Origin of the sequence: Streptomyces bambusae, from assembly GCF_020532645.1 — a bacterium.
GTDB classification, from domain to species: domain Bacteria; phylum Actinomycetota; class Actinomycetes; order Streptomycetales; family Streptomycetaceae; genus Streptomyces; species Streptomyces bambusae.
This window is the reverse complement of record NZ_JAJAUZ010000030.1, coordinates 1-57457: the sequence shown is the minus strand read 5'-3', so window position 1 is coordinate 57457 and position 57457 is coordinate 1. Positions and strand designations below refer to the sequence as shown.

General features: G+C 72.0%; 48 protein-coding genes and 4 pseudogenes. 23 read left to right on the top strand and 29 right to left on the bottom strand.

From position 1 onward, the window contains the following. The first annotated feature begins 55 nt into the window (after window positions 1-55). Both LG634_RS21270 and LG634_RS21265 read left to right on the top strand, forming a co-directional pair. A complete protein-coding gene (locus LG634_RS21270; protein ID WP_226735498.1) occupies window positions 56-1345 on the top strand; it encodes a sensor histidine kinase in 1290 nt (429 codons plus the stop codon). A 142-nt stretch (window positions 1346-1487) separates the two neighbouring features. Next, window positions 1488-4682: a COG1361 S-layer family protein gene (locus tag LG634_RS21265; RefSeq protein WP_226735497.1), complete on the top strand. Its 3195-nt coding sequence runs from the start codon at window positions 1488-1490 to the stop codon at window positions 4680-4682. Window positions 4683-4868: 186 nt separating this feature from the next. Here LG634_RS21265 and LG634_RS21260 read toward each other — a convergent pair whose 3' ends face one another. Beyond that, window positions 4869-6341 carry an alpha/beta hydrolase gene (locus LG634_RS21260; RefSeq protein ID WP_226735496.1) on the bottom strand — a complete coding sequence of 491 codons (1473 nt, stop codon included), beginning with the start codon at window positions 6339-6341 and terminating at the stop codon, window positions 4869-4871. 636 nt (window positions 6342-6977) lie between these two features. Here LG634_RS21260 and LG634_RS21255 point away from each other — a divergent pair. Then, a complete protein-coding gene (locus LG634_RS21255) occupies window positions 6978-7757 on the top strand; it encodes an alpha/beta fold hydrolase (RefSeq protein ID WP_226735495.1) in 780 nt (259 codons plus the stop codon). Between the two features lie 119 nt (window positions 7758-7876). Here the strand turns inward: LG634_RS21255 and LG634_RS21250 are convergent. Continuing rightward, a pseudogene (locus tag LG634_RS21250) lies at window positions 7877-8244 on the bottom strand (fic family toxin-antitoxin system, toxin component). Window positions 8245-8246: 2 nt separating this feature from the next. After that, the gene (locus LG634_RS21245; RefSeq protein WP_226735494.1) at window positions 8247-8513 is read right to left on the bottom strand and encodes a hypothetical protein; all 267 of its coding nucleotides are present in this window, start codon (window positions 8511-8513) and stop codon (window positions 8247-8249) included. Between the two features lie 765 nt (window positions 8514-9278). Between LG634_RS21245 and LG634_RS21240 the strand changes: the two are divergent. The 3 genes and pseudogenes from LG634_RS21240 to LG634_RS21230 all read left to right on the top strand — a co-directional run. Beyond that, window positions 9279-9446, top strand: a pseudogene (locus LG634_RS21240) (nuclear transport factor 2 family protein); the annotation flags it as partial. Then, a complete protein-coding gene (locus LG634_RS21235) occupies window positions 9443-10303 on the top strand; it encodes an NmrA family NAD(P)-binding protein (RefSeq protein ID WP_226735492.1) in 861 nt (286 codons plus the stop codon). The pseudogene LG634_RS21240 and the gene LG634_RS21235, both read left to right, overlap by 4 nt. A 54-nt stretch (window positions 10304-10357) precedes the next feature. After that, entirely contained in the window at window positions 10358-10936 is a 579-nt protein-coding gene (locus LG634_RS21230) for a TetR/AcrR family transcriptional regulator (protein ID WP_226735491.1), read from the top strand. A gap of 107 nt (window positions 10937-11043) precedes the next feature. Here LG634_RS21230 and LG634_RS21225 read toward each other — a convergent pair whose 3' ends face one another. Continuing rightward, on the bottom strand, window positions 11044-12393 hold the full coding sequence (locus tag LG634_RS21225) for an endonuclease domain-containing protein (RefSeq protein ID WP_226735490.1): 1350 nt from the start codon (window positions 12391-12393) through the stop codon (window positions 11044-11046). Window positions 12394-12577: 184 nt separating this feature from the next. Further along, window positions 12578-13741, bottom strand: coding sequence for a PP2C family protein-serine/threonine phosphatase (locus tag LG634_RS21220; RefSeq protein ID WP_226735489.1), 1164 nt, complete (start codon window positions 13739-13741; stop codon window positions 12578-12580). Window positions 13742-14346: 605 nt separating this feature from the next. Here LG634_RS21220 and LG634_RS21215 point away from each other — a divergent pair. Further along, window positions 14347-15177 (top strand): rRNA adenine N-6-methyltransferase family protein, encoded by an 831-nt coding sequence (locus tag LG634_RS21215; protein WP_226735488.1) that lies wholly within the window; start codon window positions 14347-14349, stop codon window positions 15175-15177. Between the two features lie 22 nt (window positions 15178-15199). On the opposite strand, the gene LG634_RS21210 is transcribed toward LG634_RS21215, so the two are convergent. Further along, complete coding sequence (locus LG634_RS21210) at window positions 15200-15889, bottom strand: HAD family hydrolase (protein ID WP_226735487.1); 690 nt, start codon at window positions 15887-15889, stop codon at window positions 15200-15202. Between the two features lie 168 nt (window positions 15890-16057). After that, the gene (locus LG634_RS21205; protein WP_226735486.1) at window positions 16058-16591 is read right to left on the bottom strand and encodes a GNAT family N-acetyltransferase; all 534 of its coding nucleotides are present in this window, start codon (window positions 16589-16591) and stop codon (window positions 16058-16060) included. 726 nt (window positions 16592-17317) lie between these two features. Between LG634_RS21205 and LG634_RS21200 the strand changes: the two genes are divergently transcribed. Further along, a complete protein-coding gene (locus tag LG634_RS21200; protein WP_226735485.1) occupies window positions 17318-17467 on the top strand; it encodes a hypothetical protein in 150 nt (49 codons plus the stop codon). 133 nt (window positions 17468-17600) lie between these two features. Here the strand turns inward: LG634_RS21200 and LG634_RS21195 are convergent, their stop codons facing one another. The 3 genes from LG634_RS21195 to LG634_RS21185 form a co-directional block, all read right to left on the bottom strand. Further along, window positions 17601-18620: a hypothetical protein gene (locus LG634_RS21195; RefSeq protein ID WP_226735484.1), complete on the bottom strand. Its 1020-nt coding sequence runs from the start codon at window positions 18618-18620 to the stop codon at window positions 17601-17603. A 180-nt stretch (window positions 18621-18800) separates the two neighbouring features. Next, on the bottom strand, window positions 18801-18968 hold the full coding sequence (locus tag LG634_RS21190) for a hypothetical protein (protein ID WP_226735483.1): 168 nt from the start codon (window positions 18966-18968) through the stop codon (window positions 18801-18803). 30 nt (window positions 18969-18998) lie between these two features. After that, window positions 18999-19658: an IS607 family transposase gene (locus tag LG634_RS21185; protein WP_226735482.1), complete on the bottom strand. Its 660-nt coding sequence runs from the start codon at window positions 19656-19658 to the stop codon at window positions 18999-19001. 143 nt (window positions 19659-19801) lie between these two features. On the opposite strand from LG634_RS21185, the gene LG634_RS21180 reads away from it, so the two are divergent. Together LG634_RS21180 and LG634_RS21175 are read left to right on the top strand one after the other, a co-directional pair. After that, on the top strand, window positions 19802-20095 hold the full coding sequence (locus LG634_RS21180) for a DUF6087 family protein (RefSeq protein ID WP_226735481.1): 294 nt from the start codon (window positions 19802-19804) through the stop codon (window positions 20093-20095). 73 nt (window positions 20096-20168) lie between these two features. After that, the gene (locus LG634_RS21175; RefSeq protein WP_226735480.1) at window positions 20169-20510 is read left to right on the top strand and encodes a DUF5713 family protein; all 342 of its coding nucleotides are present in this window, start codon (window positions 20169-20171) and stop codon (window positions 20508-20510) included. A gap of 111 nt (window positions 20511-20621) precedes the next feature. On the opposite strand, the gene LG634_RS21170 is transcribed toward LG634_RS21175, so the two are convergent. Continuing rightward, a complete protein-coding gene (locus tag LG634_RS21170) occupies window positions 20622-21410 on the bottom strand; it encodes a TSUP family transporter (RefSeq protein ID WP_226735479.1) in 789 nt (262 codons plus the stop codon). A 255-nt stretch (window positions 21411-21665) separates the two neighbouring features. Here LG634_RS21170 and LG634_RS21165 point away from each other — a divergent pair, with 255 nt between their 5' ends. Further along, window positions 21666-22103, top strand: a complete 438-nt coding sequence (locus tag LG634_RS21165) for an NUDIX domain-containing protein (RefSeq protein ID WP_226735478.1) — start codon at window positions 21666-21668, stop codon at window positions 22101-22103. A 283-nt stretch (window positions 22104-22386) separates the two neighbouring features. On the opposite strand, the gene LG634_RS21160 is transcribed toward LG634_RS21165, so the two are convergent. Beyond that, a complete protein-coding gene (locus LG634_RS21160; RefSeq protein WP_226735477.1) occupies window positions 22387-24072 on the bottom strand; it encodes an alpha/beta fold hydrolase in 1686 nt (561 codons plus the stop codon). Between the two features lie 73 nt (window positions 24073-24145). Next, window positions 24146-24703: a TetR/AcrR family transcriptional regulator gene (locus LG634_RS21155; RefSeq protein ID WP_226735476.1), complete on the bottom strand. Its 558-nt coding sequence runs from the start codon at window positions 24701-24703 to the stop codon at window positions 24146-24148. Window positions 24704-24917: 214 nt separating this feature from the next. On the opposite strand from LG634_RS21155, the gene LG634_RS21150 reads away from it, so the two are divergent. Beyond that, window positions 24918-25985 (top strand): trypsin-like serine peptidase, encoded by a 1068-nt coding sequence (locus LG634_RS21150; protein ID WP_226735475.1) that lies wholly within the window; start codon window positions 24918-24920, stop codon window positions 25983-25985. A 55-nt stretch (window positions 25986-26040) separates the two neighbouring features. Here LG634_RS21150 and LG634_RS21145 read toward each other — a convergent pair whose 3' ends face one another. Both LG634_RS21145 and LG634_RS21140 read right to left on the bottom strand, forming a co-directional pair. Beyond that, window positions 26041-26193 (bottom strand): hypothetical protein, encoded by a 153-nt coding sequence (locus LG634_RS21145; protein ID WP_226735474.1) that lies wholly within the window; start codon window positions 26191-26193, stop codon window positions 26041-26043. A gap of 456 nt (window positions 26194-26649) precedes the next feature. Then, window positions 26650-27126 (bottom strand): DUF7919 family protein, encoded by a 477-nt coding sequence (locus LG634_RS21140; protein ID WP_226735473.1) that lies wholly within the window; start codon window positions 27124-27126, stop codon window positions 26650-26652. Between the two features lie 106 nt (window positions 27127-27232). Here LG634_RS21140 and LG634_RS21135 point away from each other — a divergent pair, with 106 nt between their 5' ends. Further along, window positions 27233-29584 carry an ATP-binding SpoIIE family protein phosphatase gene (locus tag LG634_RS21135; RefSeq protein ID WP_226735472.1) on the top strand — a complete coding sequence of 784 codons (2352 nt, stop codon included), beginning with the start codon at window positions 27233-27235 and terminating at the stop codon, window positions 29582-29584. Window positions 29585-29623: 39 nt separating this feature from the next. Here LG634_RS21135 and LG634_RS21130 read toward each other — a convergent pair whose 3' ends face one another. Further along, complete coding sequence (locus tag LG634_RS21130; RefSeq protein ID WP_226735532.1) at window positions 29624-30994, bottom strand: AI-2E family transporter; 1371 nt, start codon at window positions 30992-30994, stop codon at window positions 29624-29626. A gap of 168 nt (window positions 30995-31162) precedes the next feature. Beyond that, window positions 31163-31798: a TetR/AcrR family transcriptional regulator gene (locus LG634_RS21125; RefSeq protein WP_226735471.1), complete on the bottom strand. Its 636-nt coding sequence runs from the start codon at window positions 31796-31798 to the stop codon at window positions 31163-31165. 162 nt (window positions 31799-31960) lie between these two features. Between LG634_RS21125 and LG634_RS21120 the strand changes: the two genes are divergently transcribed. Together LG634_RS21120 and LG634_RS21115 are read left to right on the top strand one after the other, a co-directional pair. Further along, window positions 31961-33538, top strand: coding sequence for an MFS transporter (locus LG634_RS21120; protein ID WP_226735470.1), 1578 nt, complete (start codon window positions 31961-31963; stop codon window positions 33536-33538). A gap of 205 nt (window positions 33539-33743) precedes the next feature. After that, window positions 33744-37004: a cytochrome P450 gene (locus tag LG634_RS21115; RefSeq protein WP_226735469.1), complete on the top strand. Its 3261-nt coding sequence runs from the start codon at window positions 33744-33746 to the stop codon at window positions 37002-37004. A gap of 548 nt (window positions 37005-37552) precedes the next feature. Here the strand turns inward: LG634_RS21115 and LG634_RS21110 are convergent. The 5 genes from LG634_RS21110 to LG634_RS21090 all read right to left on the bottom strand — a co-directional run bounded on the left by LG634_RS21110 (window position 37553) and on the right by LG634_RS21090 (window position 42668). Further along, window positions 37553-38290, bottom strand: coding sequence for an alpha/beta hydrolase (locus LG634_RS21110; protein WP_372482469.1), 738 nt, complete (start codon window positions 38288-38290; stop codon window positions 37553-37555). Next, on the bottom strand, window positions 38287-39114 hold the full coding sequence (locus LG634_RS21105; RefSeq protein ID WP_226735468.1) for a DUF1295 domain-containing protein: 828 nt from the start codon (window positions 39112-39114) through the stop codon (window positions 38287-38289). Before LG634_RS21105 ends, LG634_RS21110 begins: the two co-directional genes overlap by 4 nt. A 175-nt stretch (window positions 39115-39289) precedes the next feature. Next, a complete protein-coding gene (locus tag LG634_RS21100) occupies window positions 39290-40570 on the bottom strand; it encodes a class I SAM-dependent methyltransferase (protein WP_372482471.1) in 1281 nt (426 codons plus the stop codon). A gap of 53 nt (window positions 40571-40623) precedes the next feature. After that, entirely contained in the window at window positions 40624-41412 is a 789-nt protein-coding gene (locus LG634_RS21095) for a DUF1365 domain-containing protein (protein ID WP_226735467.1), read from the bottom strand. Continuing rightward, complete coding sequence (locus LG634_RS21090; protein WP_226735466.1) at window positions 41409-42668, bottom strand: NAD(P)/FAD-dependent oxidoreductase; 1260 nt, start codon at window positions 42666-42668, stop codon at window positions 41409-41411. The genes LG634_RS21095 and LG634_RS21090 overlap by 4 nt, the downstream gene beginning before the upstream one ends. Window positions 42669-42988: 320 nt before the next feature. Here LG634_RS21090 and LG634_RS21085 point away from each other — a divergent pair, with 320 nt between their 5' ends. Beyond that, window positions 42989-43225 (top strand): chaplin, encoded by a 237-nt coding sequence (locus tag LG634_RS21085; RefSeq protein ID WP_226735465.1) that lies wholly within the window; start codon window positions 42989-42991, stop codon window positions 43223-43225. A gap of 547 nt (window positions 43226-43772) precedes the next feature. On the opposite strand, the gene LG634_RS21080 is transcribed toward LG634_RS21085, so the two are convergent. The 3 genes from LG634_RS21080 to LG634_RS21070 form a co-directional block, all read right to left on the bottom strand. Further along, window positions 43773-44642 carry a DUF4394 domain-containing protein gene (locus LG634_RS21080; RefSeq protein ID WP_226735464.1) on the bottom strand — a complete coding sequence of 290 codons (870 nt, stop codon included), beginning with the start codon at window positions 44640-44642 and terminating at the stop codon, window positions 43773-43775. Between the two features lie 148 nt (window positions 44643-44790). Then, a complete protein-coding gene (locus LG634_RS21075) occupies window positions 44791-46857 on the bottom strand; it encodes an ATP-binding protein (protein WP_226735463.1) in 2067 nt (688 codons plus the stop codon). Between the two features lie 360 nt (window positions 46858-47217). After that, complete coding sequence (locus LG634_RS21070) at window positions 47218-48195, bottom strand: L-threonylcarbamoyladenylate synthase (RefSeq protein WP_226735462.1); 978 nt, start codon at window positions 48193-48195, stop codon at window positions 47218-47220. Between the two features lie 168 nt (window positions 48196-48363). Between LG634_RS21070 and LG634_RS21065 the strand changes: the two genes are divergently transcribed. After that, window positions 48364-49041 carry an adenosylcobinamide amidohydrolase gene (locus LG634_RS21065; RefSeq protein WP_226735461.1) on the top strand — a complete coding sequence of 226 codons (678 nt, stop codon included), beginning with the start codon at window positions 48364-48366 and terminating at the stop codon, window positions 49039-49041. A 344-nt stretch (window positions 49042-49385) separates the two neighbouring features. On the opposite strand, the gene LG634_RS21060 is transcribed toward LG634_RS21065, so the two are convergent. Continuing rightward, the gene (locus LG634_RS21060; RefSeq protein WP_226735460.1) at window positions 49386-50177 is read right to left on the bottom strand and encodes a VOC family protein; all 792 of its coding nucleotides are present in this window, start codon (window positions 50175-50177) and stop codon (window positions 49386-49388) included. Between the two features lie 226 nt (window positions 50178-50403). Here LG634_RS21060 and LG634_RS21055 point away from each other — a divergent pair, with 226 nt between their 5' ends. Together LG634_RS21055 and LG634_RS21050 are read left to right on the top strand one after the other, a co-directional pair. After that, window positions 50404-51495 (top strand): carboxylate-amine ligase, encoded by a 1092-nt coding sequence (locus LG634_RS21055; protein ID WP_226735459.1) that lies wholly within the window; start codon window positions 50404-50406, stop codon window positions 51493-51495. A gap of 217 nt (window positions 51496-51712) precedes the next feature. Further along, window positions 51713-52189, top strand: coding sequence for a hypothetical protein (locus LG634_RS21050; protein WP_226735458.1), 477 nt, complete (start codon window positions 51713-51715; stop codon window positions 52187-52189). Window positions 52190-52371: 182 nt separating this feature from the next. On the opposite strand, the gene LG634_RS21045 is transcribed toward LG634_RS21050, so the two are convergent. Both LG634_RS21045 and LG634_RS21040 read right to left on the bottom strand, forming a co-directional pair. Next, complete coding sequence (locus tag LG634_RS21045) at window positions 52372-53100, bottom strand: SDR family oxidoreductase (protein ID WP_226735457.1); 729 nt, start codon at window positions 53098-53100, stop codon at window positions 52372-52374. A gap of 223 nt (window positions 53101-53323) precedes the next feature. Further along, entirely contained in the window at window positions 53324-54088 is a 765-nt protein-coding gene (locus tag LG634_RS21040; RefSeq protein ID WP_226735456.1) for an SDR family oxidoreductase, read from the bottom strand. A gap of 95 nt (window positions 54089-54183) precedes the next feature. Here LG634_RS21040 and LG634_RS21035 point away from each other — a divergent pair, with 95 nt between their 5' ends. The 3 genes and pseudogenes from LG634_RS21035 to LG634_RS21025 all read left to right on the top strand — a co-directional run. Beyond that, on the top strand, window positions 54184-55131 hold the full coding sequence (locus LG634_RS21035; RefSeq protein ID WP_226735455.1) for an AraC family transcriptional regulator: 948 nt from the start codon (window positions 54184-54186) through the stop codon (window positions 55129-55131). A gap of 41 nt (window positions 55132-55172) precedes the next feature. Then, on the top strand, window positions 55173-55436 hold the full coding sequence (locus LG634_RS21030) for a hypothetical protein (RefSeq protein WP_226735454.1): 264 nt from the start codon (window positions 55173-55175) through the stop codon (window positions 55434-55436). A 2-nt stretch (window positions 55437-55438) separates the two neighbouring features. Continuing rightward, window positions 55439-55634, top strand: a pseudogene (locus LG634_RS21025) (TetR/AcrR family transcriptional regulator); the annotation flags it as partial. Between the two features lie 59 nt (window positions 55635-55693). On the opposite strand, the gene LG634_RS21020 reads toward LG634_RS21025, so the two are convergent. Continuing rightward, window positions 55694-56257 (bottom strand): DM13 domain-containing protein, encoded by a 564-nt coding sequence (locus LG634_RS21020; RefSeq protein ID WP_226735453.1) that lies wholly within the window; start codon window positions 56255-56257, stop codon window positions 55694-55696. A 271-nt stretch (window positions 56258-56528) separates the two neighbouring features. Here LG634_RS21020 and LG634_RS21015 point away from each other — a divergent pair. Continuing rightward, window positions 56529-57457: pseudogene (locus LG634_RS21015) on the top strand (vanadium-dependent haloperoxidase); the annotation flags it as partial.

Genomic DNA, 57457 nt, shown 5'->3' with positions numbered 1-57457 from the left:
GCGCCTGGCTGTGTCTGACGAATCGACAGCAGAGCGAGGTGTAGCGTGCGGAAACATGGAATCGTCAGCAGACCCGGGCATGGTGAATCGACCGTTCCAGCGGCTGGCGAAGGCCGTCACAAATGCTTACGCCGACGACGTTCCGGCCACTGCGGAAGCCGCCGAAGCCGTCCAGCGAGGACTCGCCCTCAAGGCGCAGTCCGTGCTCAGGATGGCCGTGATCGTCGGCGTCTTCGCCGAACTGATTGTCTTCCCCCCATGGCGCAACACAGCGGCATCCCTGGCACTGGCAGCCCTGTACGGTGTGTGGACCCTGTGGATCGCCGTATGGGCTTGGACGGACCGCTTGACGATCCGGCCGGTGGTCCTGGTCTTCGGCGACCTGGTGGCCCTGAGCAGCCTGCTCCTGGTCACCGGCGAACTGTCCGAACCCATCTGGTACGCCACGCTCATCGACGATGCGTTCCTCTTCATCTCCGTGATGGCGGCGTTCCAGTTCGAGCCCAAAGCGACACTGACCGTCGCCTTCACCGCTGCTGCGCTGTACATCGGGTGCGTCGGATTCGGCGAAAGCCAGGGACAGAACCCCTACTGGCGAGCCACCCTCATGCAAGGCCTGTACACCCTCGTCCTGGGCTTGGGATGCGCCCTGCTCTCCGCCGTGCAAGGCCGGCGTGTGCGGATGATCCAGGGGTTGCTCAGCCATCAGGCCTGGCTGCTCGACCGCGTGATGACCGCCGAGGAGCGTGAGCGCAACGAGCTCGCCGAGGCGCTGCACGATGGCGCCCTCCAGACCGTGTACGCCTCCCTGCTGCTGATCGAACGCGCGGCGAGGGCGCAACCCCATCCTCTGCTGGACGAGGCGGATGACCTGCTGTGCCAGGTCAGCGCGCAACTGCGGAACTCGGTCACCGCGCTCCACTCGGAGGTGCTGAGGACCCAGGGGCTGGACGCGGCGCTGCAGGCCGCAGCCGACAAGTCGGCATCCGCGGGCGGCTTCCGGGTCCGGGTGGACTGCGCTACGCCCACCGCCGGGACGACCATGGACAAGCTGCTGTACCGGTCGGTGACCGAGCTGCTCAGCAACGTCGTCAAGCACGCGCGGGCCCGACACGTCGATGTCACGCTGCGCGCAGCGGGCAAGGACGGATGGGTGCGACTGGAGGTGGCTGACGACGGCGTCGGTCTTTCCCCCGAAACGGTCCGCGAGAAGCAGACGGCCGGACACATCGGTCTGAGCTCGCAGCGCCACAGGATCGAGGGCGCGGGCGGCAGCTTCTCGATCCGTGACAACACGCCTTCAGGGACGGTGGTCACCATCGAGGTACCCGTGTCCGACGACTGAGCCCGCCCACGGCGACCGGATGTCCAACGGCGCCTGATGTCCATGTGGTTGCCCATTCGGCTCGTGCATTTCCCCTGAACCTGAAGAAAGGTGATGAACCGGCACATACATTGCGCACGGCGCAGGGCGAAAGGGGCCGCTGATGGCCAGGAAGAAGCATCGGGCATCGTGGAAGGGGACGTACGTGGGAACCGGCGCCGCGGTCGTGGCGCTCTCCGCACTCTGGCTGCACCACGCGAGCGCCACCCCCGAGAAGCAGGCGCAGGCCGGAGGCGGCGGTGACCTGATCGTGAACGGTGGGTTCGAGAACCCCGCTCTCACGGCAGGCAACACGTCCGAGACGCGATCGGTCACGGACTGGGGTGGCAAGGCCCTGTTGAGGGGCAACGGAATGGCAGCGGCCGCCCAGGGCAGGCAGGCCGTCGGGTTGTTCGGGGACCTGCACCAGGAGTTCACCACTGAGCCCGGACGGAAGATCCGCTGGCGCATTGCCGCCCAACGCAACGGCGAGGACTCCTCCACCGCCCTGATCTTCGGATCGCCGAACGGTTCCGGAAGGATGGGCGTTCCCCTCACCACCGCTCCGCACGCGGACTGGAAGGTCTTCTCGGGCACGTACGTGGTCCCGCCGGGGCAGGACCACACCGAGGTCCGCATCAAGGAGTACAAGATGCTCACCGGGACCGCCGCGTTCGTTGACGACCTGAGAGTCGAGTACGAACCCACGGTCGCCGGCGCCATGGCCCTGGCACCCCTCCACCTCGGCGAGGAGCACAGGATCCGGTCGACCGTGGAGCACACCGGCGGCGGCGCCCTGGAGAGCGCCGTGCTCGCCGTGCCCGTGCCGTCCGACGTCGATCCCCGACAGGTACGGGTGGCCCGGATCGTGGACGGCCGGGAGGAAGAGGTCGCCAACCTGGCGACCTTCGACGACGGCATCCTCTCCGTACCACTCGGCGACGGAGCGGCCTCGGGCAAGGGCGGCCTCGTTCAACCGGGACAGAAGTTCGTCGTCGACTACACGATGAAGACCGCCGCCAAGGCCGATTCCCCCAGGGTTTGGCATTTCGGCGATCTGACCCTCGATCACCGGTGGGCCGGCGAAACCCATCGGATGACCCTTGTGGACGGCACGAAGGTACCCGTCGCAACCGCCGACCTGGTCCTGCCGGATTCCGGCACGTTCTCCAAGACAAGGTACACCCGGGGCGAAACGGCCGAGCTGACGGTGGACCTCATGAACAAGGGCCCCCAGGACGCCCATGACGCACTCCTGCGGATCCGCAAGCCGGAAGGCCTGGACTCGTTCGTGCTCGCCGGCCAGCACGGCGGAGACCCCGCGACGTGCCAGGACGACGACCGGACCCGCCAGCTCATGTGCAGTCTGGGCAGGGTGGACAGCGGGGAGGCCTTGTCGCTCCGCTTCACCGGCACTGTGACCTCCACGGAGGGGCACTTCTCCACTGCGGTCGACCTGTCCGACTCCTCCACGGCCGACCCGGATGTCACCGACAACCACAACACCTACGACAGCGGCGCCACCAACGACGTCGACCTCCGTGCCACGGCCGACATCCTGACGGAAGACGGGAAGCCGGTGGAGGAGGGCGCGGTCAGGCCCGGCCAGAAGGTGCTCCTCACGGCAAAGGTCGCCAACAACGGTCCGTCCCGCCCCGACGACGTCACAGTGCGCGTCCCGCTGCCTGCCGGCACCGCCCTGGACGGGGCCGGCGGCGACGGCCTCTACGAGAACGGGCTGTGGACCATCGCCGGCATCGAGCCGGGCGGCACTGCCTCGCTGAACCTGCGCGTCACGGTGCCGGCCGAACACGAGGACCTGGAACTCGTAGCGGGCATCGAGTCGTTCGGAGACCTGCACGAGAAGGACCTCAAGAACAACGAGTCGCGCCGGAAGGTGGCCGTGGCACGCAGCGCCGAGTTGAACGCGACGCTGACCACCGACCGTGGCGCGGACGGCCTCCCCTACCAGCCGGGCGACCGAGTCACCTACACCGTCAAGGTGGCCAACTCCGGCCCGTCGACGGCCCGCAACGTGCAGGTCGCCCATGTCATGCCCGAGGGCATGGTGGCGACGGCAGGTCCCGGCGGAGCCCCGTACGACGCAGCCAAGGCCACCTGGACCGTCCCGACGATTGCCCCCGGCAAGGCCGCCACGCTGACCATTGTGGGAATCGTGCCCGCAGACACGGGCACGCTGACCCAGCGGGTGTGCGTCACCGGTTCAGACGTCCCCGACTCACGCGGCGAGTACCGGTCCTGCGGTGACAAGGAGGCGCTGGAGCAGCACACCGCAACGCACGACCTGCATGTGGCCCAACAGGCCGCGGTCGCCGTGAAGCTGACCTCTGACAAGGCCCAGGCAGTGCCGGGACAGAGGGTGACGTGGACGGTGGAGGCCACCAACAGCGGCCCTTCCACCGCGAAGGGGCTGCGCATCCGCGCGCTCCCGGCCGAAGGGATCGCAGAGCCGGCGGCCGACGCGGGCAGCGGGACCTTCGACCAGGAGGCGGGGATCTGGGAGCCCGCCGACCTGCCGGCCGGCGGCCGGGCCGTGCTCCGGTTCACCGGAACCGTGCGTCCCGACCTGCCCGTGGTCACAACAGCCGGCGTCGCCGGATCCGGCACTCCTCTGCGAGACGAGGACAAGGTGAGCGGTGCGGATGTCCGCCACACGCTGACCGTACGCCAACAGGCCGACCTGCAAGACGCGATCACGGCCGAGGCGGAGACCGTCAAGGCCGGTGAGAAGGGCAGCGTGACCGTGTCCCTGTCCAACGCAGGTCCCTCCACAGCACGCCGCGCAACGGTCGAGCTCGCCCTGCCACCCGCACTCCGCGCTCTGAGCCACGACGCGGGCACCGGATTCGACGCCAAGACGGGTACATGGAAGGCCGGGGACATCGAGTCCGGCGGCAGCAGGACCCTCACCCTCGGCTTCACCGCTGCCGAGGTCGCCGAGTACCGGTTCGACGTGCTGGCCACCACCTCCGAGGCCGACGACCCCGCCACATGCGTCGACATCTGTGCGAGCGCCCTGGTGACCGCCACCGCCGGTCCCGACGGCAAGGAACTCGCAGACGACGAGGGCGACACGTCCCCCGGATCGGACCCCGGCCGGGGCTCCGGATCCGACGGCGCGAAGGACCCGTCGGGGGCACCGGCCGGGGAATCGGGGGCAGGGTCCGGTGCGAAGGACTCCGGCCTCGACAGGGCCCTCGCTGCCACCGGCGCTCATGCCCTGGCGTGGGGGCTCGGGGCCGCCGGCGCCGCCGGCCTGGGGGTGATCCTGCTGATCGTTTCCCGTCGCCGAAGCTGACCCGTCGGGCACGCGGCGCCTCCGGCACCACCCGGGGGCGCCGCTGTGCTCCAGTACGCCGGCGTCCACCCGGTGGGCGCCGAGTCCACGCAGTCGACGGTGGCGCTGTTTTGTCCGCCCCCACCCACAGCGCATCACAAGCCAAGCGAAAGGAACCGAAAGGAACCGTCGAAAAGTTCCGGTACTTCATTTGCCGAATGGCTTGACGTCCTGAGCACAGCGAGTCCCCTCTGCGGGCAAGGTGCCATCGACGTAGTAGGCCGCGATGTGCCTTTGGGCGCAGCCACTGGGATTGAGGAGTTCGGTGTGGCCGTAGCCGTCGACCGTCAGCAGCCTGCTGCCCGGCAGTTCGCGCGCGGTCGTGCGGGAACTGCTGTAGGCCGTTGCGGGGTCGAACGTGTTTCCCACCACCAGCACGGGGGTGTCCGCAGACCGATCCCACGGCCCGGTGTAGGGATCGGCGGCGCGCGCCGTCCATCCCTCGCACACTGCAGCCCAAGGCCACGGCGTGGTCCCCGCACGCGCATAGGATTTTCTTGCCTGCTCGGCGTAAGCCGCTGCGCCACGCGGGTTGGGGCTCTCCCCGCAGATCACGGCGCGCTGACGGCCGACGCTGGTGGTATAACCGGCGGCCTCCGGCGCGCTGACCCCGCTGGACGACGGCTCATCCGGTGAGAGACGCGGGGAGCTGCCGGAGAACGATGCCGTCGAGGAGGTCGGGGTCGCAGTGCCTCCGGATGCGGTCCATGCCTTTTGAAGCACGGCGGCGGCACCCGCCCAGCCCGGGAAGCGGTCGAAGCCGGACAGCGGTCGGATCAAGTACAGCGAACTTTGGGCAGTGCCGAGGAGCGCCAGGCCGTCCGCCGTCTCACCTCCGTCAAGCTTTACCGGGTTCGCCGTAGCACGCCGTAGCAGCTCGTTCCATTTCTTGTGCGTCTGTTCCGGAGAACCGGCTGCGAAGGGACAGGCCTCCGGCCCTGCGAGGCCGCATTGGGTGAGGAACTGCTCGAACGTTGCCTCCATCCCGTGGTCCGAGCCGGCTCGCAGGAAAGTGGACTGGGCCGGGGTCCGCGCGGCGCTGGACGCAGGCGGGATCCACGCGGTGGGGAACACGGCGCCGTCAAGGACAGCTGCGCGCACCTTGTCCGGGAACATGTTCAGATAGGTTGCGCCGAGGAAGGTTCCGTAGGAAGTGCCGTAGTAGGTGAGTTTTTCGTCCCCGACGGCTTGGCGGAGGAGGTCCAGGTCGCGGGCGTTGTCGGCAGTCGACACATGCTCAAGCAGCCCTCCGCCGTGCTCGACGCAGCTTTGATTGAGCCGGCTTTGGAACGAGACGAACTCGGTCATCTGACGTTCGGTCACCGGCAGAGAAGCACGCGGGGCCCCGGCCATGAAGCGCTCTTCTGCGGCGGCGGACTCAAAGCACTGCACGACCGGAGTGGTGCGTCCTCCCATGCCTCGGGGGTCCCAGCTGACTATGTCGTAGCGCTTCCTGACCTCCGCGGGAAATCCCCCGATGGCGGCCGGCAGATAGGCGGTACCGGCGTCGCTGGGTCCGCCGGGATTCCAGAACAGGGTGCCGTCTTTTGACGTGTTGTCAGCCTTCCGGCGGATCAGGGCGAGCGAGAACTTCGCGCCGTCGGGGTGTTCGTAATCCACCGGAACGACGGCAGTAGAGCAGTCCAGACCAGCCGTGGTGGAACTCCCCTCGGGAGCCGGAGGGCATTCCCTCCACGAGAGGTCTGGAACTCTGGGTGAATCTGATGTTTCCGTCGGCACAGCAAACGCCAGTGTCCCGGCGAGCAGACAAGAGCACATTCCGGCCCAAAGTGGACGAGTAAATATACTCATACTGAACCTCTGTGCAACTCGGGGCGCCCATCACAAGCCAGCGCAGTCCCCTCGATGTGACCAGACCAGGGTAAGGCCGAACAGACCAACGCGCCGCTGGATGAATCCGAGGCGGAAGCTCTGACTGATCACCCGGTCCCGCCTGCACGCCGGTCTCCTCGCGGAACTCCGCAGCGCGGTCCACGCCGAACCAGCAGGCCCGGCACGTCGTGAGTAACACCGTGGCGCAGGTGAACGAGGGTGGCCAGGAGCCGGCCGATAAGGCCAGCTGGCACAACCATGCCTACTCCCGGCAGGCCCTCGGGTATGCGGAGACAGCCCTGCGCCGCGACCGAGCCGATGCAGATGCCCAGACCTTGCTCCGGAGCTGGGGGCGGTGGGGGTGGGCCGAGGCACGGTGGCTACTCTCTTTTCTCCGTCGATCCGGGGTGAAGGGAACAGACTGTGCGCAGCGCCGCCGTGACGCCCGAGGGAAGCCAGATCCGCTGGGTCGAGCTGCCGGGGCAGGAGCCGTCCCGCGTCTACGTCCACGGTCTGGGTGCCACGTCGCCGGCCTACTTCGCGGAGGTAGCGGTTCATCCTCTGCTCGCCGGACGTCGATCGTTGCTGATCGACTTGCTCGGACACGGCATCAGCGACCGGCCGACGGATTTCGGCTACACCCTGGAATCCCACGCCGATGCCCTCGCCTCAGCCCTGACCAGCGCGAGTGTCACGGGCGCCGAGCTGATCGCGCACAGCATGGGTGGCTCGGTGGCGATCGTCCTATCCGCCCGGCACCCTCAACTGGTCTCCCGCCTGGTCTTGGTCGACGCCAACCTCGACCCGATCACGCCCGAGCCCGGCTCTGCGGGCAGCAGTGGCATCGCCGCGTACTCCGAGGAGGAGTTCCTGGCGGGCGGCTGGGAGGTGATCCGAGACCTGGCCGGTTCCCACTGGTGGTCCACGATGCGCCTGGCAGGCCGGGAAGCCCTGCATCGCAGCGCGGTCCACCTCACCCGCGGCACCGCCCCCACCATGCGTGAGCATCTGCTGGACCTGAAGATCCCCCGCACCTACCTGCTGCCCGAGGCCGACGGCCCGCTCCCGGGCACCGATGCGCTCATCGAAGCCGGCGTCGCCGTCGTCCCGGTCCCGGACTGCGGGCACAACATCATGCTGGACAACCCGGAAGGCTTCGCCCGCGCAACCGCGGCGGCGCTCTCGGACAGCACGACCAGCTGATGCCCCACGTCGACAGGCCGGACGGCTGCGCCGCAAGCGGGTGTGTCACGTGACCGAGTGAGCAGCCATGGGACGCACACTCGTCCCTGCCGGTTTGCGCGCCGGGGCGTCGGTGGTGTCTACGTCCAGGTGCGCAGGAGTTCGGTGATCCGGCCGATGGTCGCTCGGGGGTCGTACAGCTCGTGGGCGAGGGCGGTGAGTTGCTCGCGGGTGGGGGTGGCGGGGATGCCGCTGGCGGTCAGGTACATCGCGGCGGTGGCGCAGGCGACGGTGAGGTTGGAGCGTTCCAGCCAGCGCAGGCGGCCGAGGGTGTGGACGAGGGCGGCGGCGCGGGTGTGGGGTCGTCGTAGACGGGGTGCTCGAGGAGTTCGGCGCGGTGACGGGCGACCGCGGCAAGCGGGACGCCGAGGTCCTCGGGTGCCGGGTCGCGGTGGCCGGCGCGTTCGGCGACTTCCAGGATCCACGTCAGGTCGACGTGCAGGGACATGCTCACGCAGCAGTGCCCCGACCGGTGTGCCGGGTTGGGGCGCGCTGCGCGTCGAGGTGTTCCTCCAGCTCGTCGAGGAAGGCACCGTGTGCATCCAGGAGCCGCTGGGCGGCAGCCATGCCCGCTGCCCGGGCACCTGTGGTGTCTTCTGTGATCAGACGCTGCACGTACTGGTTGAAGTCCAGGCCGCGCGCCGCGGCCGCGTCCTTGCCGGCAGCCAACACATCCGGTTCCAGGCGGAGTTGGGTCTGCTTCCTCATGCTGCTCATACTCGCAAGGTAGCAGGGTGGTAGCAGGTCCGGAACCGCCCGCCCGACCGGATGGCCCGGCGACAGCTCGTACGCGTTCGGGATCAGGCCTCAGGCCCCGGGCCTCAGACACCTGCGGGCCGTCGTCCGGCGAACGCCATTTGAACCTTCGCGGCGGGGGAGCCCCGGCCGGTTCCGGCCGAGCGGCCGCTTGGTGTCGATGTGGACGAGTTCGCCGGGGCGGGTCCGTTCGTAGCGGAACATCTATTGAAAATGATTACCGTTAAAGGTTATGGTGCGGCGGTCCGTGTGCGGCATCCCTGCGGGCAGGCAAGGGGGGCCCTACGGGGTGCCGCACGCGGACTTCCGGGCGAAAAGCACACGCGCCCGTCCGGCGCCGCCCGCCATCGACCGCTCCACCCGCGGCCGGCGGGATGCGGTTCAGGCGGACCGAAGGCCCCGGCCGCCTCCACGACGGCCGGATGCACCCCGGGCGGCCCGCGCCGAAGCACCCCTCGACCGCGACGACCTCCAGGCGCCCCCGGGCGGGCCGGCCGGGCGGCAGACCTCATCACCCGCCGCGCGGCACCCAACCCCTGACGGCCCGTACCGGCCGACCGGATCTTGAAAAGCGGACTGCCAGTCCGTATTCTTTCAACCATCCGGACCGGCAGTCCGTTTAGCACCGACAGGACGGAAGCCCTGATGACGACTACACCAAGAACCCCAGCGGAACTGCTCCGCCACCGCCTGCGCCTGCTGCTGCAGAAGGACATCCGGGGCTCGGTGGAGATGCGCGGGGTCGGCCGCCAGGTGGAGGCCGACGCCCCCTACGACATGCGCTACATCGCCGTGGTCACGGTCGAGGACGGGCTCATCACCTCCTACCGCGACTACTGGAACCCCCTCGCCGCCACCCTGCCCGCTGCCGACCACACAGGAGCGAACCGTTGAACACCCCCGGAACCACCCTCGTCATCGGCGCCACCGGCACCACCGGCCGCCGGGTCACCGCCGGCCTGACCGCCGCGGGCCACCGCGCCAAAGCCGCCGGCCGGACGGCCGCTCCGGTGGTGGGCGCGGACGGCGTCCGCTTCGACTGGAACGCCCCCTCGACCTGGGAGCCGGTCCTCGAAGGCGCCGACCGCGCCTACCTCGTCCCGCCCGTCGGCTCCCCCAATCCGGCCGAGGTCATGCTGCCCTTCCTCCGCCTGGCCCAGGCGGCAGGCGTGCGCCGGGCGGTGCTGCTCAGCTCGTCGGCGATACCCGCGGGGGGTCCGGCGGTGGGCCAGGTCCACCAGGCCCTGCCCGGACTGTTCGACGAGTGGGCGGTCCTGCGGCCCTCGTGGTTCATGCAGAACTTCGCCGGCTCCAGCCCCCACGGACGCAGCATCCGCAACGAGGGCGCCATCATGTCGGCCACGGGAGAGGGGCGCGTCGGGTTCGTCGACGCGCAGGACATCGCCGCAGTCGCCGTACGCGCTCTCACCGACGACCGGGCCCCCAACACCGACCTCGTGCTGACCGGGCCGCAGACGCTGAGCCACGCCGACGTCGCCGCGATCCTCACCGAGGTGACCGGGCGGCCCGTGGTGCACCGGCAGCTGACCTTCGAGCAGGTGCGCGACCGCTGGGCGGCCGAGATCCCGCTGGAATTCGCCACTCTGCTGGCCGAGATGGACCGGGCCATCGCCGCAGGGGCCGAAGACCGCACCTCGGACACCGTCGAACGCCTCACGGGCCGCCCGCCGGGCACGTTCCGCGCTTTCGTCCGGCGCGAGGTGACCTATGACGAGCCGCAGCCCGGCTGAGCCACCGAATATCATTCCCCGGGGCCGGGACCGGCCGAAGACCGAGGAGGAGCCGTGGCCCAGCGCGCGGAACGTGCGGATGCCGTGCGCAACCGGGAGGCCGTCCTGGCCGCCGCGGACGCCCTGTTCGCCGCCAGCAGCAGTCCCCAGAACGTGTCGATGGACGACATCGCCGCGGCCGCGGGCGTGGGCAAGGGCACCCTCTTCCGCCGCTTCGGCGACCGCGCCGGACTGATCGGCGCCGTGATCGCCACCCGCCTCGAACCGATCCGGAACGCCGTACAGGAAGCCCAGGACGCAGCCGTCTCCTCACCACGGCAGCGGGTGCTGGACCTCCTCGACGCCTCACTGCGGTTCAAGATCGAGAACCGGAACCTGATGACGGCCGCCGAGGAAGCCGGTCTCGGCAGCCCGTACCAGGCCGAGCACTACGGCTGGTGGCACGGGATCCTCCGGTCGGCGCTGGAGCAGGTGCCCGGGGTCCACACCCCGGAGTTCACCGCGCACGCCCTGCTGGCCGCCGTCCGGGCCGACCTCGTCGCGTACCTCGTCGACGAGCAGAAGATGGCGCCCGAAACCCTGCGCACCGCGCTCGCGGCCCACCTCGACAACGTCCTCGGCAACGGGCGTTGACGCCGCCCTGACCGGTGCCGTCGGCGGCCCGGTCCCGACACCGGCGGCTGCGCGCACCCCCGCATGGTTCGCACCAGTGCGGATGTGCCGGTCACGAGAGATTCCGGTCAGAAGAGGGCCTGGTCCCCGCCGCCCGTGTCCACGACGACCGGTCTGAAGCGGGTGGGGAGGCCGTCCAGACGATCGGGGCCGGCCTCCGCGGCCACCACCGGTGCGGTCTCCGCCAGCCACGCGGCGAAGCGTCCGGCGGCCTCACGGTACGGGACCCGGGCCAGAACGCGGTGCTCGCCCGAGGGGCAGAAGTCGACGGAGACGGTGAACAGGCAGGAACGGGGCGCGTGGTGGCTTCCCGTCCACGAGACCCGCAGCACCCCGCAGGGCCTGCGCCGCCCGTCAGGGGGGCGGTGGCTCGGGCGCAGCGACCGGCAGGCGACGTGCGCCGTCCAGGCGGCGAGGTGGGGTATGGGCAGGGTGGTGCGGGCGCGGCATCCCGTGCACCGGTGCCAGTGCCCGAGCCAGGTGACGGCATCCGAGCCGAAGAGGCGCGCGTAGCGGTCGGCGACGCGTACGTCGGTGCTGTAGAGGTGGTCGGGGCGCTCCAGGGTGTTGCAGGACCGGCACACCGGGGCGCGGACGTCACCGTGCTCGTGGCAGTGGTCGAGCACGGCCGCGGGCACGGTGCGGCAGACGGCGCACAGCCATCCGGCCACGCTGCGGGGCGTACCCGGCTTCCTGCTGAGGACCGCGTACGACTGGCCCTTCAGCTCCCCGCGGTACGGGCGCACGGGGGCGGCGGGTTCGTCGGCCGGCGGTCGGGAGGGGGCGGGGACAGCCGCTGCCGGCGGTCGGGAGGGGGCGGGCAGTCCGGCTGCGGGCGAGCCTGCCGGGCCGGGCCGGGTGGTCCGGAGCCGGTGTGCCTCGGCGTGCTCGGCCTCGTCCAGCAGCCTCACCACGGCGCGCGGCAGCCACCATTCGGGCTCCGTCCGGCCCCGGTTCCGCTCGACGACCACCCGCGGCCAGTCGATGCCCGCCAGATGGGGCGGTCGGTCCCCGTCCCCTTCTGCTGCCCACTCGGGGCGCCTGGGCTGCTGCACGTCCCGCAGGATGCGCCGGCGCCAGTGCCGCAGCAGTCCCCCGGGGTGTTCCTCCGCCCGGATGTTGCGGGGCCCTCCGATGCGGACCAGGTCAGCCGCGTCCATTGCGACGCCCCTCAGCTCCGCCGCCGCCCGGCGCACCTCGGTCTCGCGGACACCCCACGCACCGCCGCGGTCCTGCACCGTTTCGACCACGCGGGCACCCAGCAGGACGTACCCGGCCCGGGAGCAGGCGGATGGGTGCGTGAACGGCTCGGGGAAGACCGGCACGGCGCTGTCGGCGGTCAGGCCGGCCCACAGCCGGTCCGCATGGCCCAGGGGAATCACACGGCCCGCCTGCTGCGGTACGACGCGCTCTGACATGCCGCCAGGCTAACGCCCGCCGCCCGGGGCCGGACCCGGCCGCTGCCCGGCTCCCGGGGCCGGACTGCGCGTATGGACGGGCACAGCCCACCTCGCGCGCGCCCTTTCCGCTTTGGCGGAGCCGCACGGCGAGAACGGTTCCGAATCGGCCGGTACCGCCGAGGATGCCCGGGTCGCCTCGCCGTCAGGCGATGCGTTCGATGAGGATCATCGCGACGTCGTCCGCCAAGTGCCCCTCGCTGTGGCGGATCAAGGCCTTGTGCAGTGCGTCCAGGAACTCCTGCGGGGAGGTGCCGGCGGGTATCTGCTCCATGGTCTCCGCCAGCGGGAGGAAAGCGTCGTCACGGTTGCGGGCTTCGATCACGCCGTCGGTGTAGAGGAGCAGCCGGTCACCGACCGGGAACGGATGGCTCTCGAGCGTGGCGAGAGGGCCGTCGACGAGGTCTTCGAAGCCCAGTGGCGGCATCGGCGAGGCGGGCATCAGGGCCTCGGCCTTGCCCCGGTGCAGCACCAGCGGAGGCGGGTGTCCACGGTTGACCAGGTGCACGACCGGCTCGTCCGGCACCTGGGCGATGAGCGCGGTGGTGAATCCCTCCATGAGGACTTCGGGAAGTTCCGCCTGGGAGTAGGTGCCGGGTACGGCGGCCTCGCGCCCCAACGCTGCCGCACAGTGGTTCATGACCTCCTGCACTTCTTCCTCGTAGTGGACGGCCTCCCGGAACGCGCCCAAGGCCACCGCGACGGCACGGATGGCGGACAGTCCCTTCCCCCGGACGTCCCCCACGATCAGGCGGACGCCGTAGCGCGTCTGCACGGCCTCGTACAGATCGCCCCCGATCTGCGCCCCCGTCCCGGCCGCCAGGCACAGGCTGGCCGCTCGCACCGGGCCCAGGAGCTCGGGGACGGGCCTCAGGACGACCTCCTGGGCCGCCACTGCGATCCGACGGACCTGGTCGAGCTCGATCTGCCTGCGCGTGCGCACTGCATTACTCAGGATGACACTCGCCACGGACACCACGATCAGGCCCAGGAAATTGCCGATGATCAGCTGGGTCTGGGTTCCCCAGGACTGGTTGTAGGTCGCGGAGGTCACGTTCACGCACACGGCGACTGCGGCCGCGGACAGTGTGCCCGCCGGGCCCATCGTCAGCGCGGCCAGCGCCGGAGTCGTGGTGAGGACGGGGCCCGTGACCAGGTCGTGTGCCGGTGAGAGCTCGATGCCCAGGACTCCCAGCGCGATCGCGAAGGGCAGGCACCGAGCCAGCGTGAACAGGACCTCGCCGTGCCCGCCCGCTCCCGGCCGGGAAGGCCCGCCGTGCCGCCCAGACGGACGAGGATGTGTCCTCATGGGAACAGCCTGCCTCGCAGAAACCGTGACAGCCTCCCGAGCGCCCCGGAGCCGCCCCGCCCGGCAGCCTGGTGTCCGTGGACGCCGAGGTCGCCACCTGAGGAGCATGACGGCGGCGCTGATGCCGCCGGCCAGGCGGAAGAGGGCGGCGGCGGCGGACGGGGCCAGGCGGCGGTACGGCCCGGGGCCAGGCGGCGGTGGCCGACGGCACGGACGGGTTGGAGGAGCAGGGTCGCGGCGGACAAAGTCCGGCCGAGGTGCCGGCACAGTACTGCGGCAGCCGCTCGACGTCGCGCCGCGGGCCGGGACTTCACGCCGACGTCGGGCGTCGCCTTCTCCCCGGCCGGGCCCCGCCGCTACCCTGTCGGCGCCGACACCATCAAGTGGAGGAAACATGCCAAGTGCACGGAGTGTGCGTCGAGTCGCGGCCGGGGCTGTGGTGCGCGGCGATGACCGGCAGTCCGGTGACGGGCAGGTGGGAGGCCCGTATTCCAGTCCGGGGGATCCCGGGAATCCGATGCCCGAGCCCGACGACAGCGGCGACGAGTAGGTCCGTCGCGATGCCGGTGACCGCCCAGGCCCTGCGTGCTCGCTGCGCCGAGGAGATGAGCCGCAGCCCTCGCGGGTTCGCCGGTGCGGGATGGCTGTACGAGGTGTTCCTCGCCGTTCCCCGGGAGCATTTCGTGCCGGACCGGGTGTGGTGGCCGGCCCCCCGCGAGGACGGCCTCCACAGTCTCATCGACCGGGCGGAGCGGCCGCGGGCCTGGCTCAAGGCGGTGTACCTGCCGGGCGTGGCCCTGATCACCCAGCTCGACGACGGCCGCATCCCGCCGACAGGGGCCGCGAACGGTGCCTTCACCTCCAGCATCTCCTCCAGCGGTGTCATCGTGGAGCTCCTGCGTCACCTGGACCCGCGTCCCGGTGACCGGGTGTTGGAGATCGGGACCGGCACCGGCTACACGACGGCGCTGCTCGCGGTCCGGGTGGGTGCCGGGAACCTGGTGACGGTCGAGATCGATCCGCAGCTCGCCGCCCGGGCCGCCGGACGGCTGGCGGAGCTGGACTTGCGTCCGCTCGTCATCGCCGGCGACGGGGAACTCGGCCACGCGGCCGCCGGACCCTACGACCGGATCGTGGCCACCGCTTCCGTCCGTCGGATCCCCCCGGCCTGGCTGGCGCAGCTCGCGCCCGGCGGTGTCCTGATCGCTCCGCTGGACAGTCCGTTCGGGTCCGATCTGCTGGTACGCCTCGAAGGCGACGGGACGGGCGGAGCGGTCGGCGGGTTCGTGGCCCAGGTGGAGTTCATGCGCGTGCGCAGCCAGCGGGAGGTGCGTAGCCATGGTGAACTCGGCTGGCCGGCCGGCCTGGACGCGGCGCGCTGGAGGGATCTGAAGGTCGAGGCCGGACCGGACGGGCAGCGGATCCACGCGGCCTGATGCCCGAGGTGGCGTGCTGTCCTCACACCGCCCGCAGCACCTCGGCCAGCGCGTCGGGCCGCTGCTCGACAGGCAGGTGCTCGACCAGGTGCACCCGGCACCCGAGGGCCGCCGCGCCGCCGTCCGCCTCCTGGCTGTCGCCGACCATCAGGACCTCCTCGGGCGGCAGGCCGAGCCCTTCGCAGGCGGTCGCGAAGAGGCGTGCGTCCGGCTTCTGGACGCCCTCCTCGTAGGAGAGCAGGTACGCGTCGACGAGGTCGTACACGCCGTGGTGTTGGAAGACCGGCCGCAGGTCCCAGCCGATGTTGCTGACGACGGCGACGGGCACCCCGCGTTCGCGCAGGGCGCGCAGGGTCGCTTCCGTGTCCGGGTACGGGCGCCAGGCGGCCGGGGTGTGGTGACGGTCGTACAGCGGCTCCACGAGCTGCGGCCAGGGCAGTCCGGCTTCGCGCGTGAGCGCCGTGTACACCGAGCGGTGGGCTTCGGCGCTCAGGTCGCGGGCCTGCCACTGCTGCTCCAGGTGGTGCGGCAGTCGCACGGGTGGGGCGCCGCCGGGCAGTGCTCCCGCTGCCTCCAGGCGGGCGGCGCACGCGGCGAGTTCCGCCTCGGTCGCCTCCACTCCTGCCGCGCTCACGACGGCGCGCAGCCAGTCCTCCGTCGGCTCCACGCGGAAGAGGGTCCCCGAGAAGTCGAACATCACACCTTTGATCATGGTTCGATCCTGACCCCAACTCTCCTGCGGACGCAAGCCTCTTGACCTCAGGCCGCGGCACCGGACGGCGTGATCATTCTGTTCGCGTCGAGGCCGGCTCTCGCATCAGGAACACCTGCAGCGCCGTCGCGGACCTGATGATCAGCGACTCGGCCAAGAACGTGAGGCTCACGCACCGCGGGTGATGCGGAACAGGACGTTCGGACGCAGGGGTCCTTCGGGCGCGGCGGGGTCGTCGAAGTCGTCAGCCGGGTCGCGGGTCAGGCCGATCCTGCGCATCACGGCCTGCGAGCGGAGGTTCGTAGCCGTTGTGACGGCGAGGATCTCGGGAAGTTCCAGCGTGTCGAAGCCGTAGGCCAGGACCTTCAGGGCGGCTTCGGTGGCGTAGCCCTGGCCCCAGGCCGACCGGGCGAGCCTCCAGCCGATCTCCACTCCGGTGAAGGGCATGCCGTCATCCACCTGGTCCAGACCCGCGAAGCCGATGAACTCTCCCGTGGCCCGGACCTCCACGGCCCACCAGCCGTAGCCTCGCCGGTCGAAATCGGCCTGGAACCGTGCCACAGAAGCATCGCTCTGTTCACGGGTGAGCAGGTCGCCCAAGTGCTCCCGGACGTCGGGATCGGCGTTCATCGCCGCCCATGGTGCAAGGTCGGAGTCACGCCATCGGCGCAGGGCGAGGCGATCGGTGTGCAGTTCGGTCATGCTGCCAACCCAACGTGAGCTCTTCCCCCGAGGCAATCCCTTTTCCTCAGGGCGACACGGTCACGCAGAAGGACACCACCGGACACCCCTCGGCTCGCCCCGGGCTGGTGGCTGTTCCCGGTGGTCAAGTGGTGGCCGACCGTACGGGAGTTGCGGCCACTGCTGGTACGTGTTGCAGGCGCAGGGCGTCGAGCAGGATGAAGGCGATGCACGCCGGCGATACGTACACGCCGAACCGGGAGGCGCCGACGCCCTGGGACCCGCCGTCCGTCTCCTGTCCGGGAACGGGTCCGACCCGCTTCGGGTGCGATCTGCGCGACGGCGGCACGGCCGCGCTGGCCGCCGTCGCCGTCCTCCTGCTCGTCGCGGCCGCCGGACCTCGCTCGTCGTCTCGGCGCTCGCCTTGCCCGTCCTGCGGTTCCTGTCCGGGACGCTGGTCCCCCTGGGTCCGCCGGGGGCCCTGCTCCTCGCCCTGCGCAGAGGGCGCAAGCAGCGGCTGCTGCGCCGCTGCGGGCAGAGCGGTCCGTCCGTGGCGACGTCGCCGGCCGCCGCACGGGCCCTGGCCGCGCTGCGCCGGATGCCCGTCCGTGACGAGGGACCGCCGGCGGAGCAACTACGTGTCCTGGAGCGGTGGTGCGAGGCGGTGGGCGACGTCGCCGAGGCCTGCGCCGCCTCGTTCGCCCGCGGGGACCGGCCCACCGTGCCCGTGGCGGACGCCCTCGAAGCGTGGCCGACCCCACCCGCGACGTGGCACGTGCCTTCCCCACGCGGGTCCACGAAACCGCCCGCGAACTGCTGAAGGTCCTGGAGGACACCGGCAACGACCCGTCGGAACCCGCCCTGTGGGCGGGGCTGGTGGTGGTGGTGGGCCGCTGATGGGGGCGGGGCGCAGAGGGGGGCGGGGCGCAGAGGGGGGCGGGGCGCAGAGGGGGGCGGGCGGTCCGTCGGAAGATTGGACTCTTCGCGGGTTGGGAGGCAACAGCGCTCGGTCCGAGGATCTCCGCCTGATCTATTGGAGGTTCCATCGGTGCGGGTGCCCGGGGGCGGTTGGGCAGGCGAAGATGTTCAGCAGGCCGTCTCGGCCGATCATGAGCTGCGTGGGACGGCTGTCTCGAAGGTGTTCGGCGACGTCCCGCTCTTCGGTGGGCATCCAGCTGCCGTCGGCGCCGTCCCACTCATGGCTGTCGAGGGCCAGCAGGAGGACCATGGGGGCGGCACAGGCTTCGCAGATCATGGGGTGGGGGTCGGTCGTGCGCCAGGAGGGGAATCCACCCACCCGGCAGCCCTGCGGAATCGACAGGTCATGGTGGTAGGTGACCAGCTCGTCGTCCAGACCGCGCTTCTCCGCCTTGCGTTCCTCCGTATCCTCCCAGGCCGCGATCTTTCTCCACAGCCTGGTCGGCAGCGAGCCGGCGTAGGGGTACGTGATGACCTGCTCGGGGTGCAGCACGCACGGCTCGGGCACCGCGCCCTCGAAGCCGACCAGCGCCGGCTGCGGCGGAACGTCGAGCGGCACGGCAACCTGGTCGGAACGGCGCCAGCGCACGTGCGGGGCCAGGCCATGGCGGGTGGGGCCATGTGCCTCGAACGGGCACCAGAGGACCTGGAGCAGGTCGCAGCCTTCCGGGCCCGGCGGAAGGCCCGGCACGTCCCGCCGGTACAGCTGGACCAGGCCGATCAGCGGAATCGGATCGTGGTCGGCGATCTCCCGCTCACGATGCCTGCGGCCCAGCTCCTTGAGCAGGGCCCGTTCCTCTTCACTCGGCCGGTCCCGGGCCCAGGCGTCGGCGAGCACCTGACGCCTGCGACGGATGTCCGCGACGCGGTACCCGCTGCTGCGCTTGTGCGGCTCCGTGCACATCGGCCACGGTTCGCCGGCCGGCCACAGCAGGGGACCGCCGACCGAGCTGACCGACGCGTCCGGACGTCCCGCCCGCGGGTGAAGCCGCGTCGTCACACCACTGAACGCCTCCAGCTTCGGAAAAAGCCCCTCGACAGGCACGGGGCGCGGCGGCGTTGTTCGGGTCATGGCGGAAACCCTAAGCCACGCGATCGGGCCTGGTCACCCGCGCACGGCTGCGGCACACCACCGCCCCGGCGCCACCCTGAGCCGGCCGGCCCGTCGGCCCGTTGGCATCGCCCGGCTTGCCGCCAGAACATGTCGTCCATGACGATCTCCGGCTCGTCCACACAGCAGGGGCGGTGGTGGTCAGCGGCAGGTTCTGTCGTAGGTGTGTGGGGTGGCGCGGGTGCCGGTGGTCCAGGTGCCCTTGTTGGCTTGGGAGATCAGCCGGTGGATGCGGGACTGCGGCGCACTGCTGCGCTTCCTTGCCACGATCACGACCCCCTCTCGGCGGATCAGTTCCTCAACCAACAAGGAAGGACCTTAGACATGGCCAACTGTGGCCTACAAATCCCGTTCGCCGGTGGTGGACTTGACCGCCGAGGTCAACGCCCGAGCCTTCGCCGACCGCGCCCCATACAGCCGCCCCGAGAACGAGGTCACGACCGCGAGCATGTCCCGCGCGAGATCCCCCTCCTGCACCCCGTCGAGTTCCTCGTCCCCGCCCACGATCTCCAGCCGGCACCCCCACGACGGCAACACCACCTCCGCCAGCAAGCCCGTACCGAACCGAGCCAGCCGCTCCTCGTGCGTCACCAGCAGCACCGCCACCCCCTCGTCCTGGCAGGCCCGCAACGCACGCCGCATCCCCTTACGCTTGTCCGACAACCCCGAGGCCACATCGGTGAACTCCCCGGCCACGACCCGGTCACCGGCCGCCACACGAAGGCGTTCCATCTGCCGGTCCAGATCACCCTCGGCCCGCTGCCGGTGGGAAGACACCCGCCCATACAGCACCACCGACCCCGCCGGCTGCTCCACCGGAGCGCCACGCTTCCGGGCCAGCACATCGAGATCCCCCACCCGGAACACCCGCCGGCCACCCGGAGACCGACGATCCTCCAACACCCCCTCCAGGGTGTAGCGGCGCAGCGTCCGAGTAGACACCCCCAACCGCCGCGCGGCCTTACCCGTAGACACCCAGTCCTCAGCCTTGTCACTCATGTGGGGGACTGTATGACCTACCGCGGCCTACAACCGAATCAACTGCTGCCAACCCGGGCAATCGACCTGAGACCGTCGCAACAAGCGGGCACGTACCGCCGGGAGCCGATAGCGTGCTGCCTCTGCACGACGGAGGTACGACGATGAATCCCGAAGACGAACCGCTCGACCTGTGGGCCGCACGCCGTGAAGGACGTCTGCGCAAGCCCGGCGAGCTCAAGGCCATCACCCTCGCAGCGGGTCCCCAGCGGGCAGCCCACCTCAACACCCGTGCCCCGCGCCTGATCCTGGAATGGGACGGATTCCAGTGGGTCACCGTGACCGTAGCCGAGGACTACGCAGCCGCCTGCCGCATCCTCAACCCCGCACCGCAGCCGCAGCCGCAGCCGGAACAGCCGGCGCCGAAGAAGCAAGGCGGGAAACACCGGAAGCGGTAAAGGCGTGGCGCCGCTGTCAGTGGTGCAGTGCATGATCGGTGCGTCAGCCGATCGCGGGGAAGAGGGGGGCGCCATGCCGATCACCAACGAGCAGGTGTCGGAGCACGCGTTCCTGCAAGCGATGTACGAAGACCCGTACTTCCCCGACGGCGTAGTGGACGGGGGGAAGCGAATCCTGCAGCAGCTCTGCGAGCGTCTTGAGGCCGAACCTCCATCGGGCCTGGAGGCCCTGTATCGCGTCACCCAGGCTGCCACGGAAGAGTTCAACCTGCTGGACGAGCAGTTCGTGGCGGCCGGAAGCGAGATCGAGACGGTCGCGCGCGAATGGATCTGCCATGAGTTTCGTTTCATCGCGTCGGCATACGGATTCACCGACGCGGACACGGAAATACTGACCGCCGGCCGGGACTGGTGAGCGACCACGGCAAGGCCGGTTCCGTCCAAAGCCGTCCGTTGAGGGCTCGAACGCGGACGCGAGGTCGTCCACTTCGTCCAGCTCGTGCAGCAACCGGGCCAACCCGCCTGGTCAGGTGAGCGCTTGGGCGGCGTAGAGGGTGCCGGTCCCGATCGCGAGCAGGCCCAGGAGCAGGCGCAGGAGGGTTTCGGGGAGGCGGGGTTGGAGGCGGGCGCCGAGGTAGCCGCCGATGAGGCCACCGAGGCCGCAGGCCAGGCCCAGCCGCCAGTGGGGGGCGATGTCGCCGCCGTGGAACAGGGCCAGGAGGGCGAAGGTCGCGGCGCCGACGACGGAGGTGGCGAAGGTGGCGGCGAGGGCGGCCGGGGCGAGGCGGGACATCGGCAGGCCGCGGCCGGCGAGGATCGGGCCGAGCAGGGAGCCTCCGCCGATCCCGTAGAGGCCTCCGACCACCCCCACCGCCAGGGCGAGCCCGGTGAGCGTGCCGGGGGACGGTTCGCCGGTGCCTACCGCGGCCGGCGCGGAAGGACGCAGGGTACGAGCGCACAGCCACAGGCCCAGCGGCAGGAGGAGGCAGGCGATCATGATGCGGAAGACGGCGGGGCCGGGGAGCACGAAGACGCGCAGGGCGGCTCCGGCCACGACACCGGGGAGCGTACCGGTGATCAAGCGGCGGGTGAGCGGGGACCACAGGCTGCCCGCCCGGTGGTGCCGGCCGAGGGCGCCGGGTCCGGCGACGACGTTGTAGAGCAGGTTGGTGGGGGTGAGCGCGGGGTTCGGGACGGCGAACACGCTGAGCTGCACCGGGAGGAGGAAGACCGCGCCGGAGACTCCGACCGGTGCGGTCACCATCGCGATCAGCAGCCCCGCGGCCAGCCCGCCCCACAGGAGCCACCCGTCCACCACTGCCCCCGCCCGACGATCGTCTGGCCAGTATCAGGCCGGCCGCACCTGCAGCGGCCGGCCTGCAACGTGATGTTCACGAACAGCAGGCGCGGCCCGGCCTGCTCCCGCATGCATCGGCGACGTCGCCGCCGCCGTCACCTTCCTCGTCACCCCCGTCGCATCGTTCATCACCGCCCAGGCGTTGACCATCGACGGCGGCTGGATGCTTCACTGACGCAGGACCGACCACCACGCCACCAGGGAGACCAGCTCATGAAGCAGCGCGTGCGCGCCGTCCTGCTCACCGATCGCGGCAGCATGCTCGTCATCACGCGCATCCGCCCCGGCATCCCGGCCTACCAGGTCCTCGTCGGCGGCGGTGTGGAGCCCGAGGACGCCGGTCTCGAGGCCGCACTGCTGCGGGAAGTCCGCGAAGAGATCGCCGGCGAGGCCGCCGACCTGCGCCCGTTCTGCCGGCTGGAGAACGACAAGGGCGAAGCCGAGGACTTCTACACCGCCCGGATCCGCTCCTGGAACTTCGACGACCGCACCGGACCCGAGTTCCAGCACGACGACCGCGGCGAGTACCTGCTTGAGGAAGTCCCGCTCACCGTCGAGGCCATCGACGCCCTGAACCTGATGCCGCCCCAGGTCAAGGACGCGCTGCTCGACTCGATCCGGGCAGGCAGCCTCACCGTCCCCACGGCGTAGCGAACCGCCGAGGTCCACCTGGCTGCCTCGAAGGACGACAGGCACCGCAGGTGCTCGGCGGACGGCACAGGGGATCGGGGCTCGTGTGCTGTTCAGACCGAAGCGGACGGGCGCGTCGGCCTCGGCCTTGAACTCGGGCCTCAACGGGCCGCGAGGACGTGGCTTCTCCTTCCCCATGCCGCCATGATGGACATCGTCCTTCCAGGGCCGCGCCCCCGATCTCCGATGCCTGCCACAGCGGGATCTGGCCCTATCGGACCTGACGTCCGCTCAGGTCTCCGGCTCACGCGCCGGTCGGAGCGCCGGTGGTGCGGAGGGAGTGGGCGACCTGAGTGGGATGGGTCAGTTGGGGGTAGTGGCCGGCCCCGGCGATCTCGGTCACCGGGAGGTCGACGGGTTCGGTCAGGGGGTCCGTGGCACCCACGACGATCCGGACCGGTACGGCCACCCGGTCGAGGAGTGCCCGCAACCGGTGGCGCTCGGCGGTGTGCGCGCGCAGGGACGCGGTCACGCGCCGCGCCACCCCGGGGCGCCTCAGGTCGGCCGCGGCGCTCTGCACCTCCGGTCCGTCGGGTACACCGAGCGTCCGGGCCAGCCGGGGGGCCGGCATGCGGCGCAGCATCGGGGCGGCCAGGACGGAGCGGGCGAGCCGCGGGGCGGGCGCCTGGAGGAACGCCGGGGAGACGAGGACGAGGCCGCTGAGGCGGTCCGGATGGCCGACGGCGAAGCGGAGCGCGGCCCCGCAGGCCAGGGAGTGCGCGACCAGCACGGGACGGGTCTGCACCGGGCCCATCAGTTCGGCCAGCCACGCGTCGACCGGCTGTGCGGAGGGGCCCGAGCGCCCCAGGCCGGGCAGGTCGGGGGCGAGCACGGGGCCGGGGAGGTGGGCGGCGAGGGGCCTCCAGAGGTCGCCGTTCATCGGCAGGCCGTGCAGCAGGACGTGGGAGGGGCGGTGCCGGTCGCCGGTCGCCCACGTCGGAGCGCCGGCGACGGTGTGGAAGCCGTACGGGCGCTGCCAGGGCGATGCGGAGCCGAAGCGGGCGGCCACCAGGTCGTCGGCCCAGGTGCGCAGGGCCTCGGTCGCCGGAGGCATCTCCAGGCCGGTGCGCGCGGCGAAGGCGTGGGCGGAGGCGGTCGGGTAGCGGTCGGCGGACAGGAAGGACAGAGTCTCGGGGTCGGCACCGGTCAACCGTTGCGGCAGGCGCCGCAGCAGGCCGGCGGGGATGGTCCGGCGGGGTGCCCGTACGCCCATGTGGGCGGCCATCGTGCCGATCAGGTCGGGCAGGAGCGGGGTGGTGTCGTCGAGCACCCAGTAGTGCTCGCCCACGGGCGATGCGGGTATCTCCGCCAGGAACCGCACCAGGTAGTCGATGGTGGTGACGGGCAGGAAGGTGTCGGAGCTTCCGGGCAGCGCGGGGAGCCGCCCGTTCCACAGGTCCTCGACGAGGGTGGCCAGGCCGATGTACTGGCCCGGCCCGATCACGGTGCTGGGGTTGGCGACGGTCAGCGGCACCGACAGCGCCTCGGCACGGGCCCGGACGGCGAGATCGGCCTCGAACTTGGACGCCTCGTAGGCTCCCAGCGCGGTGTAGTCGGGGTGTCCGTCGGCCGCGCTCACCCGGTATCCGCTGATGTGCACGAGCCGGCGGAGCCGGGGCAGCGTGGCGGCCCACTCGACCACGTTCAGCGCCCCGGTGACGTTCACCGACCGCGCGTCCTGCTCGCTGAGGCCGAAGGCGAAGCGGCCGGCGGCGTTGTACACGTCCCGGACGTCGGGCAGTTCCTCGAGCGGTCGGGTGATGTCGGCGGTGACGATCTCGAGCCCGCGGAGGTCGACGCCCTGGGAGGTCAGCCAGGCGGTGAGGGTGTCGTTGCGTACGGCCGCCGCCACCCGCTGCCCCCGGGCGAGCAGTTCGGCGACGAGGGAACGGCCGATGAAACCGGTCGCGCCGAAGACGATCGCGTCCATGGAACTCTCCTAGAATAGATCGGTCTACATATTTTTTGGGCAGTAAAAGACCCGCCGGTGACGGCGGGCCGTGTCAGTCGACCAGGGCGCCGATCCGGCGGGCGACCCGGTCCAGCGGCTCCAGGCTGCGGTGCGTGCGGGCCAGCAGGAGCGCGCCCTCCACGAGGGCCAGGATGGTGACGGCAAGGTCGTCGGCGTCCGGGTGGCCTGCCAGCCGCGCGCGCAGGGCCTCCTCCCACGACGCGTAGACCTCCGAGCACGCCTCCTGCAACGAGGTGTTGATGCTGGCCGTCTCCAGCGCGACGGTGGCCACCGGGCACCCCTTGTGCCACCCCGACCCTTCCAGCCGCCGGCCCAGGTGACGCAGCACCGCTTCGACGAACTCCGCTACCGACGTACTGGAGTCCGCCAGACCTTCCAGGTCACTGCCGATCGCACGCCCGGCCCGCCGGACGGACTCGCCGACCAACTGGTCCTTGCCGCCGGGGAAGTGGAAGTAGAGCGAGCCGCGCGGCGCACCACTGGCCGCGATCACCTGGTTGAGCCCGGCCCCGAGGTAACCCCCGGCCTCGATCAACTCCTGCGTCGCATCCAGCAATCGCTCGCGCGTCTCGGCGCCCTTCGGTCCCATGGAGCCAATATAGACCGATCTACATATTCTCTCAATGCCCGGTTCGACGACGGGACCGCCGCCCCGGCACGAGACCGATCCCCTCTGCGGCGCCCTGCGATTCGACATCGGATCCGGCCTGAAATGCCCCTTAACAGTTGGTTCAAGCGGTGCTTGGCTCCCAGTATCCGGCCACGACCAGCCTCCACTCACCCACGGCCAAGGAGGTCGCTTCGTGCACGTGCCCACAACTGCCCTGACCCGTCTCTGCGGAGGAACTCTGGCCGGCTTTCTGGCCCTGGGAGCTCTGACCGCTCCCGTCGCCGCCTCGCCGGTCCGCGCGGCGGTCGGCGGCATCACTGTCCAGGAGGCCCAGCACAGCGCACAGGAGGTTGCGGAGTACTGGACGCCTGCCAGGCTGAAGTGGGCCTTGGCCCATCCCGTCGACGTCCCCGCGGGCGAGGCCGCGGCCGCGGTAACCGGTTCGCCCCCGCCTCCCGACCGGGCGGTGACGTCCGCCGAGCCGGCCACGGCCATCCCGTCCGGCGCACCGGGAGCAGGTGGCGCCCTGCTCGCCCCCTCGCATTCCCGGTCGGCGCGTGTCCCCTACAGCGCGTCCTGGCCGAACCGGGTCATCGGCAAGCTCGTGCACTCCGGGGGCAACTGCTCGGCCGCCGTCGTCACGTCCAGGTGGAAGAACACCATCTGGACGGCAGGGCACTGCCTGTACAACCGCTCCACGAAGAAGTTCAACACGCACTTCGTCTTCTACCCGGCCTACAAGGACGGGCAGACGCCGTGGGGGCACTGGCTGCACGCGAGGGCGCACGTGCCCACCGACTACATCCGCGGCGGTGACATCCGCTTCTCCGACATGGGCGCCCTGGTGCTGAAGAAGCACTCCCGCTACGGCGACATCGAGTCTGCCGTAGGCGCGTTCGGCTACAAGTTCGGATCCGGACCCAAGCAGTCCGACCTGCGGTCGTACGGCTACCCGCTGCACGGCTACGCCCGCCCGGACCGGGACTTCGCCAGGGGCCAGTACATGATGTTCTGTCGCGGCAACAGCGTGGACGGCGGCCCCGGCAACCCGCGCGACCAGCGGTTGAGGATGGCCTGCGACATGGGCGGAGGCGCCTCCGGCGGGCCCATGGTCGCCGGGGTCTCCTCGGGGAGGATGTACATCGTCGGGGTCAACGGGCACCGCAACATCAAGCCCGGCGGCGCCTACCGCGACATCGGCCTCTACTCCTCCGAGCACGGCACCCTCGCGAAGGCACTGATCGCGAACATCAACCGCTGACCCGGGGAGACGCGGCAGCCGACCGACCGCACAGGCCTGCTTCCGCGCAGGCCTGCTAATCCGGCACGACGACGTTGGGCATCCCCGCCGCCGGCAGGTTCCGCAGCCGCTCCGGCGTCCAGTACTCGGCGATCTCCTCCGAGGTCTCCGTCGATTCCTGCACCGTGATGCCGGTGTCCTGCACGAGCCCTTGCCCGGCACTCGCCATACCGGCACCGGCAGCAACGGCCGCCAGCGCAGCCCCCACGCCCAAGCACCACGCCCGCACCCGACGCCGCCTCTGCCTGCCCACAGGGACTCTCTCCTCTACACCGGTGAACAGCCGTCCCACTGCCGTGAGGATAGGCCGCCTCGGCCCCCTCACGGGGTGGATTCGGCCCCATCACGATGTCCGGCCGAAAACGTGGCTCAGTCCCACCACAGCGACCACACCGTCGAACGGACCATGCCGTCACCGGCGGCCCCTGGATCCTGCACGGTGTCGGAGCAGCAGCCGTACAGCTCCGTGGCCGATCGGCTCGGGCCACGTCCACCGGCGACATCGAGCTGACGTAGGGCCACCAACCGGTCTCCGTCGTCGCCCGTTTCGGACGCATCTGGGGAAAGCGTGCACGGTCAGCCGGCCCCGATTCGGTTCTGGCTGCGTACTTGGGTTCGCTCGGCCCTACTCCAGCATGCGTTCGGCGTCGTCCGGGACCCAGGGGAAGGGGACGTCGGGCCATCGTGCGGCGGCCCAGGCGTCGAGGTCGACGGCGAGGACGGCATCGACGAAGACCTGCGGGGGGCGGTAGCCGTGTTCGGTGATGTAGTGCGTGATCAGGAACGGCGCCGCGTAGGCGGTGCCGGGCGCGCCCGGGATCCGGACCTCCCCGTTCCCTTCCGTAGCCCGTTCTTCAGGGCACAGGTCGCACTCGTGTACCCCGAGGCAGACGTTCATCCACTGGACTTGCTGCACGGCCTTCAGCTTCGCCACGAACACCGCGGGGACCGTTCCCGTCGGGTACGGCTTGCCGGCTTCCAGCCACCCGACGTTCAGGCGGGTGTACGCCGGGCGGTACCAGAGCGCGTAGAAGCACGACTCCCGGTCCGTGAACTCGTCCTCGTCCTGGTAGTCGTACTCGCTGAGATCCTCGCAGAACACCTGCACATCATCGCCGCATCGCCCCTTGGAGGTGCCCACCGGGCGGCGCGGGCGCATCCTGGCAGAGGGGCCGATTCGTCCTGACCGACGGGGAGCCCGTGTGGCGATGAACGACCAGGGGACGAGCGCGGGCTCCCGCTCGCAGCGCGGATCCGTGCTCGGCAGCGTCGCGGCGGCGCTGATCGACGCCCACGGCCTGGTCGTCTGGTGGTCGAGGGCTGCGCAGCGGCTGCTCGGCTGGACCGGCGAGGAGGTGGCCGGACGGCCCGCCCGCGCGTTCCTGGGCGAGGAGGAGCCGTGCCCGGGGCCCTCCGGGGCCGTGCTGCGGAGGCGGCTGCGGCACCGGTCGGGCCGGGTCGTCGAGGCCGACGTGAGGATCTGCGGGGCGGACGGCCCGGCCGAGCGGCTGGTGCTGATGCTGACGCCGGGCGAGCGGGACGGCTGGGACCGGAACCTGGACATCGCCCGTGCGCTGCTGGCCCAGGACGGCATCGGCGTCGCCCAGTACGACATGGCCGGGCAGCTCGTCCGAACGAACACGGCCATGGAGCTCCTCCGCCCCGAGGGGGCCGGGGGCGACTGGCTGGGCCGGCTCACCGCCCGGGACGGGGGTGGCACGGCGCGGACGGGCTTCGAGCAGGTCGCCGCGACGGGCAGACCGCTCTCGGCACGCGTCTACGACCTGGCGCCCGGCGGCGGTGCAGCGGCGCTGTCCGTGTCCTGCTTCCGGATCAACGACCCCTGCGGCGTGCCGGTGGGCACGATGGTCGAGGCGTCCAGGGTCACGGACAAGGACTTCCGCCTCGACCTCACCTACCGCCAGGCCTTCGAGATCGGCCAGTCACTCGACGTGGTCGAGGTGGCACGTGACCTCACCCGGGTGCTGGTGCCGGCTCTGGGCGACCTCGCCGCGGTCGACTACCCCGACGACGTGCTGGAGGGCCGCGACCCGCCGCACGGCTACCCGGGCCAAGAGGCGTCCGCCCCGCGCCGGGTCGCCGTGCGGACGGCGGAGGGCCCGTGGCCGGCCCGCCTGATCCAGGTCGGCGAGACCATTCCGCGTGTGGCGGAGACACCGGAGATCGCGGCCCTGGTCGTCGGAGACGTTCTCGTCGCGGACGCTGAGCAGGCACGGCGGATCCTGGGCGGCGATCCCGAACGAATCGCCCGGTTCATGCCCGAGGGAATGCACTCCTCCCTCGGCTGCCCGCTCTACCGGAGCGGCCGGTTCTTCGGGTACGCGATGGTGTACCGGACCCGCACCGCCGCGCCCTTCGGCGAGGCCGACGCCAAGCTGATGCACGACCTGTGCGCGCGGACCGCGACGGCGATCGACAACGCCTTCCGCTTCGCCCGCGAGCACCAGCGGGCGGTGGTCCTCCAGCGGAGCCTGCTCCCGCCGGCGGCGACGCACAGCACCGCCGCCGAGACGGCGGGCGTCTATCTGCCCGCCGGCGGCTCGGTGAGCGTGGGAGGCGACTGGTACGACGCCTTCGACCTGCCTTCGCTGCGCATCGGACTGGTCGTCGGCGACGTGGTCGGCCACGGGCTGGAGGCGGCGGCGACCATGGCCCGCCTGCGTACCGCGGTGCAGACGCTCGCCGCCCTGGACCTGCCGCCCGACGAGCTGCTCGGCCGGCTCGACGACCTGGTCCGGCGGATGCAGACCGAAGCCGATCAGCCGGACACGGTGGGCGGCTCGTGCCTGTTCGCCGTCTACGACCCGGTCACCCGCACCTGCCGGATGGCCTCTGCGGGCCATCCCCCGCCCGCGCTCGTCACCCCCGGGGGCGAGGTGGATTTCGTACCGCTCGCGCCGGGGCCGGTGCTCGGTGTCGGGGACCACTTGTTCGAGGTCACGACCGTGACCCTGGCCCCGGGCAGCACGCTCGTCTGCTACACCGACGGGCTCCTCGGACGCGACGTCGCCACCGGGATGGACCGCCTCAAGTCGGACCTCACCGCGCTGTGCCGTGCCGGAGGATCCCCTGCCGCCCTCGGGGACGCCCTGGTGGCACGCGGCCCGGACGCGGACAACCCGGCCGACGACATCACCGTGCTGCTGACGCGCACGCGCGCCCTGCCCGAGGACTCGACCGCCGTCTGGGAGTACCCCGCCGACCTCTCCGCCGTGAGCGACGCCCGGGCCCATGTCCAGGAACGCCTGACGCGATGGGGCTTGGAGGAACTGCTCTTCAGCACCGAGCTCATCGTGAGCGAGCTCGTCACCAACGCCATGCGGTACGCCGGCGGGCCCGTGACCCTGCGCCTCGTCCGGGACCGCGTGCTGGTGTGCGAGGTGTCGGACCCGAGCAGCACGCAGCCCAGGCTCCGCCGCGCCCTCGACACGGACGAGGGCGGCCGCGGCCTCTTCCTCGTCGCCCAGCTGACGACCCGCTGGGGCAGCCGCCACGCCGCCGACGGAAAAACGATCTGGACGGAACAGGAACTGCCGTAGCCCGGGGCGGGGCGCCGGCCGGCGCGGACGCTTCCGGGCTCAGTGCTGGGACGGATCGGTAGGGGGCCGGTCGGGGGCCGGCGGGTCGAGCTGGTCGGGCCGGTCGGGCTGGTCGGGATTCGTGTCGGCAGCGGGGGGCGCGGGGCCCGGCGGCGTCGCCGGCGGTGCGGGATCCGGGTCCGGTGTCGCGTCGGGTTCGGGCGCCGGCTCGTCGTCTTCTCCGGCGTGCGCCCGGAGGTGCGTGATCACCGTGTTCGCCACGGCGACCAGTGGGACGGCGACGACGGCTCCGCCGATGCCGGCGACGAGCCCGCCGGTGGCGACGGACAGAGCGACTGCCAGCGGGTGGATCCGGACGGCACGTCCCAGGATGAACGGTTGCAGGATGTGCCCTTCGATCTGCTGGACGAGGAGCACCACCACCAGGGTCATCACGGCGGTGAAGACGCCCCGGGTGACCAGCGCGACGATCACGGCGAGTGCCCCGGAGGCGATGGCGCCGATCAGCGGTACGAACGAGGCCAGGAAGATCACCACGGCGATGGGGACGGCGAGGGGGACGCCGAGGAAGTAGATCCCGACCCCGATGAACACCGCATCGATCAGGGCGACGATCAGCGTGCCGCGGATGTAGGCGGTGAGCGTGCGCCAGGCCGGTGTGCCCGCCCCGGCGACGGCGGGCCGCACCGCGGCCGGCAGCAGTTTCAGGGTCCACTCCCAGACGCGCCTGCCGTCGTAGAGCAGGAACAGCGTGATGAACATCGCCAGGAGCATGCCGGTGATGACCTCGATCAGTACGGTCACCCCTTGCAGACCGGTCGAGGTGATCTCGCTGGCGCTGGTGCCGATGGCATCGCTCAGACGCTCGGTGACATCGTTGATCTGCTGCTCGGTCACGTGGAACGGGCTGTCGAGGAGCCAGCGTTTCAGTTCTGCGATGCCTTCCTGGAGCCGTTCGGACAGGCTGCCCAGGTTGTCGAGCACCTGCCACACGACGAACCAGCCGATCAGTCCCAGGGCGAGGAACCCGCAGAGCGCCGTGCCGAGGGTGGCGAGCCCCCGCGGGAGTCCGCGGCGGTGCAGCCGGGCGACCGTCGGCTGGAGCAGCGCGGTGATCAGCAGCCCGGCGACGAAGGCCAGCGCGACGAGCCGTACGGCGCCGATCACCCGCATCAGGACCCACACGGCGGCGGCGAGGACCAGGAACCGCCAGGCGAGTTCGGCCGCGACCCGTATGCCCCAGGGCACCGCACGAGCCGGGTCCGGTGCGCGGTCCCGGGCCGGGGCGGAGCGGCGCACCGCCCGCTGCCGCTCGGCCGCCGCTTCGGCATCGTGGCGGGCGAGCGCGCCCGCCCGCCGCCGTTCGAGCGCGGCCGCGGCGCCCTTCGCGCGGGCGAGCAGGTCGCTCATCCTGGACACCGCCGGACCTCCCTCCGCTGCGCTCCCCCGCTGGACCGTCTGCCCCCGATGTGCGGAGATCAGGCGAGCGGATCGGTCGCGGTGCTCAGGCGGGCGGCCCGGGCGTCCGGAACGGTCGCGGCAGGCGCCGGGCGGTGCGGGTGATCCGCGGGAGGTCCGTCAGCTCCGGGTGCGGGGGCGGGTGAGGCCGGCGAAGAGGTCGGCGAAGTGGTCCAGGCTGGTGCGGGCGGCCGCGTCGTCGCGGTGGGCGAGCCAGGCGGAGATGACCCCGCTGAAGCACTCGATGAGCATCTGCGCGAAGACGGACGGGGCGACGGTGTACTCGAGGTCCGCTTCCTGTGCGAAGCGTTCGAGGTAGGCCACGGTCTTGTCCAGGTAGGCGCGGTGCTCCCAGCCCGGCAGGTCGTGCAGTTCGGGCTCGCGCAGCGCCAGGTTGATCAGCTCGCTGAGGACGAGCTGCGCCTCCGGGTCGGCCTCGACGGCCTCCCAGTAGGTGCGCAGGAGCGCCCGCAGGGTGGCGGCGGGGTCGGTGTCCGGGGTGACGGTGCCCCAGGCTGCGTCGAGGTCGATGTTGATGTCCGTGGCGAGCAGCGCCGCGTACAGCTCCTGCTTGGAGCGGAAGCAGTAGTGGAACGCGCCGTGCGGCATCTCGGCCTCGGCGCAGATCGCCCGGGTGCTCGCCGCGGCGATGCCGTCGCGCTTCATCACGCGGAGCGCGGCCGCCACCAGGCGTTCGCGCCGCACGTCCGCGCTCAGGTGCTTCTTCGGGGTCCTGCCAGGCGGTGCCGTCGTCATGCGGGAAGGGTAGCAACTTTTTGGGCGCCTGACTGAGTCAACTGGCCAAGTCAGTCGACTTGGGCACTTGACTTGGCCACCTGGCCAACTCTACGGTCCTTCCATCGGCGAACCGCGGACCGGCGCCGCACCGCACCGCACCGCACCAGGGGGCTATCGAGCATGAGTTCCGTACTGTCCGCAGCATCCGCATCCGCATCCCCGCCGGACCCCGCCCGGCGGGCCGGACCCCGGCAGTGGTGGGCCCTGGTCGCGCTGACCGCCCCGGTGCTGCTGATGAGCATCGACCTGACCGTGCTGTCGATGGCCGTGCCCGCACTCAGCGCGGACCTCGCGCCGACCTCCTCGCAGCTCCTGTGGATCATCGACGTGTACGGGGTGTTCCTCGCAGGGCTTCTGATCCTCATGGGATCCTTGGGAGACCGGATCGGCCGACGCCGCCTCCTGCTGACCGGCGCGGTGGCCTTCGGGGCGGCCTCCCTGCTCGCCGCGTTCGCCTGGAACGCCGAGGTGCTGATCCTGGCCCGCGCCCTGCTCGGGCTCGGCGGCGCCACCCTGATGCCCTCGACGCTGTCGCTGATCCGCAACATCTTCGAAGACCCCGCCCAGCGGCGGCGGGCCATATCGGTCTGGGCGGCCGCGTTCGCGGGCGGGGCCGGCCTGGGCCCCGTCGTGGGCGGGGTGCTGCTGGAGCACTTCTGGTGGGGGTCGGTCTTCCTGATCAACCTTCCGGTGATGGCCCTGCTGCTCGCCGTCGGGCCCTTCCTGCTGCCCGAGTCCAGGGACCCGCGGCCGGGCCCGTTCGACCCGCTGTCCGCAGTCCTGCTGATCGTGTCGGTACTCGCCGTCGTCTTCGGCTTCAAGGAGGCGGGGCGCCTCGGCTGGGGGCTCGCGCCCGCGGCGTGGCTGGCCGGCGGAGCCGTGGTGGCCGCACTGTTCGCCGTGCGGCAGCGGCGGCTCGCGCAGCCCCTGCTCGACCTCGGCCTGTTCCGGTCCCTCCCCTTCGGCGTCGCGGTGTTCACCAACATCGCCGGGGTCTTCGCGATGACCGGCATGCTCTACTTCTTCCCCCAGTACGTCCAGATCGTCCTGGGGCGCTCCGCCCTGGAGGCCGGGCTCTGGGCGCTGCCCCTGGCGGTGGGGGCGGTGCTCGGCTCGCTGGCCGTGCCCGCCCTGGCCCGGCGGTTGTCGGCGGGCCTCGTGATCGGCCTCGGACTGGCCCTCGCCGCCACCGGCTACCTGCTGCTCAGCCGCCTGGACGCCGGCGGCGCGGCGGCCCTCGCCTTCACCGGCGGGGCCGTGCTCGGCGGCGGCGTCGGCCTGGCCAACACCCTCACCAACGACGTCATCGTCGGCGCCGCACCGCCCGGCCGGGCCGGGGCGGCCGCGGGCATCAGCGAGACGGCGTACGAACTCGGCGGGGCGATGGGCACCGCCGTCCTCGGCAGCATCGGCGCGCAGGCCTACGCCTCCCGGGTGCTGTCCGACCTGCCGGCACAGACCCCGCCGGCGGCCGCCGAGGCCGCCACCCAGACCCTCGCCACCGCCGAGCGGGTGGCCGCGGCCCTGCCGCCGGCCCAGGGGCGCGGACTCCTGGACGCCGCGCACGGCGCCTTCGTGGACGCCATGTCCCAGACCTTCCTGACCGGCGCGGTCATCGTGGCCGCCGCTGCCGCCACCGCTGCCCTGGTGCTGCGCGGGCACCGCGTCGGCGGGACGGACGGAACCGGCGGGCACTGACCCGCCGTCCGCACCGGTCGCCGCGCCCGGCTGCCCGTACCGGACCGCTCACGGTCCCTGTGACCGGCAGCTCCGAGCCGGCCGGGCAGCACCCGGCACGAGCACCGCCCCGTACCCGCGCAGTCGCCGTGTCCCGGTCCGCACCCCATCCACCCTCCATCCGACCCTGGCGGCCCTCATCGGCCCGCACCCCGAAGGAGTCCCCATGTCCGGCACCCAGCCCGCCGACCGCACCCGCACCGCACCCGGCCTGCCGCTCCCCGGCCCCCGCCCGCTGCCGCTCCTCGGCAACCTGCCCGAGCTGCTCACCGCGCCCGCCGGCAGCAGCGACGAGTTCCTCGGCTCCTTCCACCGCGAGTACGGCGACATCTTCGCGCTGACGGTCAACGGCGAGCGCCAGATCTTCGTCTCCAGCCACGAGCTGGTCGCCGAGATGTGCGCCGATCCGCGCTGGCAGAAGTCGGTGCACGCCGCGCTGGAGGAAGTCCGCGACTTCGCCGGCGACGGACTGTTCACCGCCTACGGCGACGAGCCGAACTGGGCCGTCGCCCACCGGCTGCTGATGCCCGCCTTCGGGCCGGGCGCCATGCGCGACTACTTCCCCGCGATGCTCGACATCGCCGACCAGATGCTGACGCGCTGGGAGCGGTTCGGGCCGGACGCACGGATCGACGTGGCCGACGATATGACCCGACTCACCCTCGACACCATCGCCCTGTGCGCGTTCGGCGTCCGCCTCAACTCCTTCTACTCCGAGGAGATGCACCCCTTCGTCGGCGCCATGGTCCGCAGCCTCGTCGAGGCCGGAGCGCGCAGCGAACGCCTGCCAGGCCTCCAGCCCTTCCTGCTGCGCACCAACAGCCGCTACCGCGAGGACCTGGAGACCATGCGGCGCGTCACCGGCGAGATCATCGCCGCACGTCGGGCGCAGCCGGCCGGGGAGCGCCCCGACGACCTGCTCGAACGCATGCTGACGGCGGTGGATCCGGTCACCGGGGCCGGTCTGCGGGAGGAGAACGTCCGCTACCAGCTGGCGACGTTCCTGATCGCCGGGCACGAGACCACCTCGGGGATGCTGTCCTTCGCGGTGCACGCCCTGCTGACCCGCCCGGAGGTGCTGCGCCGGGCCCGCGACACCGTGGACGAGGTGCTGGGCGGGCGCACCCCGCGCTTCGAGGACCTGGCCCGGCTGGGGTACCTGGGGCAGGTGCTGCGCGAGACCCTGCGGCTGCACCCGACCGCGCCGGCCTTCGCGCTGACGCCCGACGAGGACACGACCCTCGGTGGGTACGCCGTCCGGGCGGGCGAGTCGGTGCTGGTCAACCTGCCCGCGCTGCACCGGGATCCGGCGGTGTGGCGGGCTCCTGAGGCCTTCGACCCGGACCGGTTCGCGCCCGAGCGGATGGCGGAGATCCCGGCGTATGCGTGGCTGCCCTTCGGGCACGGGGCCCGCGCCTGCATCGGACGGCCGTTCGCCCTCCAGGAGGCCGTGCTCGTCCTGGCCATGGTCCTCCAGCGCTTCGACCTCGAACCGGCCGACCGCGACTACGAGCTGACGGTCCACGAGACGCTGACGGTCAAGCCGGCGGGTCTGGCCGTACGGGCCCGGCCGCGCCCGGCCCCCGTGCCCGCACCTTCCGCTGCCCCCACCGGCTCCGCCGCCCCTGCCGGTGCGGACGTTCCGGTGGAGGCGGCCACCGCGCCCGGCCACGGGACCCCGCTGCTCGTGCTGTACGGGTCGAACGGGGGCGGGGGCGAAGGTCTGGCCCGCACGATCGCCGGTGACGGCGCGGCCCGCGGCTGGCGCACCACCGCGGCCCCGCTGGACGAGTACGCGGGACGACTGCCCACCGAAGGGGCGGTACTGATCGTCACCTCCACGTACAACGGCTCCCCGCCGGACAACGCCCGCCGCTTCGTGGCCTGGCTGACCGAGGAGGAGCCCGACCTCACGGGCGTGGACTACCTCGTGCTGGGCTGCGGCAGCCTGGACTGGGCCGCGACCTATCAGCGGGTGCCGGCGCTCGTGGACGACGCGATGGCCGCGGCGGGCGGCCGGCGGATCCGCGAGCGCGGCGCCACCGACGCCCGCACCGACTTCCACGGGGACTGGCAGCGGTGGTACGAGCCGCTGTGGCCGGTGCTCGCCGAGACCTACTCGGTGACGGAGACCGCGACGGCCGGACCCCGCTTCCGGGTGGTCGAGGCGGCAGCGGAGAACGGCGACCGCGGCACCGGGACGGCCGTGGTGCTGGAGAACCGCGAACTCGTACGGGGCCCGGCGGCGGGCACGGGAACGGGCGCGGGAACGGCCGCGGGCGCGGAAACAGGCGCGGGAACGGGAACGGATACGGGCGCGGGCGCGGGTTCCAAGCGCCACCTGGAGATCCGGCTGCCCGCCGGGACCTCGTACCGCACCGGCGACTACCTCTGCGTCCTCCCGGAGAACCACCCGGAGCTGGTCGCCCGCCTCCTGGACCGCCTCGGCCTGCCGGCCGGGCAGGTCTGCACGGTCGAGTCCCACGCCCCCGCCGGACGTCTCCCGCTCGGCCGCCCGCTGCGCCTGGACGACCTGCTGACCCGGTACGTCGACCTGTCGGCCCCCGCCTCCGCGGCAGCCGTGGCCGAACTGGCACGGCGTACGCCCTGCCCGCCCGAGCGCGCCGCGCTCGAACGCCTCGCGGGCCCGGAACACGCCGAAGAGGTGCTGCGGCCGCGGCTCGGTGTGCTCGACCTGCTGGAGCGGTTCGCCTCCTGCCGGGTGGACCTGGCCCTGCTTCTGGAACTGTTGCCCGCGCCGCGGCCCCGTACGTACTCGATCAGCTCGGCCGCGGAGGAACAGGACACGGTCGCGCTGACCGTGTCCGTGATCGAGGGGCCGGCCCGGTCGGGCAAGGGCGTCTTCCGCGGCGCCGGCTCGGACCTGTTGCGCCGGAGCCGGCCCAGTGACCGGCTCACCGTGGCCGTCACCTCTCCCTCGGAGGTCTTCAGGCCCCCGGCGGACCCGGCCGTACCGGCCGTCATGATCGCTTCGGGCTCGGGCATCGCACCGTTCCGCGGATTCGTCCGCGCGCGGATGGCCGCGGCGGCGGAGGGCCGGGCCACCGGCCCGACGGTGCTGTTCTTCGGCTGCCGGCACCCCCAGTGGGACGACCTGTACGCGGAGGAGTTCGCCCCGCACGTGGCCGCGGGTCGCCTGGAAGTCCACAAGGCCTACTCCCGGCTGCCCGGCAGTGGCGTCCGCTACGTCCAGGACCGGGTGTGGGAGCAGCGCGAACGGGTCCGCGAACTCCTCGGTGAGGGTGCGCACGTGTACGTGTGCGGGGACGCCGGGGGCATGGGACCCGCGGTGGAGGAGGTCCTGGGCCGGATCGGCGCGGGTTCGGAGAACCCCGGCGATGCGGACGGTGCCCGGTGGCTGGAGGGCATGCGCGCGGCGGGCCGGTACGCGACCGACGTCTTCTGAGCCGTCCGCCCTTCCCGGCACCGGACCTTCACCGGCCGGCGGCGAGCAGAGCGCACCGGTCGGCGGTCGTCAGCAGTGTCACGGCATGCTCCGGGGTGGGATGAGCGGGGGCACGGGAGTGCGGGCACCTGGCCCGGGGCCGATTCTCGCCGCCGGTTGTCGCCGCAGCGTGGCCGGTGTCTGGCGGGTGCCGAAGCCGGCCGGACCCGGGCCCGGCGGCGGCCCGCTTACGATCAGCACCGGGACCCGGCTCCCCGCGCGGTCCGTACGCGCGACCGCCGGCGCCGCAACCACGTGCCCGAGTGAGGAACCACAGATGCCCGCCCCTCCGTCCGATCCCACCTGTGCCGCAGCGCTCCCCCAGCTGCTCCTTGACCCCTCCAGATGCGGGGGACGGCCGCCCAGGGCGGCACCCTCTACCAGGGCACCGAGACCGGAGTGGTCCGCATCGCCAAGCGCTGACCCACCACCCTGCCCCGGGCTCGCCCCCTGCTGACGCCGCCCGGCCGCCGGGCACGGCATGCCCTCGGGCCAGGGTGCCGGCGCGGTCAGGACAGAGGGCGGAGGATGTCCGCGGCGTCGACCGGTTCGGGGCTCCAGGGCGTGTCGGGGGACTGGCCGGCTCCGGGCGGGGGCGCCAGGCCGAGGACCGTGGCTGCGCAGGCTGTGGTGAGGCGGTGCCACAGGCGCGCGTCGCGGATCATGGCGTGGCGGCCGCGGGGCATGCGGATGCCGCGGACCCGGGCCCCGGCGGTACGGGCGCGGTGCAGGTGGTTCCAGGTGTCGGTGGCGGAGGTGATCGGGTCGGCTTCGTCGTGGAGGGCCATGATCGTGCGGCCTGCGAGGTGGGCGACCGGCTCGCCGGGCGGGCACCAGGGGGCGAGGGCCACGACGCCCCGCACGTGCGGATCGTCCGCAGCGTGCAGTGCTGCTCTCGCACCCATGGAGTGCCCTACCAGTACCACCGGCAGCGGCCCCGCAGCGTGGCGGAGTTCCTCGAGGGCGCTTCTGGTGTCCTGGACGGGGTCGGCGCTGTGGCCGTTCCAGCCGCGCAGCCGGTAGCGGACGGAGGCCACCAGCACGTCCGCGAGGAGGGGGTCGCGGCGGAGCGCGCTGGCGAACGGCCGCATCCGCAGGGCTGGCAGGTTGAGCAGCGGCGGGGGCACGAGGGAGTCGGCTCGTCCGCCGTGCAGGACCAGCACCGCCCCGACTGCGGGCAGGAGGAGCGGCTGCGGCAGCTCGAGCGCACGGTGTTCCGGTGCGCCGTCGGCGCGGTGCCCGCTCACTTGGTGCGCGGCGGCTCGACCGGAGCCGGCTTCGGGGGCAGCGGCAGGAAGCCGCTGGTGCGTTCGGCGTACGCGGCGTAGCCGGGACGGTGGGCCATGTGCTTCTCCAGGAGGCGTTTGCCGCTGCCGACGGTGAGGAGCAGGGTCATGAGGACCGGGGACACCATGACGGCGAGGGCGGGCTGCCAGGCGGTGCAGGCCAGCAGGTAGATGCCCCACCATACGAGGCTGTCCCCGAAGTAGTTGGGGTGGCGGGTCCAGGACCACAGGCCCCGGTCCATGATGCGGCCCCGGTGGGCGGGATCGGCTTTGAAGCGTGCCAGCTGGTGGTCGCCGACGGCCTCGAAGGCGAGTCCGGTTGCCCATACCGCGATGCCGCACCAGGCGAGCGGTCCGAGGGGGGCGGAGCTGTAGGAGGCGGCCTGGACGGGCAGGGAGATCAGCCAGACCAGGGCCGCCTGGCCGAGGTAGACGGTGCGCAGCGCATACCGGGCGCGGTTTCCGGGGGCCTTGTCGAGGAGGGCGGTGTAGCGGGGGTCCTCGTCGTGCCCGCGGGAGCGCCGTGCGATGTGCGCCGCGAGCCGCAGCCCCCAGGCGATCGTCGCCGCGGCGACGAGGAGGCGTCTGCCGTCGTCGCCGTGTCCGGCGGAGAGCAGCCAGGTGACGGCTGCGACGGCGCCGAAGGCGATGCCCCAGGCGATGTCGACGATGCGGTGGAGGCCGCGGCGCAGGGCGACGGCGAAGGTGGCGAGCATGACCGCCCCGGCCGTGGCCGCGCAGGTGGCAAGGCCCTCGGCGAAGGCGCCCCAGTCGGTTCCGTTCACGAAGGATTCACCGACCCTGGGTGTACCAATCGGCGGGGGTGGCCGGCATGGCCGAGGTGCCCTCGCGGGTGGGGCGGACGGCGAGGATCTGGTCGACGCCCGGCTCGGACGCGCACCGGGAGGGGGCCGGGGAGGAAGTGGCCGAGGAGCCGGGCGAGGCGTTCGGCGGCGGGCCTCATCGGTGGGTCCCTTCGGTGAGGAGGAGCTGGCGCACGTCGAGGTAGCCGGAGCGGAATCCGGCTTCGGAGTAGGCGAGGTAGAACTCCCACATGCGCTGGAAGACGGCGTCGAAGCCCAGGGCGGTGACGGCGGGCCGGGCAGCGGTGAACCGCTCCCGCCACAGGCGGAGGGTTTCCGCGTAGTGCTCGCCGTAGCCGTGGTCGGCGACCGTGTGGAGGCCGGCGGACGCGGAGTGTGCGGCGAGGGCCCGGCGGGAGGGGATCAGGCCGCCGGGGAAGACGTACTTGCTGATGAAGGTGTGGGTGGCGGCCGTGTGCAGCATCTGCCGGTGGCCCATGGTGATGGACTGGAGGGCGATCCGGCCGCCGGGTGCGAGGGCGCGGTGTAGCGCGGCGAAGTAGGAAGGCCAGTACTCGGCGCCGACGGCTTCGATCATCTCGACGCTGATCACGGCGTCGTGGCGGCCTTCGGCGTCGCGGTAGTCGCGGAGCTGGACGTCCACCCGGTCGGCGAGTCCGGCGGCGGCGATGCGCGCGCAGGCGAGGTCGGCCTGTTCGGCGGAGAGGGTCAGGGTGGTGACGTGGGCACCGCGGGCGGCGGCCCGCAGGGCGAGCTCGCCCCAGCCGGTGCCGATCTCCAGCAGCCGGGTGCCCGCACCGACCCGGGCGAGGTCGAGAAGTCGGTCGATCTTGCGGTGCTGGGCTTCGGAGAGGGCGGCGGCGGGGGCGGGGAAGCCGGTGAAGAGGGCGGAGGAGTAGGAAAGGGTGGGGTCGAGGAAGGCGGCGAACAGGTCGTTGGACAGGTCGTAGTGGCGCTGGATGTTCTCGCGGGCCCCGGCGCGCGTGTTGCGGTCGGCGGCGGGCCGGGCGGAGACCCACAGGCCGCGCAGCCGCCGCAGCGGAGCGGGCACCAGCTCGTCCACGTGGCGTGCGAGGAGGGTCAGGACGCCGGCCAGGTCGTCGCTGTCCCATTCGCCGGCCAGGTAGGACTCGCCGAAACCGATCAGCCCGTCGCGGCCGATCCGCCGGTGAAAGGCGTCCGGGTCGTGGAGGGTCAGCAACGGGCCGGCGGGACCGTCGGGGGTGGTCAGGCCCAGCCGGTCCAGGGCGCGGCTCACGAGGTGCCGGGCGATGGCGGTCCGGGCGGCTCCGGCGGACGGCGGCCGGGCCACGTCGGGCCAGCGCTCCGCATCGACCTCGGTACGGCGCACGGCGGGCGCGGTGGAGCCGGTGGCGCGGGCCGTCCGCTGCCCGGGCCCGGTCGGCGGGGAGAGCACGGCGGCGCGACCGGACGGCCGGTTGCGGTAGGAGGACGTGGTGGCGGGCTCGGTCACGACGGCGTGCCTTCCTGCGGGGTGGACCGGGGACGGGGGTGAACGGGGAGACCGCGCAGCAGCAGGGCGATGCCGTGGCGGCGGATGCCGAACCAGACGGCGGTGGTCGACCATGGTCTGCGGACGGCCGCGGACAGCAGGGCGGCCGCGGTGGCGGGCCGGCGGCGGCCGCGGACGACGGCGGTGAACGCCCGGCCCTCCTCGTGCTCGAGGTGGACCGCCAGTCGCAGCCGGTCACCGGGCAGCGGCAGCCGCATCCGGTAGCGGCCCTCGACCGCGAAGAAGGGAGAGACGTGGAACTCCTTGTCCGCCTGGAACTCGCTCGCCGCCCCGTCGGTCCCGTCCGGCCGCAGCAGGTAGCAGTGGCGCTGCCCGTAGGTGTTGTGGACCTCGGCCACGACGCACACCAGGGCGCCGGACGGGTCGTGGCACCAGAAGACGGTCAACGGGTTGAAGACGAAGCCGAACACCCGGGCGTGCGCGAGCATCGTGACGCGCCCACCGTCCAGATCGATGCCACGGCCGGCGAGGTGGTCGTCGAGTCCGGCCCGGATGGAGGATGCGTCGCCGGTGAAGTGGTCGCGGGCGTCGAACCGGGCCAGCGGACGCAGCGGCCGGGGCAGTACGGGCAGGTGGTCCAGGTCCACGCACCACAGGTAGGTGCGGTGCCGGAAGGAGTGGCGCAGCGGGGTGGTGCGGACATGCGCGATCACGCACTCGTAGAGCGAGGCCGCGGGCGCCTCGGCGGTCCCGGTACGTACGGCCGGCTGCCGGATCCACGTCACCAGCGCACTCCCAGCGACCGGGCGGCGGCCATGCCGGAGCGGCAGCCGTCCTCGTGGAAGCCCCAGCCGTGCCAGGCCCCGGCGTATGCGGTCACCCCGTCGTTCAAGCGGGGCAGCTGCTGCTGGGCGGCGACGGAAGCGGGGGTGTACACCGGGTGCTCGTAGACCATGCGCTCCACCACACGCTCGGCAGCGATGCCGTCCTCCCCGCCGAGGGTGACGACGTAGTCGGCGCCTCCGGGCAGGTGCTGGAGCCGCCGCATGTCGTAGCTGACGCGGACGGGGTCCGTCGAGGGGTTGCAGTCGGTCATGCGGTAGTTCCAGGAGGCGCGGGCTCGGGGTGAGCGCGGCAGGATCCGGGTGTCGGTGTGCAGGACGGTGGGGTTGCGCGCGTACGTGAAGGCGCTCAGGAGCCGCTTCTCGTCCTCGGTGGGGTCGGCGAGGAGCCGCAGCGCCTGGTCGGGGTGTGTGGCGATGACGAGGGCGTCGAAGGCGTCGGTGCTGCCGTCCCTGGTGGTGACCAGCGCGCCTTGGCCGGTGCGCCGGACGGCGTGGACGGGGCTGGAGGTGCGAATGCGCTGGATGTGTTTCGCGGCGGCGGCAACGTAGGTGGCGGAGCCGCCCGTGACGGTCTTCCACTGCGGCGAGCCAGTGACGGACAGCAGGCCGTGGTGGCGGAGGAAGGTGAAGAGGTGGACGGCCGGGTATGTCAGGGCCGTGGCCGGCGGGCAGGACCACACCGCGGCGACCAGCGGAAGGGCGAAGTGGCGGACGAAGTAGGGCGAGAAGCCGCCCGCGTCCAGGAACTCCCCGAACGTGATGCGGGAGTCGGCGCCGCTGGCCAGGAGGCGGCGGGCACCGCGGTGGAAGACCGGTACTTCGGCCAGCAGACGCAGGTGTCGGCCCCGCAGCGCCGGCCGGGAGGCGAACAGGGCGGCCGGACCGCGGGCACCGGCGTATTCCAGGCCGCAGCCGTCGCAGCGGACCGACATGCTCATTTCGGCGTCCTGCGTGCCGATGTGCAGTTCGCGGAAGAGCCGGAGCAGGGTGGGGTAGGTGCGCTCGTTGTGGACGATGAACCCGGAGTCCACAGCCACCGTCTGGCCGCCGGTGCCCGGCAGTTCGCGGGTGTGCGCGTGGCCGCCGAGCCTCCCGTCCGCCTCGTAGAGGGTGACGTCGCAGGAGGACGCCAGGATGTACGCGGCGGTCAGGCCCGCCACGCCCGCTCCGATCACGGCCGCTTTCCGCTCGTGCACCACACCGCTCCCACCACTCGACACGCCGCCCGGCTGCTGCCTTTCACCCGTACTTCGCAGCGGCCCGGCGGGCGGATTGGAGGAGATTCGGCGGCGGTGCGGGGGCTCTTCGTAGCCGGCGAGCCTGCGGATGGGGGGCCGCCCCGTCAACCGCGCGAGCCGGCGTTGACCCGTTGGGGGGAACTCCGGCCTTCGGGGCAAGCCGGTGGGGAAGCGGCGGCGAAGAGCCGGTGTGAGGGAACCGGAACGCGTTCACGGGATCCCTCGCCGGCCGCGCGGGACCTCCGCGCGGCCGTCCACCCTCACGGGAGGTAAGAGGCATGGTTGGTGTGCGACGCGGTCTGGCCGTGGCGCTGGCGGCCGGCGCGGTGGTGGCGGGTGCGTCGGCGGCATCCGCTGACGCGGGCGCTCAGGGCGTGGCGGCGCACTCGCCGGGCGTGGGCTCAGGCAACCTCGTCCAGGTGCCGGTCCACATTCCGGTCAATGCCTGCGGCAACTCCGTCAGCGTCGTCGGGCTGCTGAACCCGTCCTTCGGCAACACCTGCATCAACGCCTGACGCCTGCCACAGGACGCGCTCCGGTCCGCAGCCGTCACGACAGGGAGGCGGGGACCGGTGACCCTCCCGCCCCACGGCGGGACCCGCTGCACGCGCGGCGGGCGCGGGTCGGGCTGCGGGTGGCCGTCGGCACAGCCACCCGCAGTCCCCCTGTTCACCCGACCCGCCGGGTGAGAACGGCCACGACCTGCTTGCTGCCGGCCGACCGGCTGAGGGGCCCGGCGCGTGCAGGAGCGCGTTGCCGACGAGCTCGGAGACGATCAGCACAAGGTCCTCGGCAACACCGGGCGCGCAGGCCACCGGCTCCCCTGCCGGCAGCCGTGCCAGGCTCCGGCGGGCCTGCCGGGCGGCCTGCTCATGTCCTGTCGGTCGTGGAATCGGTGTGCTGCGGGACCCTTCGGATGCCCCACGCGAAGGATTCGGGACGAATCCCCTTGCGGATTGCACCGGGTCTCGAAGCGGCCTTCCGTTTGTGCGCGAGCCGAACCGCCCGCCGGCGCCCGCGCCCGTCCTCGGACGCGGGCCCCGTGGGTGTGACGGTCAGGGGCTACTTCTGCTGGAGAGGCAGGGCCACGTCGGTGACCTGGTACTCGGCCGGGAAGGCGCCCTTGGCGGTGGCCTTGCCGGTCAGCACGTCGACGGCGTACAGACGCCAGGACCCACCGCTGCCGATGGTCGCGAAGCCGTGGTTCGTCCCGGTCCTGAGGTCGGAGTAGATGTCGAATCCGGCATCGAGGGCGGCGTCCACCCCGAGGTTGCCGGTGGGGGCGAGAGTGCCGGCGTTGGCCGGTGACTGCAGGGAGATCCGGTCGGTCATCGTGTCCAGGTCGAACAGGGTCGTCGCGGTGGCCGCGTTCAGGTCGTTGTTGGTGTACGCGGCCCCGGTGACGCCCCTCGCGGTCGACGGCGGCGTGGTCGGGTTGGTGAGGGTGCCGTCGACGGTCGTCGTCAGCGGGGCTGCCGCATCGTCGATGTTGTGACGCAGGTTCTGGCCGGTGTCGGAGACGACACGCAGCCTGTTCGCGGCGGGGTTGAAGTCCACGCCGAAGGCGGTCCCGGCCGGCGCGACGGTCAGCTGGGACACCTTCACCGCCTTCGCGTCGGCCGTGTCCAGGGTGTAGATGCCGCCCTTGTCACCGACGCCGTACAGCTTCTCGTTCTGGACGCGGAAGTCGATCCCGACGAGCCGGCTGTCGCCGGACAGCCCCGAGACCTTGCCCAGCGACCAGGTCTTGGAGGGCTTGTCCACGCCGAACTCGACCAGCCGCTGATCGCCGGTGAGTCCGATCGCGTGCAGGGCCTTGTGGTCGTGGGCGGGAAGGGTCTGCGGCGAGGCGCCGGACGCCGCCAGGGCGGGTGCCGCGCACAGGGCGGCGAGCACGGCCGCGGACACTGCAGCGGAGGTGCGGTTTCGCATGTCTTCTCCCGTTGGTGATGCCACGGTCGGCGTGACCGCGGCTTGCGGGGGATTCGTCACCACCGCCGTGGTGGACAGGGCTCCGGTGGGAACGCCACCCGCCCGGCCCAACGGGCAGACGCATCGCAGCGCCAGGCGGGTGGAGGCTTCACAGGTCTGCCGCCAGGATCCGGTCGACCGCGGCGGCCGGGGTGCCGTGCGCGCCCGCCCGGAACGCCCGCTCGTACACACGGTCTCCGATCTGTGCGCGGGCGGTGCTCTCGGCGTGTACGCGCAGCGGAGCCAGTTCCGGGGTGCCGCGCTGCGGGTGTCCCACCGTCTGCCAGCACGCGAAGGCGGTGCCGTTGACGGAGGCGGCTTCCTCGGGCTTGTCCTGGGCGGCGAGGCCCGCGCTCAGCAGGTCCAGTCCGAGGGCCACTCCGAAGGCGTCGCCGAGGGCGCGTTTGCCGGCGATCATGCGGCGCGCGCAGTCGACGGTCTCCGCCGGGCGCCCGCTCAGCAGGGCGGCCAGCGCCAGCTGGTGGTCGGCGTAGGCCCTGGTCCAGTGCTCCCCCCGGCGTTCGCATTCGGCTCGCAGCAGCTCCGCCGCCCGGCCGGCCTCCTCGAGCCTGCCCGACGCGGTCAGCGCGAACACGCCGACCAGGCGGCAGCGCGCCCGCCGGCCCGGGGATCCGTCCGTCCCCTCCAGCGCCCGGGCACAGTGGGTGCCGGCCTCCTCAGGCCTCCCCTGGAGGAGCAATACGACTCCATGGAGGTAGGCGGCGTCCAGGAGGCGGTCCTCCTCCCCGGACAGTTCGGCGCTGGTGAGGCTGTGGTGGGCGAGGTCGGAGGCGGCCGCGTAGTCGCCCTGGAGGGCCCGTACTACTCCCAGGGCCCACAGGGCCCGGGCCTGCACCGCCGCCGGCGCCCGGATGTGCGCAACGAGCTCGGCCAGGTGGTGTCCGGCTTCGTGCAGGCGGCCGCAGCAGGCCCAGAAGAACCCGGCCAGCGCGGCGAGTTCGAGGGCCACGTCAGGATCCGAACTCCTGAGGTGGCGCAACGCCGCGCAGACGTCCGCATGGCTCTCCCCCAGCGTGCGGTAGGCGTCGAGCTGACCGGGCCCGAACCAGGTGCGGTCCGCCTCACGGGCCAGCGCGAGGTGGTAGCGGGCGTGCCGGGCCGCCACCTTCTCGCGTTCGCCCAGCTCCTCCAGCCACATCGCCCCGTACTCCCGGACGGTGTCCAGCATGCGGTACCGGCCGTCCGCGGTGACGCTCACCACGGACTTGCGCCGCAGCCCTTCCAGCGCCGCGTCGAGCACCGCCGTCTCCAGCGGGCCGCCGCCGCACACCGCGCGCAGGACCGCGATGCCGGTCTGCGCCCGGAAGACCGACATCCGGGCCCACAGGAGCCGTTCGGGCGGGGTGCACAGTTCATGGCTCCAGCCGATGGTGGTGCGCAGGGCGCGCAGCCGGGGCGGGCTCCGGCGTTCCCTGGGCGCGGGGCCGTCGTGCTCGCGCGGGCCCGCGGTGAGGTCGAGTCGTGCCCGGAGCCGGGCGGCCAGGGTCGTCACCGGCTGCTGGGGCAGCTGTGCCGCAGCGAGTTCCAGAGCGAGGGGTACGCCTTCCAGCAGGTGGCACACCGTGGCCGCGGCGGCCAGTTCGGCGGGCCGGCCGAGCGGGGCGCCCGCCGTGGCCGCGCGGTCGAGGAAGAGTTCCAGGCCTTCGGTGGCGGGTGGCAGGGGGCCCACCTCGTGTACGTGCTCCCCCGGCACGCCGAGCGGCTCGCGGCTGGTGGCGAGGACCGTCAGCCCGGCGCAGGCGGCCAGCAGTTCACGCACCAGCTCCCGGCAGGCCGGGACCAGGTGCTCGCAGGAATCGAGGACGAGGAGCAGGCGGCGGGCCCCGATCCACTCGGTCAGGGCACGGGCGGGCAGCCGCCGGGTGTGATCGGCCAGGCCCGTCGCCTCGGCGACCGCGGCTGCCAGCAACCGGCCGTCACGCAGCGGCCACACCTGCGCCCAGGAGACCGGTTCAGTGGCGGGTGCCTCGGCCGGCGGGGAGCCTGATTCACCCGAAAGCGTGGCGGCAAGGTGAGCCGCGAGCCGGGTCTTGCCCACTCCTCCCGGTCCGGTGAGGGTGAGCAGGCCGGGTCCCGCCAGCCGGGGCCGCAGCAGTGCCAGTTCGGTGCTGCGGCCCACGAAGGCGCTCTCCTGCGGGGGGATGGAGGAAGACACCCCCGGATTGTGCCCCCGCCCGCAGACCCGCTCAGCCAGTACCGGCAGCCAGGCAGGCGCACGAACGGCAGGAGATGGCGGCCGGGGCCGGTGGTGCAGCGCGGGCCGGTGCGGATACGGCGCGCGCCGGATCGCCTTTCGGTCCTGCCGGTCGGGCCTGCGGATCCTGCCGGTCGGTCCTGCGGATCTTGCCGTCGGGCCCGCGGCTTCTGGTGCGACTGCGTACGTCGCCGGCGCGGTGCGGCGAGGCGCCGCGCCGGGCCGTCGCGGGTCGGGCCAGATCCGGAAACGACCGGCTCCGGGGGCGTCCGGCACGCGGGACGCCGGCCGGGAGCCGTCGTGGCACGGCATCGATGCGGGTCACACGGTGGAACGGGGCCCCGCCGCGCGCCGGAGACGGTTGGCGAGGGCCAGGCCCAGGCCTTCTTCGACCGGAAGCGAGGCGACGATCAGGTCGCACCCCTGCCGGTCGAGCTCGCGCAGGAACCCGTACAGCTCGCGCGCGTACGCGTCCAGGGAAGCGGGGACCGCCGCGACGGCGTGCGCCTTCACCGGAGTGCCGGCGAAGGCGGCCGGCAGGAAGACTCCCACCCGCTGTCCCGACTCGTACGCCTGCTCCGCTGCGGCGGCGACCTGATCCGGCTCGACGAGGACGACCCGTGCGCGCGGCGCGTAGTGCGAGGGGTGCTGGCCCGGCACCCTGACCGGACTCGCCGAAGGCACGGCGAGCGGCCGTCCCAGCACCGCTTCGAGGTCCTCGCGCGTCACGCCGCCCGGCCGCAGGATGGCGGGGACGTCGCCGGTGACGTCGACGATGGTCGACTCGACGCCCACCTGGCAGGCCCCGCCGTCCAGCACGAGGTCGACCGCGTCGCCGAGCTCGGCGCGGACGTCATCCGCGGTGGTGGGGCTGACGGAGCCGAAGCGGTTCGCCGACGGGGCGGTGATGCCGCCGCCGAACGCCGCGAGGAGTGCGAGGGCGACGGGGTGATCGGGCACCCGTACCGCCACGGTCTGAAGGCCGCCGGTCGCTTCGAGCGGAACCCTGGCGCCGCGCCGCAGGACCAGCGTGAGCGGCCCCGGCCAGAACCGCTCCGCCAGCAGGCGCGCGGTCTCCGGCACCTCCTCGACCCACTCGTCCAGCTGACGGGCGCCGCCGATGTGGACGATCAGCGGGTGGGTGGGCGGACGTCCCTTGACGTGGAAGATCCGCGCGACGGCGGCGGCGTCCTCAGCGTTGGCGCCAAGGCCGTAGACGGTCTCCGTGGGCAGGGCCACCAGACCGCCGGCACGCAGGACGCCGACTGCCTCTTCGATGTCATCCGTTCTTGCCAGCACCCCGTCATCCTAAGCGGGGCCCGGACCGGCGCCGGACGTGATCACCGCCGCTCCCGCCCTCCCCTGCGCGGGCCGGGCCACGACTTCCTCGGCAAGGGCCGTGGACAAGCACCGCCGGGTCGCGGCGTACGATCAGCCGGTTAGCAGCCCGCAAGGAGTACTCGTCCGGTGACCTCTGCCCTTCCCACATCCCGTTCAGTCCCCGGTTCGCTGCCGGTCCGGCAGCTCGTGCGGGTGGAGGACGGCGAGCGGCTGCACAGCCTGCTGTGGCACGCGGACGCCGGCTGGCGGATGATCAGCAGCGCCGTACTCGGCGGCGGGATCGGCGAGCGGTCCTGGATCCTCAACGCCCAGGTGCCCCACGGCTACCGCCGTACCGACCCCGACCGGCACCTCGCCGACCTGGCCCGCGCGGCCGGGGCACACGGAGCCGGGGTGGGGCTCATGACGGCAGCAGACGTCTCCCGGCACGCACGTGCTCACGACGGCGGTGTCGAGGCCAGTGTCACCGCGGGTCTCACGGTCCGCGGATGGGCCGCCTCGCCGGCCGACGGCAGTTCCCGGCCGGCGGCACCCGGCACGATCAACACCGTCGTCACCGTGCCGGTGGCGCTGTCCGACGCCGCCTTGGTCAACGCCGTCGCCACCGCGACCGAGGCCAAGGTCCAGGCCCTGCTCGCAGCAGGCTACGACTGTTCCGGCACGCCCACCGACGCCGTCTGCATCGCCGCACGCAGCCCCCGCCCCGGAGAAGAGGTCCACGCCTTCGCTGGGCCCCGCTCGGTATGGGGAGCCCGCCTGGCCCGCGCCGTTCACCACGCCGTACACAGCGCCGCCTCGCAATGACAGCAGCGGCGAACGCGCTTCCCGGTGCGGCGCTTCGCGTACCCCGGCCGCTGCACCCGACCGTGCCCGTGGCCCCAGTACGGTCTCGCACTGATCGGTCCGGCCAGATCAACGGGGGCGCTGCGGCCGCCCGGGAGGAGGACCGGGCGGCCGTGGCGGCGCCGCGGGGCTTGGTGAATCGGGGGGAAGCCAACACACCAGGCCCGGCGGCACCTACGCCGAGCCGGTGTTGCGGCCGGGGCCAGTGTGCAGGCCGACGGTCGTCCCGGGGGCAGGGGCGGCGGCGCGTCTGAGTGGGTGGGGGCGGCGTGCCCGGGCGTTCATTGCACTCCCCCGGCCCACGTCTATCCCTCCGGCTTCGTGGTCGGGGTCTGGTCAAGGGTGAAGAGGGCGCCCTGGGGGTCGCGGAGGGTGACGCCCGTGCCGTGGGTGGCAGGGAGGTCGGGGAACGCGGTCGCGCCGTGAGCCAGGGCGCGGTGCGTGGCCGATGCCAGGTCGGGGACATGGAAGTGGATCAGCCAGCGAGGCCGTTCGTACGGCTTCTCGGCGGCGGCCTCCACGTGGCCGCTGTTCAGCCGGGCGACCGCCAGTCCTTCGGCGCGCAGGACGACCTGGTCCTCTTCGTAGAAGGCCTCGCAGCAGCCCGGCGTCTGTTCTGCCCATTCCAGGACCTCGCCGTAGAAGAGTGCCGCGTCGAACGCGTCACGGGTCCTCAGCTCCAGCCAGGCCGGCGAGGTGCTGCCCACGCTCCAGCCCGCGAGCACGCTCCCCTCCCACAGGCCGAAGCTCGCCCCGTGGCGGTCGGCGACCAGAGCTGCCCGGCCGTGGAGCGGGTAGGAGACGGGGCCCACTCCGACGGTGCCGCCGCGCTCCCGTACCCGTGCGACCGCCCGGTCCGCGTCGTCCACGGAGAAGTACGCGGTCCAGGCCACCGGTACCGCCAGCTCCCCCGCGATCCCGCCGATGCCCGCGACCGGCAGGCCGTCCGCCTCCGCCACGCAGAAGGCGGACCCCAAGCCGGCAGGCCGGAACGTCCACCCCAGCACGGCGCCGTAGAACCGCTGGGCGGCAGCAAGATCGTGCGTCATCAGGCTCAGCCAGCACGGAGCACCACGGACCTCCGCCGTCACCAGCATCGGATCCTCCTCCCGGACAGAGGCTCAGAAATCCACCGCGGCCGCGTTCGCTCCGAGCGCCATCCGCTACGAAGGGGCCTGCAGGGTGCCCAGCAGCTACCCGGCACCCGGCCGCTTCACGCACGGCACCCGGAGTTGTGTCAGGGCAGTCCAAGTTCCGTCACGAGGCGAGGGCACAGCGCCTTCCGGTACGGGTGATCACCCTGCTACCGGGTAACCGGAATTCGTGATCACTGTGGGTGTGGAAGAGGAGTACCTGCTGGTGGACCCGCACACGGGGGTGCCCGCGCCCCTGGTGGAGGCGGTGTCCCGCACAGCCGGTCTCGGGCCTTTCGCGGAACGTGACGAGGTGCAGGACGAGCTGCTCCAGGCTCAAGTGGAGGTGGCCACTCCCGTCTGCCGGAGCCTTCACGAGGTCGGAGGCCACCTGCTGCGCCTGCGCCATGCCGTTGCCTCGGCAGCGGAGGCGACCGGTTGCCGCGTCGCGGCCACGGGCGCGGCACCGGTCCGGGGGTTCGCGCCCGTGCCCGTGACTCCGTCCCCGCGCTACCTCCGCATGGAGGGGGAAGCCCGTCGGCTCGTCGACGAACAGCTGATCTGCGGCATGCACGTCCACGTCGGCATACCCGACCGGAAGACGGGCGTCGCAGTCCTCAACCGCATCCGGGGCTGGCTGCCGGTGCTGCTGGCCATGGCTGCCAATTCGCCCATCTGGGACGGGCAGGACACAGGGTTCGCAAGCTGGCGCACCATCGTTTTCGGCCGGTGGCCCGTCAGCGGCCCGCCTCCGCATTTCGGCTCTCCCGCCGAGTACGAACAGCGCCTGGACGCCCTCGTGGCGTCGGGCGCCATCGCCGACCGCGGGCAGGTGTACTGGCACGCCCGGCTCTCCGAGCGCTACCCCACCGTCGAGGTGCGGTGTCTCGACGTCCAGCTGCGGGCGGATGACGCCGTCATGTTCGCGGGCATCGTCCGAGCTCTGGTGGCCACGGCGATCAGAGACGAAGAGTCAGGCACCGCGCTGGCGGTGACCGCGCCCGAGATGCTGCAGGCCATCAACTGGCATGCCGCCCGGCACGGCCTGAACGGGACACTGATCGACCCCCTCGGCCGCCCACACAGCAGCGGGGACGTGCTCTCCGGCCTGCTGGAACACATCGGCCCCGCGCTTGAGGACGCAGGAGACCTCCGGGCGGTCGGCGGACTCGTCCACCGTCTCCTGCAGGTCGGGACGCCCGCCGACGCTCAGCGCCGGGCCTTGGCCGAGGGCGGAACGCCGCGGTTGATCGAACTGGTGACCGGCAGTGCCTCCGACTGACGCCATTAGCTCTGCCCCGGCGGTGGGCGCGGGCCGGCGGACATCGTCCTGCTGTGCGGGCCGGCAGGGCTGTTCACCGGGGCCCTGCTGCTGATCGAAGACATCGACCGGCCGATCCCCGGAACGATCAAAATCACGACGGCGGCAGCTGACGCCGGTCGTAGAGTGGCCCCGTACGATCATCCGCCTCACTCGTCCCCACTCGAAAGCCGGCACCGTGCACGCTCCCGAGCCCCGCCCCGTCGAGTCGGGCACATACCCCGCATGGGACGGGGCCCTGGCCCTCCTCAACCGGGACCTGGCGGCCACCCTCCCCGACGAGCGCCCCCTCCGACTCCTGGCCCTGCCCCCCTTCCAGCCGGACGAGCCGGACTACGTCTACGTCGCCCTCGCGAACGGCGAGTGGCACGGCAACTGCCTGCCCCCGGAATCCGCGGCCGACCCCGCCGCCGCGCTCGCGGCCGTCACGGAAGCCGCCCAGGACACCCTCACCGAACGCCTCTGGCAGGCCTGGCCGGTCTGCCCGGACCACCGCCTGGGCATGCACCCCCGCGAAGAGGACAGCACCCTCGCCTGGTGGTGCGCCGGCAAACCGGGCCGTCACGCCCTGCCCCACCTCCACGCCCCGGTCGGCGCCCTCGACACCACCGTCCGCCCTCGCCGCCCCCACCGGAAGAAGCACCGCCCCCGCTGACGTCCGAGACCGGGACCGTGTCACAGCGCCCGAGGTGGCCGGCCCTGCTCGCTGCACCTGGACGACAGGCCCCACTGCTCGCTCAGTACCGGTGGGGCAATCGGCGCACGTCGCCTGTGACGCAGGCGCGCGAACGTTCACCCGCACGATGTACCGGCGACCGGAACCGAGGCGGCACGGTGTCAGACCTGGGCGCTTCCGCCGTCCACGAAGAGTTCGATGCCGGTGACGAAACTCGCGTCCTCGGAGGCGAGGAACAGTGCCGCTGCGGCCACCTCCTCCGCGTTTCCGGTGCGCCCCATGGGAATGGCGGACAGGATGGCGGCCATCGCCTCCCGGGGTTGTCGCCGCATGGTCTGGGTGTCGATCGGGCCCGGGCTGATGACGTTGGACCGGATGCCGCGGTCCCTCAATTCCATGGTCCAAGCGCGGACCATTTGACGGATGGCCGCTTTGCCGGCTCCGTACACCGAATAACCGGGCGCTCCCTTCACGCCGGCGATGGAGCCGGTCAGGATGACGGAAGCACCGTCGTTCAGGAGAGGCAGCGCCTTCTGCACCGTGAAGAGCGCGCCCTTGACGTTGACGTCGAAAATCCGGTCGAAATGCTGCTCGTCCATTCCTTCGAGCAAGGCCATTTCGCTGGTGCCCGCGTTGGCGAAGACCACGTCGATTCGCCCCCTGGCCCGCACGGTCTCGTACAGGTGATCAAGGTCGGCCAGGTCGGCGACGTCCACCCGGACCCCCTGGACGTTGGATCCGGCGGCCTTCACCGCCGCCGCGATCGCTTCCTCGCGGCGGCCGGTGATGAAGACGTACGCGCCCTCCGCGGCAAACAGTTTGGCCGTCGCCAGACCGATTCCCGAGGTTCCACCCGTGACCACGGCGATCTTGCCCTCGAGTTTCCCCACCGTTACCTCCCAGCATCGCCGGTGCGGGGACGTCCCCCGAAGCCAAAGGTGCCGTGCAGCCGCGCCGCCCGCGCGGGGCGGACGTCACGGCCGGGCTGTCGCGCGATCATGTCCCACGGCCGGCGTCCCTTCCGCCATCCCGCTGCCGCTTTCACCCGGCTGGACCAGAAACGGATGGCCTTTGACGGCCTGGTCAACTCGGAGACCGGGATGGACGCCCGTGTCACACCAGTGCCGCGCCGCCGTCTATCGCGAGCGTGATGCCGGTGACGTAGGCGTTGGACAAGACGAAGAGATAGGCCGCCGCTGCTTCCTCGGCAGTGCCGACACGCCGCGTGAGCAGCTCGGACCCGGCGCCCTGGAGGAAGGCCTCCGGGTCCGGGACACTGCCGTCCCACAGCTCGGTACGGATCACACCGGGCTGGATCACGTTGACGCGCACAGGGGCGAGTTCGACGGCGAGTGCCCGGGACAGGGCCTCGATGCCGCCGGTGATACCGGCCGTGAGCGCGGTTCCGGACAGGGGGCGGACCGCGAGGACGCCGGAGCTGAAAGTGATCGAACCGCCGTCGCGCAGTCGCGGTGCAGCGTACTTGGCGGAGAGGAACGCGCCCCAGAACCGGCGCTCGAAGACGGCCCTGGCCTCCTGCGGGGTGGTGTCGGCCAACGGCTTGACCAGCAGAGATTCGCCCGCGGTGTAGACGAGGTGGTCGAACTCCCCGACCTGCTCGAAGAACGCGGCGATGGCGTTGCCGTCGGCGACGTCCAGGCGGCGGCCTTCGGCCGGCTCGCCCAACCGCTTCGTCGCAGCGTCCACGCGGCCTGGATTGCTGGAGGCGACCACGACGTCCGCGCCGGCCGCCGCGGCCTGTTGGGCTACCGCGAAGCCGATGCCGGAGGTTCCACCGATGATCACGATCTTCTTGCCGGCCAGAGACATGGGATCCGTTCCTTCGTCGATGCAGTGCCGGGGTTCGGCAACCGCCATGGCAAGAACGTACGCCTCCATATCGAGACGTTGAATGACTCAAAGTCTTGATTCCCTGTCATATCGTCTCGCCATGCAGGCACTAGAGTGGCGCTGTGGACATCCTGAGCGACACCCTCGAAGTCCTGCGCACGGGACGCCCGATGGTGACTCGCACCGACGCGCACGCCCCGTGGGCCCTGAAGTTCCAGCCCATCTCAGGAGCCGGATTCCACGTGGTCGTGGAAGGGCACTGCCACCTGCTGCCACCGCACGGCCAACCGCTCGCGCTCGGACCCGGCGACATCGTGTTCCTGCAGCGCGGCAGCGGACACACCCTGTGCGACGTGCCGGACCGCGATCCGGTGGACTTCGTACCGGAGCGCGTGGACCGTTCCTCGCCCATCGGCCAGGTCACCGTGGACGGACCAGGAACGCACACGGTTCTGGTGTGCGGCGCGTACGCGATCGACGTCGATCGCCCGCATCCGCTGTTCAGCGATCTGCCGGAGGTCATCCACCTCCCTGCGGTTCCCGGCCGCCACCCGGTGCTGCGCTCGGCGGTCGATCAGCTGTGCGCCGAGTTCCACGCACCGCAGCCGGGCTCGGACGCAGTCGTCACGGCGCTCATCGATCTGCTGCTGCTGTACATCCTGCGGTCGTGGTACGCCGAACTGCCGAAGGAGCGGACCCGGGGTTGGGCGGCCGCGCTGACCGACCCTGCAGTCGCCCCGGCCCTGAAAGCGATCCACGACGACCCCGGCCGGCCCTGGACCGTGGAGTCGCTGGGCACCCGCGCCGGGCTGTCCCGCGCGGCGTTCGCCCGCCGCTTCGCCTCGGTGGTCGGCGAGCCGCCGTTGACCTACCTGACCAACTGGCGGATGGCCACCGCGGCGCGGTTGCTGCACCACTCGCCGGCCCCGCTGAGCACCATCGCGCAGCGCACGGGGTACACGTCGGAGTTCGCCTTCGCCAAAGCCTTCAAACGACACTTCGGATCGCCGCCGGGGGCCTACCGCAAGCAGGCCAAGACGACTGGTGACGAAGCAGGCGGATACAACTGACCGTGAGGGTCAGGACATTGCCAGGCGTTGTTCGCCAGGCCATGGCTGCCGCGATCGTCGGAGTCATCGCCAACCTCGCCCTCTACTTCGCCGAACACGCCCTCTTCGCAGACGTGGACGAGAAGGTCTTCGGGCCGGTGACCCTCGTGGTGCCGGACCTGGGCACGCTGCGGCCCGCGGCCCTCGCGATCACGGTGGTCGCGGCGCTGCTGATCTTCAGAGTCCGGTGGAGCGTCCTGCGCACCCTCGGCGTCTGCGCGGTCCTGGGACTGGGGACCGCCCTGGCCGGGCTCCCCGGCATCTGAGGTACGAGCAGGGCATGGAACTGTTCCGCGTCGCGGTCCTCGGCGCCGATCCCGAAGGCTTCCCCGCCCTGGCGCACTTCGCCCGCGACGTCCGTCCCCTCGGGGTGGATCGCCGCCGCCGCGTTCGAAGAGATCCTCGCCGCCCGACTCGCCCGCACCGAGACCGCGATCGGCCCGGACCGGCCGCCGGGCTCGTGAGGGCCGGCGCGGCTGATGCACCACCACTGCGGCGAGGCCTCGGCCACCGCCGGGGCCGGCTACGTCGTGGCGAGTTCCGCCGCCCCGAAGGAGACGTCGAAGCGGTCGCACCAGATCGCGACGCTCGTGTAGTCGGCGAGGTGTACGCCCGCCGGGATCGCGTAGTTCTGGTCGCCCTTGTTGCCCTTGAGCCTGCCCAGACTGACGTACTTGCCGTCGTCGAACACCCGCCAGCCCGCCACGCCCTGCTTCACCGGGGCGTCGGTCAGCCACACCCGCAGGTCGGGTCCGTTGCTCGTGTCCAGGCCCTCGAGCCGGAGGACGTGGGAGCCGTCGGACAGCCGGATGACCTGCGCGGTGCCCCGGGTGTCGTGCTCGTGGCTGATGAACGCGCCCTCGGCCAGGGTCTGCGGCGCGGCCGGCGCAGCCGGCGGGACGGAAGCTGCCCCCGAAGGAGGCACGGTCGGTGTAGCCGGCGAAGCCGTGGGCAGGGCTTCCCTGACCGTCTCGTCCTGCCAGAGCTTCCACGGCTGGAAGAGGTACAGACCCACCACCAGGACAGCCGTCATCACCACGACGGCGACCGCCACCAGCGACCGACGCCGCCCTCGACCCAGTTTCATCCCACGACTCCCTGCTGTGTGCCCCACGGACGGTGCGTCTTCCGACCGCATTCAACGGGATGCCGGACCCACAAGCCATTACGCCGGCATTACGGACGGCGCCGCCCGCCCGCGCCCTCCCCGGCTTTCCGGCCATGTGCAGGGCCGGGGCCGGTCATTCCGCTCCTGGAACCCTCCGGAGGGCTACCGCGGGTACGGACCTTGTTGTCATGATCACGCCGCCACCACGACGGTGGCTGTCCACGACTGCGTGATCACGGGGAGTCAACCCATGTCCCAGCACACACCCACGAACCGGCGCCGGACCGGCCGTATCCGCCGCGCCCTCGCCGTGACGGCCGTCCTCGCGGCCACCGGCACCGTGCTGACCGCCGCCCCGCAACCCGCCCGGGCCGCGCTTCCGCCGCAGACCATCGCGGATCCGGTGCACTACTGGAACGACGTCCTGCTGGAGATCGTCCGCCGCGAGGGCGGTGGCCCCGGCCCCATGTCCCGGGCCGCGGCCATGATGAACGCCGCGATCTACGACGCCGAGTCGTCGTACCAGCTGAAGTGGAAGGGCAAGGTGACCTCGGCGCCCTACCTGCACGCCGAGAAGTACGCCGGCTGGATCGAGGGCCCGGACGAGGAGGAACGGGTCGTCGGCCGCACCGCCTACAACATCCTCCTCGGGCTCTACCCCCGCCAGACCGCGTTCCTCGACCACAAGTTCACCGAGCGGTTCGGCAGCAGCCCCAAGGACGGCGACATCCTGGACCTCACCATCGTCAACAAGATGGTGACCCAGATGCGCAACGACCGCAGCGGCGACGGCTCCGAGGACCCCCGCGTCTACGTCGGCGACGACAGGCCCGGCGCATGGCGGCCCACCAGCTATCCCGACATGAACGACCCGGGCTGCGCGCAGCACAGCCAGGCCGTCACCCCCTTCTGGGGCGAGATGAAGCCCTTCGCCCTCACCTCCGGTTCCCAGTTCCGTCCTCCCACCCCCGGCCTGTACGGCACGTACGAGAAGCTCCTCGGCAGCGAGGAGTACAAGCGCCAGGTCGAAGCCGTCCGGTCGGCCGGCGCCGACAGACCCACCAGCCGCACCCCCGTCGTCAACCGCACGCCGGACCAGGAGGCCGCCGCCTGGTTCTGGGCCAACGACGAGGACGGCACCTACAAGCCGCCGGGCCAGCTCCTCCAGGCGACCCGCGA

Excerpts from the sequence above, each read along its gene's own strand:
- LG634_RS21270 (WP_226735498.1), top strand. The coding sequence starts at position 56 with ATGGAATCGTCAGCAGACCCGGGCATGGTGAATCGACCGTTCCAGCGG.
- LG634_RS21265 (WP_226735497.1), top strand. The coding sequence starts at position 1,488 with ATGGCCAGGAAGAAGCATCGGGCATCGTGGAAGGGGACGTACGTGGGA.
- LG634_RS21245 (WP_226735494.1), bottom strand. The coding sequence starts at position 8,513 with ATGAGCAGCATGAGGAAGCAGACCCAACTCCGCCTGGAACCGGATGTG.
- LG634_RS21225 (WP_226735490.1), bottom strand. The coding sequence starts at position 12,393 with ATGTCAGAGCGCGTCGTACCGCAGCAGGCGGGCCGTGTGATTCCCCTG.
- LG634_RS21220 (WP_226735489.1), bottom strand. The coding sequence starts at position 13,741 with ATGAGGACACATCCTCGTCCGTCTGGGCGGCACGGCGGGCCTTCCCGG.
- LG634_RS21215 (WP_226735488.1), top strand. The coding sequence starts at position 14,347 with ATGAGCCGCAGCCCTCGCGGGTTCGCCGGTGCGGGATGGCTGTACGAG.
- LG634_RS21210 (WP_226735487.1), bottom strand. The coding sequence starts at position 15,889 with ATGATCAAAGGTGTGATGTTCGACTTCTCGGGGACCCTCTTCCGCGTG.
- LG634_RS21205 (WP_226735486.1), bottom strand. The coding sequence starts at position 16,591 with ATGACCGAACTGCACACCGATCGCCTCGCCCTGCGCCGATGGCGTGAC.
- LG634_RS21195 (WP_226735484.1), bottom strand. The coding sequence starts at position 18,620 with ATGACCCGAACAACGCCGCCGCGCCCCGTGCCTGTCGAGGGGCTTTTT.
- LG634_RS21185 (WP_226735482.1), bottom strand. The coding sequence starts at position 19,658 with ATGAGTGACAAGGCTGAGGACTGGGTGTCTACGGGTAAGGCCGCGCGG.
- LG634_RS21180 (WP_226735481.1), top strand. The coding sequence starts at position 19,802 with ATGAATCCCGAAGACGAACCGCTCGACCTGTGGGCCGCACGCCGTGAA.
- LG634_RS21175 (WP_226735480.1), top strand. The coding sequence starts at position 20,169 with ATGCCGATCACCAACGAGCAGGTGTCGGAGCACGCGTTCCTGCAAGCG.
- LG634_RS21165 (WP_226735478.1), top strand. The coding sequence starts at position 21,666 with ATGAAGCAGCGCGTGCGCGCCGTCCTGCTCACCGATCGCGGCAGCATG.
- LG634_RS21160 (WP_226735477.1), bottom strand. The coding sequence starts at position 24,072 with ATGGACGCGATCGTCTTCGGCGCGACCGGTTTCATCGGCCGTTCCCTC.
- LG634_RS21155 (WP_226735476.1), bottom strand. The coding sequence starts at position 24,703 with ATGGGACCGAAGGGCGCCGAGACGCGCGAGCGATTGCTGGATGCGACG.
- LG634_RS21145 (WP_226735474.1), bottom strand. The coding sequence starts at position 26,193 with ATGGCGAGTGCCGGGCAAGGGCTCGTGCAGGACACCGGCATCACGGTG.
- LG634_RS21135 (WP_226735472.1), top strand. The coding sequence starts at position 27,233 with ATGAACGACCAGGGGACGAGCGCGGGCTCCCGCTCGCAGCGCGGATCC.
- LG634_RS21130 (WP_226735532.1), bottom strand. The coding sequence starts at position 30,994 with ATGAGCGACCTGCTCGCCCGCGCGAAGGGCGCCGCGGCCGCGCTCGAA.
- LG634_RS21125 (WP_226735471.1), bottom strand. The coding sequence starts at position 31,798 with ATGACGACGGCACCGCCTGGCAGGACCCCGAAGAAGCACCTGAGCGCG.
- LG634_RS21120 (WP_226735470.1), top strand. The coding sequence starts at position 31,961 with ATGAGTTCCGTACTGTCCGCAGCATCCGCATCCGCATCCCCGCCGGAC.
- LG634_RS21115 (WP_226735469.1), top strand. The coding sequence starts at position 33,744 with ATGTCCGGCACCCAGCCCGCCGACCGCACCCGCACCGCACCCGGCCTG.
- LG634_RS21085 (WP_226735465.1), top strand. The coding sequence starts at position 42,989 with ATGGTTGGTGTGCGACGCGGTCTGGCCGTGGCGCTGGCGGCCGGCGCG.
- LG634_RS21080 (WP_226735464.1), bottom strand. The coding sequence starts at position 44,642 with ATGCGAAACCGCACCTCCGCTGCAGTGTCCGCGGCCGTGCTCGCCGCC.
- LG634_RS21060 (WP_226735460.1), bottom strand. The coding sequence starts at position 50,177 with ATGCTGGTGACGGCGGAGGTCCGTGGTGCTCCGTGCTGGCTGAGCCTG.
- LG634_RS21040 (WP_226735456.1), bottom strand. The coding sequence starts at position 54,088 with ATGGCGGTTGCCGAACCCCGGCACTGCATCGACGAAGGAACGGATCCC.
- LG634_RS21030 (WP_226735454.1), top strand. The coding sequence starts at position 55,173 with ATGGCTGCCGCGATCGTCGGAGTCATCGCCAACCTCGCCCTCTACTTC.
- LG634_RS21020 (WP_226735453.1), bottom strand. The coding sequence starts at position 56,257 with ATGAAACTGGGTCGAGGGCGGCGTCGGTCGCTGGTGGCGGTCGCCGTC.